This is a genomic window from Nonomuraea harbinensis, from assembly GCF_019396385.1.
Classification (GTDB): Bacteria; Actinomycetota; Actinomycetes; order Streptosporangiales; family Streptosporangiaceae; genus Nonomuraea; species Nonomuraea ferruginea.
The window spans coordinates 228,514-286,184 of the sequence record NZ_JAHKRN010000004.1 but is presented as its reverse complement, the minus strand read 5'-3'; the positions used below and the strand labels follow the sequence as shown (position 1 = coordinate 286,184).

Here is a 57,671-nt window from a genome sequence, read left to right as displayed (position 1 = left end):
CCCGCTGCGGGACCCGCGCTGGGGACGCAACGAGGAGGGTTACTCCGAGGACCCGTGGCTCACCGGGCTCCTGGCCGCGGCGTACGCGTGGGGCCTTCGTGGGAGCGATCTCAACGTGCTGAAGACCGCGCCCACGCTCAAGCACTTCCTCGCCTACAACAACGAGACCGACCGCTGCGTCACCTCCAGCAACGTGCCGCCCCGGGTGCTGCACGAGTACGAACTGCCCGCCTTCAGGCCCGCCATCGAGCAGGGCGCCGCGGTGGCCGTCATGCCCTCCTACAACCTGGTCAACGGCCGGCCCGCGCACCTCAGCCCACTCATCGGCGAGGCGCTGCGCGCCTGGGCTCCGGACGACCTCCTCGTGGTCAGCGACGCCTACGCGCCCGGCAACCTGGTCACGCTGCAGGGCTACCACGACAGCGCCGCCGAGGCGTACGCGCACGCGATCAGAGCGGGGCTGGACAGCTTCACCCAGGACGACGACCGGGCCGAGGCCACGCTCGGGCACGTCAGGGAGGCCCTGGATCGCGGCCTGCTGGCCGAGGACGACATCGACGCCGCCGTGCGTCACCTGCTGTCGATCCGCTTCCGGCTCGGCGAGTTCGACCCCGCGACCCCGTACGACGACGTCACCGAGGAAGTCGTCAACTGCCCGCGCCACCAGGACCTGGCCCGCGAGGCGGCGCGGCGCTCGTTCGTGCTGCTGGAGAACGACGGGCTGCTGCCGCTGCGCGACGTCGCCACCGTCGCGGTCATCGGCCAGCTCGGCGACACGCTCATGGAGGACTGGTACAGCGGGACGCTTCCGTACGCCGTCACCGCACGCGCCGGGCTGGCCGAGCGGTGCGCGACCGTCTTCTGCGAGGGCGTCGACCGGGTGACGATGACCGCCGAGGCGGGCTGCGTGACGGCCGACCCGGCGGGCGGGCCGCTCAGCCTCGGGTCCGAGCCCGGCACGTTCGACGTGTTCGACTGGGGCGGCGGCGCCTACGCGCTGCGCGCGGTGGCCACCGGCCGGTTCGTGTCCGTGGACGACGGCGTGCTGGTCAACGACCAGCCGGGGCCGAACGGCTGGGAGGTGCGCCAGACGTTCCGGATGGAGGAGCGGCCGCGCGGGGCCGTGGCGCTGCGGCACATCTCCACCGGCTGTTACGTCGGCGCCGCGGCCGACGGGACGCTCCGCCTGGTCGACGACGCCGACCAGGCGCTCTGGCTGGTGCCCGAGGTGGTCAGGAGCGGCGCGCGGCAGGCCGCCGAGCTGGCCGCCACCGCCGACGTGGCCGTCGTGGTCGTGGGCGACCACCCGCTGGTGAACGGCCGCGAGACCGAGGACCGCAGCACGCTCGCGCTCGCCCCCGCCCAGGACGCGGTGGTCCAGGCCGTGCTCGCCGCCAACCCGCGCACGGTCATGGTGATCAGCAGCGGCTACCCGCTCACCTGGGGCGCCTCCGGGGTGCCGGCCGTGCTCTGGTCGTCGCACGGCGGGCAGGAGTACGGGCACGCGCTGGCCGAGGTGCTGCTCGGCGACGCGGACCCGGAGGGCCGCCTCACCCAGACCTGGTACCGCTCCGAGCAGGAGCTGCCCGACCTGCTCGACTACGACATCATCACCGCCGACGCCACCTACATGTACTTCCGGGGCATCCCGCGCTACCCGTTCGGGCACGGGCTCGGCTACACCGAGTTCGGCTACTCCGGCCTGACGGTCGAGGTGGACCCCGGGGGCATGGTGCACGCCTCGGTGACCGTGACCAACACCGGGCCGCGCGAGGGCGTCGAGGTCGTCCAGTTCTACACCCACCAGCAGCGCTCCCGCGTCAAGCAGCCGCTGCGCCGGCTGCGCGGCTTCGAGAAGGTGCGGCTCGCGCCGGGCGAGAGCCGCGTCGTCCGCCTCGACCTGCCCGTGCGCGAGCTGGCCTGCTGGGACGTGACCAGCGGCCGGTTCGTCGTGGAGCGCGCGCCGCACCGGCTCATGGCCGGCCGCAGCGCCACTGACCTGCGCGTCACCGCCCGCTTCGAGGTCGACGGCGAGACCATCCCGCCGCGCCGCGGGCTGCTGCGCGCCGTCGACCACGACGAGTACGACGCGGTCACGTTCACCGAGGCGAGCCGCGAGAACGGCGACGCCGTCCGCGCCGACGCCGAGGGCGCCTGGATCCTGTTCCGGCAGGTGGACCTCAACGGCGCCGCCTCCTGCCTGGCCGTGCTCGGCAGCACCGAAGGCGGCATGATCACGCTGCGGATCGGCGACCCCCTCTACGGGCAGCCGATCGCCACCCTGCCCGTGCCCCGCACCGGACGGTACGACCTGCACGCCATCGTCACCTCCCTTGCGGCCACGCGGGGAGTGCACGATCTTTATGTGGTGTTCGAGAACGAGGGCGTCACGCTGAGCCAGATCGACTTCGGAGCGGCGACTTGAGCGGGCGCACGGTCACCATCACGGAGGTCGCCCGGCACGCCGGCGTGGCCGTCAGCACCGTCTCGTACGTGCTCAGCGGCAAGCGCACGATCTCGGCCGGCACGAGGCGCCGGGTGCTCGACAGCATCGACGCGCTCGGCTACCACCCGCACGCCGGCGCCCGTGCGCTGGCCAGCAAGCGGTCCAACGTGATCGCCCTGGTGCTGCCGCTGCGCGCCGGCATGCACGTGCCGGTGCTGATGCGCTTCGCCAGCGCCGTCGTCACCGCCGCCCGCCGCTTCGACCACGACGTGCTGCTGCTGACCGCCGACGAGGGCACCGACGGCATCAGGCGGGTGGCGGCCAGCGCGCTGGTCGACGCGTTCGTGCTGATGGACGTCGAGCTGGACGACAGCCGGGTGCCGCTGCTGCGCGAGCTGGCCGAGCCCAGCGTGCTCATCGGCTTCCCGGCCGAACCCGCCGGCCTGACCTGCGTCGACCTCGACTTCGCCGCCGCCGGCGCGCAGTGCGTCGCCCACCTGGCCGAGCGCGGCCACTCCCGGATCGCCCTGCTCGGCGCGCCCGCCGTCGTCTACGAGCGCGGCACCGGCTTCGCCCGCCGCACCCGCGAGGGCTTCGTCGCCGCCGTCGCCGCGCACCGGGTGACCGGGGTGGCGCTGCCGTGCGAGGAGACGTTCGACGAGGTGTACTCGACGTTGAGCAGGCTGCTCAGGGACCAGCCGGACCTTTCCGGGCTCGTCGTGCACAACGAGGCCGCGGTCGGCCACGTGCTCAGCGCCCTGCGCCAGCTCGGCAGGCGTGTCCCCGAGGACGTCGCGGTGGTCGCCATCTGCCCCGACGACGTGGCGGAACGTGCCAGCCCTCCGCTCACCTCGGTCCTGATCCCGGCCGAGGAGGTGGGCCGGGAGGCGGTCCGGCTGGTGATGGACAAGCTCGACGGCAAGCCCGCCCCCGACGCCACCCTGCTCACCCCCCACCTGGCCCTGCGCGCCAGCACCTGACCTCAGGTCACGAGGACGACCGCGAAACCGATCAGCAGGGCGGCCGGGATCGCGGGGGACAGCCAGGTGTGCCACCTCACCGGCTTCGCGCTGAGCGGCAGACCGGGCCAGCGGGTCAGCGCGGCGGCCGTGGCCGCGCCCAGGACCCCCGCCCCCAGGGCCCACACGAACGGCGGGACGACCCCCCAGGCGCCCGCCGTGTGCCCCAGCCCGAGGAACAGCATCCCGTACAGGACGCGGCTGACCACCGACACCCGGTCCAGCCCCGGCGTGCGGAACGCCGAGTAGAGCAGGCCCAGCCCGGCGAAGGGGAAGGTCAGGGCGAAGACCAGCGGCCGGATCTCCGGGCCGTCGTCGTCCGGCGCCTCGACCCCGAGCAGGCGCAGGCCCACGCCGTCCACCGGCGTGCCGGTGTTGCCCATGACCACCACGCCCCGGCCGGACGCCCGGTCGAAGCCCGCGTAGGTGCGGAACCCGCCGGTCCCGCCGTTGTGCCAGGTGATCTCCCGCTCGCCGTGCCGGGTGGTGAACCAGCCGTAGCCGATCCGCTCGTCCCGGCCGGCGTCGAACCGCGGCGTCGCGGCGTCCGCGCCCGGCGCGGAGCCCGCCATCACGCCCTGGACGAGCCGGGCCACGTCGTGGGAGGTGGACCAGACGGCGCCGCCCGCGCCCGCGTGGCCGTGGTCGCGCCACGGCTCCATGGGCAGCCCGTTCTTCTCCTCGCCGTGCGCGTGACCGGCGGGCAGCGGCTCGTCCGGCCCGAGCACGACGGTCGAGTCCATGCCGAGCGGGGCGAGGATCCGCCCGCGCAGCAGGTCCTCGTAGCCGGTGCCCGCGTGCTCGGCCAGGGCCTGGCCGAGCAGCGCCACGCCGAGGTTGGAGTACGCGACCTCCCCCCGGTCTCCGGCGGAGACGGCCGCGGCGTCGTCCAGCATGCTCCGCGTCCCCGCGGGGCCGTACGGGTCCTGGCCGGCGAAGACGTACAGGTACGAGCGGAGGAACGAGAGCGGCGTCACGCGGACGCTGGGCACCCCCGCGCGGTGCGAGGAGAGCTCGGCGAGGGTGGCCGACCCGACGGCGGGATCGGAGAAGCGGACGCCCGGCAGCTTCTCGCGCACCGGCGTGCCGGGGGAGAGCCCCTCCTCGGCCAGGCTCGCCAGCAGCATCCCGGTCATCGGCTTGGCGATCGACCCCAGCTCGTAGGACGTGTCCTGGTCCACCGGGCGCGGGTCGGGGCCGCCGGTGTCGCCCACCCCGGCGTGGCGGATCCGGCCGTCCTCGACGAGGGCGACCGACAGCCCCCGGTATCCGCCCTCCCCGGCGGCGCTCCGTACCAGCTTCGCCAGGGCGGGGTCGCCGGTCGTCGCCTCGCCCAGCGCGGGCGGCCTCGGGGCCGGGAACAGGGCGAGGGCGGCCACGACGAGGGCGGCCAGGGCTGCTGCTCGCTTCATAACTCCGATATTACGTAATTTCGGAGTATCCCCAAAACGCCGCGACGGACAGCGAAAAGCGCGCCCCCCGAAGGGAGCGCGCTCATGCTGGTGAGTGAGGGTGGGCTACCAGTCGCCGCCACCGAAGTCGCCGCCGCCGAAGTCGCCCCAGCCGCCACCGCCGCCGAAGTCTCCGCCGCCGCCGAAGTCGCCACCGCCGCCGAAGTCACCGCCGGCACCGGCGTCGTAGCCGCCGCCCATCATGCCGCCCATCATCATGCCGCCCATGCCCCAGCCCATCATGGAGCCCATCATGGTGCCGATGAACATGCCGGTCATGATGTCGCCGAAGCCGCCGTAGTAGCCGTAGGCGTACGGCTGGTAGGCCGGGCCCGCGTCGTAGTAGGGACGGCGCTGACCGTCGACCATGACCTCGCGCATCTGCGGGTCGAAGCCGCGCTCCACCGCCTCGGCGTCGGCCTTGCAGGCGGGCACGTCGCGGACCACGCCACCGGGCGGGGCCCAGCGCACGTCGCGCAGGGAGGGGCCGTGCTGCGGGTTGAAGAAGCAGGGGGCGCGCCGCTCGGGCACCGGCTGGTTGTCGACCCTGGCCTTCACCACGGCGAGGGCGTAGCGGCCCTCCTCGAGCGTCCCGGTGACCTCGCGGACCTGGTCGGCCCGCTCGATCGCGGCGAGCTGCGTCTTGGCCTTCTCGTAGGAGTCGAGAGCCTGCGCCCACTCGTCGATGTGCTTGCCGCCCTCGCCGGAGAGCACGACGTCGGTGTCGAGCGCGGTGATCTCCTCACCGAACTTGGTGACGTCCTCCTCGACGGTCTGCTTGACCGCGGCCAGGTCCTTGGCGTCCTGGATGGCCTGCTTCTTCTTCTTGTTGCGCGAGTAGAGGAAGTAGCCGCCACCGCCGGCCACCGCGAGCACGCCCAGCGTGGCCAGCGCGCCGAAGCCGCTGCCGTCGTTGACCGGGCCGGAGTCGAGCGCGGAGCGCGTCTTGCCCTCGGCCATGAGGTTGACCCGGGCGATGAAGTCCTCCATGCCGGAGACGACGTCGTCGTTGTTGCGCACGGCGAGCTTCGACAGCTGGTCGGTCATGCCGGCCTTGCCGAAGTTGGACGCGGCGAACAGCGTCGGGCCGTCGAGCACGGCGACGGTCCACTGGCCGCCCGACGAGGACTTCTTGGCCTCGGACACCGCGTCGCCGAGCTGCTTGATGTAGCCGGCGGGGTCGGTCACCGTGTCGTCGGGCAGCGCGGCCAGATAGATGTCGTTCTTGGAGTCCTTGAGCGCGTCGCGGATCTCGGACTGCTGGTCAGAGCTCAGCGCGGACCCGGACTGCACATAGAGTGGGTCGCCGCCCTTCCAATGGGAGAGCACCGTCTGGGCATCGGGCGGCGCCGCCGCGGCTATGGCCGCAGTTGACAGCGCAAGAGTGACGAATAGACCGGCGACGAGAACCGCGATCGCGGCCCCTGCGCGGCGCAGCGGATGTGTCATTGGCAGCAAGCCTCCTTCGCCCATGAGGACGAACGGGCGGTCGGCAAAGTTCCTCACTGGGCACGTTACCCGCCAGAAGCCCTCCCGGCGCGCGAGCCCCCCGGCGGATCTGGGGAACGCCGGGTGGTCCTCACTTCCGGCATCGCCGATATCGGGCCCGCGTGGGGCCCGATATCGCCGTCACGTGTCCTTGATCTCGCAGATCGTCGCCCCGGACGTGACCGTCTGGCCGACGTCCGCGGAGAGGCCGGTGATGACGCCGGACTTGTGCGCCGTCAGCGGCTGCTCCATCTTCATGGCCTCCAGCACCACCACGGTGTCGCCCTCGGCGACCGTGGCGCCGTCGCCGGCCACGACCTTGACGATCGTGCCCTGCATCGGGGAGACCAGCGCATCGCCGCTCGCGGCCGCCTTCTTCGCGCCGCCCGCCGCGCGCCGGGGCTTCTTCGCGCCCGACGCGGCCGGGGCGGCCGCGCCGAGGCCCGCGGGCAGCACGACCTCCAGCCGCTTGCCGCCGACCTCGACCGTGACCGTCTCGCGCGGCTCGGGCTCGTCGGCGTGGGTCTCTCCCGCGTACGGGGGGATGGTGTTGTCGAACTCGGTCTCGATCCACCGCGTGTGGACGGTGAACGGGTCGGAGGTGAACGCCGGGTCCGACACGATCGCCCGGTGGAACGGCAGCACCGTCGGCATGCCGTCGATCTCGAACTCGGCCAGCGCGCGCCGCGACCGCTCCAGGGCCTCCAGGCGGGTGCGGCCGGTCACGATCAGCTTGGCCACCAGCGAGTCGAACGCGCCCGGCACGGTCATGCCGGTCTCGTAGCCGGCGTCGAGCCGCACGCCGGGACCCGACGGCGCCCGCATGGCGGTGAGGGTGCCCGGCGCGGGCAGGAAGTTGCGGCCCGCGTCCTCGGCGTTGATGCGGAACTCGATCGAGTGGCCGCGCAGCTCGGGGTCGCCGTAGCCGAGCGGCTCGCCGTCGGCGATCCGGAACATCTCGCGTACGAGGTCGACCCCCGCGACCTCCTCGGTCACCGGGTGCTCGACCTGGAGACGGGTGTTGACCTCCAGGAAGGAGATCGTGCCGTCCTGGCCGACGAGGAACTCGCAGGTGCCGGCCCCCACGTAGCCGGCCTCCTTGAGAATGGCCTTGGAGCTGGTGTAGAGGATGTCGAGCTGCTCCTGGCTGAGGAAGGGCGCGGGGGCCTCCTCCACGAGCTTCTGGTGGCGGCGCTGCAGGGAGCAGTCGCGGGTGCTGACCACGACGACGTCGCCGTGGCTGTCGGCCAGGCACTGCGTCTCGACGTGCCGCGGCCGGTCGAGGTAGCGCTCGACGAAGCACTCACCCCGGCCGAAGGCGGCCACCGCCTCGCGCACCGCCGACTCGTACAGCTCGGCGACCTCCTCCAGCCGGCGGGCGACCTTGATGCCGCGCCCGCCGCCGCCGTAAGCGGCCTTGATCGCGATCGGCAGGCCGTGCTCCTCGGCGAACGCGACGACCTCGTCGGCCCCGGACACGGGGTCCTTGGTGCCGGCGACCAGCGGCGCGCCCACCTTCTGGGCGATGTGCCTGGCCTGCACCTTGTCGCCGAGCGCGGCGATGGCGGAGGGCGGCGGGCCGATCCAGATCAGGCCCGCGTCGATGACCGCCTGGGCGAAGCCGGCGTTCTCGGCCAGGAAGCCGTAACCGGGGTGCACCGCGTCGGCTCCCGACCGCGCCGCGACGTCGAGCAGCTTGCCGAAGTCGAGGTAGGTCTCCGCGGGCGACTGACCGCCCAGCGCGTACGCCTCGTCGGCGACTTTCACGTGGAGGGCGTCCCGGTCCTGCTCGGCGTAGACGGCCACGCTCCCGATCCCGGCGTCCTTGCACGCGCGAGCCACCCGTACGGCGATCTCGCCGCGATTGGCGATGAGAACCTTCTGCACCGACATCCATCCTTCCTCGGCGAGCACTGAGGGGAGTGTAAGTGCTGCAAATCGATCATCCGCAGGTGGGTCGGGTCGTAGGGGGCCATAGCCGCTCGGTATGGAGGCCGACGAGGCGGTGGGGGCGCATCTAGGGTGAGGGCGCTTCCCCGTCCGACTCAGCGTCCCCAACCAGGAGGTTTGCGTGAGCCAGAGCATGCTCGGCGGCGACCCTGCAGAGATGCAGGCGATGTCCGCTCAGTTCAAGCAGCAGTCCGAGGCGGTGCGCGCCACGATGGCGGCGCTGGACAAGGAGGCCGCCAAGGTCGGCACGGCCTGGACCGGCCCGGGAGCCCAGAAGTTCCAGGGCGCCTGGCAGAACTACCGGACCGCCTTCCAGCGCATGACCGAGGAGCTCGTCGAGGCGTCCCGGGTCATCGACACCTACCGGGGCAACATCGAGTCCGCGACCCGCTGACGGCGGCGCCGCGGAGGCCCCGGTCCGGGGTCGGGGCCTCCGCGCGCCGGCCCGGGCGCGCTACGCTTTCCCGACATGATCGGTCGCGCCCTCCTGGCGAGCCTGCTCGCCCTGCACCTCGTCGCGGTTCCCGCGGCGGCCGCGCCCGACGACTGCAGACCGGAGAAGGGCACGCTCCAGCTGCCCGCCGGCGAGCCGTGGGCGCAGAAACGTCTCGACGTCAAGAACGCCTGGCGGCTGACCAGGGGCGCCGGGGTGACGGTCGCCGTCATCGACAGCGGCGTCGACTACGGCCACCCGCAGCTGCGCGTCTCCAAGATCGTCGACGAGACGCACACCGGTCACCACGACTGCGTGGGCCACGGCACCGCCGTCTCCGGCATCATCGCCGCCCGCTACGTGGCCGGCGTCCCCTTCCACGGCGTCGCGCCCGACGCCAGGCTCGTCGTGCTCAAGCAGAGCAACAAGAGGGACGGCGACATCCGCAAGCTGGTCGACGCCATCAACCACGCGGTCGACGCCGGGGCCGATGTGATCAACGTCTCCGTGCGCGCCTCCGACCACACGTCCCTGCGGGCCGCGGTGCAGCGGGCGCTGGCCAGCGACATCGTCGTGGTGGCCGCCGCCGGGAACGTCACCGGCCCCGACGACGAGAGCGTGCCCGCCTATCCCGCGGCCTACGACGGCGTGCTGTCCGTGGGCGGGGCCGCGCCCGACGGCCGCCGCGTCGACTCCTCCAACGCCGCCACCCCGGTCGGCGTGGTCGGCCCCGGCACGGACATCACCGCCCCCTGGCCGGGCAAGGCCTACAAGCGCGGCCTGGAGGGCACCAGCTACGCCACCCCGTACGTGGCCGGCACCGCCGCCCTGGTCCGGGCCCGCTTCCCGGGGCTCAACCAGGAGCAGGTGCGCCGGCGCATCATCGCCACCGCCGACGGCACGGCCGGCGCGGGCACCGGCGCGGGCATGGTGAACCCGGTGCTCGCGGTCACGGCCGTGCTGCCGTACGAGGCCGCCAACGCGCCCGTGGTGGCCGATCCGCCGCCGACCGCGCTGCCGGCCGACGCCATCGCCAAGGTCCCGCCCCGCGACGAGACCGCCATCGGCATCGCCACGGCGGTGGGGGGCGGGGCGCTGCTCGCCGCCATGGTGGCGGTGGCGCTGGCGCTGCTCGTGCCGCTGGGCCGGCGCCGGGGCTGGCGGCCCGGCAGGACGTCTTGAGGCTGTCCTGTGGGTGAATTGTCAATTCGTCGGTGAAACTACTGATGCAAAAGTGGTAGATGCGGTTGAATGTCCCTTCGAGATCATGGTTTTACTGAAGGGATGGAGATGCACCCCCTGCTGCCGGGTGATCCCGAAAAGCTGGGCGCGTACGTCATCTCAGGACGGTTGGCTGACGGGCCGCGCGGAGCGGTGTTCCTCGGCAAGGAGTCCGATGACGCGCCGCTGACAGTGATCAAGTTATTGCCTCCAGTGCCGGAGGGCGGCGACGACGGCGTCGCGAGGCTCACCGGGGTGCAGCGCGTGTCCAGCGCGTACGTCGCCAGGACTTTGGAGGCCGGCGAGCACGGCGACCACCTCTACGTGGCCCGTGAGTACGTCGAGGGCCGCACGCTCGCCGAGGTGGTGGCCGAGGACGGCCCGCTCGACGGCGACGGCCTGGAACGGGTGGCCGTGGGGGTGCTCACTGCGCTGACCGCGGTCCACCTGGCCGGCATCACCCACCGGGGTCTCACCCCGCACAACGTCATCCTCGGCGCCGACGGCCCCCGTGTGACCGACCTGGACCAGGGCGAGCCGGTCGGCGAGCTGGGCTTCCGGGCTCCGGAGCAGGTCAGGGGCCTGGCGTACGGGCCCTACGCCGACGTGTTCGCCTGGGCGGCGACCGTGGTGTTCGCCGCGACCGGGCAGCCGCCGTTCGGCCATGACGAGGACGCGCTGCTGAACGCGCAGCCCGAGCTCGGCGACCTGGCCGAGCCGCTGCGCCGGGTGGTGATGTCGGCGCTGTCCAAGGACGTCGCGCAGCGGCCGACCACGTACATGGCGCTGCTGCAGCTCCTCGGCGACAAGCGCGGCGGGGTCGTCGCCCAGAAGGGCGCCCAGGCCGACGGAGAGCCTCTGCAGGGCGTGCCCGTGCAGGGGGTGCCGCTCGACGGCGTGCCGACGCAGATGATGCCGCCTCAGGGCGTGCCTCCGCAGCAGTCCTGGGGGCCGCCGCCCGTGCCCCAGCAGGGCGGGCACCCCGGCGTGCCTCCGCAGGGAGCGCTGCAGGGGAGCGCCGAGCCGATGCAGGGCGTGCCGATGCCGCCGCCGGCCCCGGCCTGGGAGCCGCCGCGCGAGCAGACGCGGCAGGCGCCCGTGGCGGGGCAGACGGTGTCCTCCAGCCCGCGGCGCAAGTTCCCCGCGGGTCTGGTGGCCGCGGTGGGCGCGCTGGCGCTGCTGTCCGGTGTGGGGCTCTGGGGCGCCAACCAGTACGCCTCGACCCAGCGCTTCGAGCCGGTGGCCGCGGCCGGGGACCAGGCCGACGGGCGGGGCTCCGGCAGCGAGAAGGTGGAGAACGGCGTCGCGCAGGCGGAGCAGAACCCGCCGCCGCAGGGTGAGCCTCAGCAGAGCCAGCCCGAGGTGACGGTGCCGTGGGCCAGCCCGACCAACGGCAACCCGAACGACGTCGGCCCCATGGTGCTGCCCAACGACTGGGAGTCGCAGTCGCCCGCGCCGCCGGAGCTGAGCACCGTGCCGACGCCCGTGCAGATCGCCACCCAGTCGGTCACGCAGCCGACCCAGGCGCAGCCGACGGTGACCGTGACGGAGCCCTCCGACGCGACGCAGACGGAGCGGTCGAGGCCGCGCCCGTCGAAGTCGGAGGACATGGTCCATCCGACGCCGACGGTCACCGTCACGCAGACGCCGACCCCGACCCCGACGCCCTCCCCGACGGTCACGGTGACGGTCACGCCGACGCCGACCGTCACGGAGACCGCCGCGCCGGAGCCGCCCCCGGCGGACACGGCGCCGCCCACGGCCAAGCCCACGGCCACGGCGAAGCCCACGGCGACGGTCAAGCCGACCGCGACGCCGACCAAGAAGCCGACCGCGACGCCCTCGGCGAAGAACCCGTACACGGCCGTCCAGGTCTGCGGTTCCGGCTTCGTCGTGCAGCGCCAGGAGGCGTTCAAGGGCGGCGAGACCTACCAGCTCTGGAACAACGCCACCGGTGAGAACTGCGCGGTCACCCTGAAGCGGGTGAACGTCGGCAAGGCCTCCGACGTGAGCGTCACGCTGGAGGTGCAGGGCGGCGAGGCGAAGACCGCTCTGGGCGAGTACCAGTACTACGCCGGACCGGTCAAGCTGCCCGCCAAGGGCAAGTGCGTCCGTTTCTCCGGCAGCGTCGGCGACGAAGGCATGAGGACCGGCTGGGGCAACTGCGGCTGACCCAGGTAGCCCCCCTCCGGGTGATGCCGGAGGGGGACGAGTCCTAAGAAAACCCCCTCCAGGAGGCCCTGGAGGGGGTTTTCTTTCCTGTCAGTGGAGGCCGGGCAGGAGGCGGGATCTGGCGGTCTCGGCTTCCTCCTCCGCACGGGTGATGGCGGCGAGGATCTCGTCGGCGAGCCGGCGGGCGTCCAGCCGGCTCCGGCTCACCGGGTGGATCCGCAGGTCGAGCAGGACGCCGAGGGCGTCCGTCGTGGCGACGACGCGGCCTTCGTCGGCCCGCCCGGTGAACCGGCGCGCGCTCCACTCGGCCGCCGCCTCCTCGGCCCGCCGGGCCGTGGAGACCAGCTCGTCCAGGCGCGCCATCGCCTCTTCCATCTCCCGCACCGCTCAGCCCTCCCGCATGACACGCTCGACGTGGGGCGCCAGCGGATCGGCGGCCGAGGCAGGATCGCCGGTCAGCTCCGCCAGCCGGTCGCCCATCGCGGTCCGCGCCGCCCCGACGGCCTCCTTGACGGCCTCGGCCAGCCGCTCGTGGTCCAGGTCGCGCAGGCCCCTGGCGTCGATGTCGAGCCCGAGCAGCCGCCCCGTGCCGGAGACCCTGGCCCGGACGACGCCGCTCGCGTCGGCGCCCTCCAGCCGCTCCCTCGCCAGCTCCTCCAACATGCCGGTGACCCTGGCGGTCCAGCCGTCCATCTCGCGCAGCAGAGCGGCGAGATCGCCCTCCCGGCCCGCGGCGAACGCGTCGATCTCGCCCATCAGTCCTGCACCGCCGGCACCCACATGTCGTCCACCGTGGCGTCCTCGATCGTGTCCGACAGGTTCAGCTCGCGCGCCCCGAGGTTCGGGTCGCCGGAGTTGTAGAAGGCGCCCCTGAGATCGTTGAGCTTCAGCTCCAGCTTGTTGAGATCGCCCTCGTACGAGTTGTAGATGTCGGCGAACTGCTTGACGAGGTTGCCGAGCGCGGTCGTGAACACGCCGACCTGGGTCGCGAGGGCGACCTTGGCGACGGGGTGCGCGCTCATGGCGGCCAGGGTCCGCAGGATCGGCGCCGAGGCGGCGTACAGCCCCATGACCGACAGGTCGTACTCCAGGACCTCCTTGTACTGGCCGTGCATCGTGCCGCTCATCTCGTCGCTGACCTTGCCGAGCTGGCTGAACAGGCCGTTGACGTTGAACCGGACGTACTGCTGCAGCATGCCCGCGGCCTGGCCGTTCCAGTTCGGAGAGATGTCGTCGAAGTAGCCACGCCACAGGTTGGACCGGTTGCCCTCCAGCGACCCGGACATCTCCTTCCAGGTCTCGCGCCGGTCGTAGAACAGGAACGGGTTGCCCAGGTTGGCCGTGGCCGCGACGTCCATGGCGAGCGCGCCCAGGCCGAGGCCGGAGAGCATCATCGCGCCCCTGGTCGTCTGCCTCAGCGGGTTGAGCTGGGTGACCAGGCGCTTGAAGAAGCCGGGGTCGGTGCGCGTGGCGGCGGGCGGCACCTGGACGGTCCTGGTGACGTTGCCGTGGTTGTTGGCGAGGTGGAGCTGCTGGGTGCCCTGCGGGGGAGTGGTCTGGCCGGGCAGGATCAGCCGGGGGTCAGGCGCCATGGTCTCTCAGTTCTCCCCGCCGGGGTTCTCCGCCTGCCGGTAGTTGGCGGCCGCCCTGCTGACCTTGGCGGCGTCCGTACGGAGCACGTCGCGGAGGATGCCCGCGCTGTCGCGCCAGGTGTCGGAGATGGTGTTGAGGCGGTTGACGAACATCAGGCCGATGACGGGGACGCCGGCCAGGGGGACCAGGTTCCAGCCTTCGAAGCGCGGGGTCCGCTCCCTGACCAGGCCCACGCCGTCGGCGGTGCCGCTCATGGTGCCGGCGAACCCGTCGATGTGGCCGGTCCGGGTCTCGTAGCCTGGCAGGTTCGTGCCGCCCGCGGGGTCGTGACGGACCGGCGTCGCCGTCGCCGCCGTGGGCCGCAGCGACGGCGGCAGGCAGACGGGCGGCGGGCACGCGGGGTTGTGCGGGCACGGGCTCAGCGGGGATGCCTCTTCGGTCGACACGTGATCTTTGTACCACCCGAACAAGCCTGAAAAATCGGCATTCGCCCAGGTGAAGGGCAATAGGCGCTCGCCGTTCACGATCATGTAACCGGGCGTTTCCCGGCCCCCGCCGTCAGGAGGACGTCACCGCTGCTCCTGCTCCAGGTACGCGGTCTGGATCAGGCGCGAGCCGTTCCGCCGGTCGACGTAGAAGCCGCGCCCCACGGGCAGCTGCTGCGGCCGGACGTTGCCGAAGAGCTGGCCCTCCTCCCGGTTGCCCGACATGATCAGCGCCGGGCTGGCCATCTCCTTCAGGCGCTGCACGGCCTGGTCGAACATGGCCCGGCTGGCGCCGCCGCTCTGACGGGCCAGCACCAGGTGCAGGCCGATGTCCCGGGCCTGCGGCAGCAGGTCGGCCAGGTGCGCCAGCGGGTTGGCGTTGGAGGTCGCCACAAGGTCGTAGTCGTCCACCACGATGTACAGGTCCGCGCCCTGCCACCAGCTCCGCGACCGGAGCTGCTCGGGCGTGAGATCGGCTGGCGGCAGGCGCTTGAGCAGGGCCGAGCGGGCGTCCTTGATCAGGTCGTTGGCCGCGGTGCTGGAGGCGGCGTAGCCGATGCGGTGGTCGGTCACCGCCGTGTCCAGCAGCGACCGCCGGTAGTCGATCACGATCATCATGGCCTCGCCCGGCGTCTGCCGCGCGACCACACCCTCCATGATCAGCTTGAGCACGTTGGACTTGCCGCACTCGTTGTCGCCGAACACCACGAAGTGCGGGTCGGTCTCGAAGTCGAGCGCGACGGGCGCCAGCGCGTCCTCGTCGATGCCGATCGCGATCCGGCGCGGGCCCGTCTGCTCCGGCCCCGGCAGGTCGGCCGCGGGCAGCAGCGACGGCAGCAGGCGCACCGGCGGCGCCGACGGCCCCTGCCACGCCTTGCGCACGTTCTCGACCAGCGAACGCATGCCGTCGGAGACGTCCTCCGCCCCGCGCCGCCCGTCGATCCGCGGCAGCGCCGCGAGGAAGTGCATGCCGTCCCTGGTCAGGCCGCGTCCCGGCGACTCTTCGGGCACGGCGAGCGACGCCTTCCTGCTGATCTCCGACTCGTACGCGTCACCCAGCTTGAACTCGATCCTGGTGCCGAACAGGTCCCTGATGGCCGGCCGGAACTCCGACCACTTGTTGGTCGTGGCCACGACGTGGATGCCGTAACCCAGCCCGCGGGCCGCCAGGTCGGTGATCACGGCCTCCAGGCTCTCGAACTCCTGCCTGATCGTCAGCCATCCGTCGATGACCAGGAACACGTCGCCGAAGCCGTCGCTCTGGGCGCTGCCCTCGCCGACCATCTTGCGGTAGGTGGCGATGGACTCGATGCCGCGCTCGGCGAACCCCCGCTCCCGCTGCCGCAGGATCCCCGACACCTCGGCCACGGTCCTGCGCACCCGGTCGGCGTCGAGCCTGGTGGCCACGCCGCCCACGTGCGGCAGCCCCTCCAGCGCGCCCAGGCCGCCGCCGCCGAAGTCCAGGCAGTAGAACTGCACCTCGGCCGGCGTGTGGGTGAGCGCCATGCCGGTGACGAGCGTGCGCAGCACGTTGCTCTTGCCGCTCTGCGGGCCGCCGGCCACGCCGACGTGCCCGGCGGCGCCGGACAGGTCCAGCCAGTACGGGTCGCGCCGCTGCTCGAACGGCTTGTCGATGATGCCGATGACGGCGTGCAGCGTCCCCCTGCCGTTCCAGCCCGGCGTGGACAGCCCGAGTTCTGGGGTCACCGAGAGCGGCGGCAGCAGGTGCGCCAGCGTGGGCGGCTCGCCGAGCGGCGGCAGCCAGATGCGGTGGGCCGCGGGTCCGTGCCCCTGCAGGCGCCGCACCAGGATGTCGAGCAGGCTGGTCTGCGAAGGGGAGCGCTCGTCCACCTCCGCCGCCGGGGCCTCCTTGGGCTTCGGCTTGACGGGCAGCGGCACGTACGCCGGGCCGTACTCGACGACCTGGCGCAGGATCGTGTGGCCGTCGTCGCCGCTCACGCGCCGGCCGTCCGGCTGGTAGGCGCCCGACACGTACGCGGCCTTGAACCTGGTCATGCCGGTGGTGTCGAACTTGAGGTAGCCGTTGCCCGGCGCGGAGGGCAGCTCGTAGGCGTCGGCCACGCCGAGCACGACCCGGCTCTCCATGGCGGAGAACGTCCGCAGGCCGATCCGGTACGACAGGTGGGTGTCGAGGCCCCGCAGCCGCCCTTCCTCCAGGCGCTGCGAGGCCAGCAGCAGGTGCACGCCGAGCGAGCGGCCCAACCGGCCGATCATGACGAACAGCTCGACGAACTCCGGCTTGGCCGACAGCAGCTCGCTGAACTCGTCCAGCACCACGAAGAGCGTCGGCATCGGCGCCAGGTCCGCTCCCTGCTCCCTGGCCCGCTCGTAGTCGCGCAGCGAGGCGTAGTTGCCCGCCGACCGCAGCAGTTCCTGGCGGCGCACCATCTCGCCGTGCAGGGCGTCGTACATGCGGTCGACCAGCGGGAGCTCGTCCTCCAGGTTGGTGATGACCGCCGAGACGTGGGAGAGGGAGTCGAGCCCGAGGAAGGTCGCGCCGCCCTTGAAGTCGACCAGGACGAAGTTGAGGATCTCGGACGAGTGCGTCACCGCCAGGCCCAGCACCAGCGTGCGCAGCAGCTCCGACTTGCCGGAGCCGGTGGCCCCGATGACCAGCCCGTGCGGCCCCATGCCGCCCTGCGCGGACTCCTTGATGTCCAGCTCCACGACCCGGCCGTCGGCGCCGAGCCCGATCGGCACCCGCAGCCTGTTGCGGCCGGCCCGCGGCCGCCAGGCGACCGCCGGGTCCAGCAGGCCGGGATCGCCCACGCCCAGCAGGTCGGTCAGCGTGGTGTTGGCCGCCAGCACGTCCTCGGCGTCGCCGCCGCCGGACGCCGAGGTGCGTAACGGCGCGAGCTGCCTGGCCAGGCCCTCGGCCCGCAGGTAGTCGAGGCCGTCGGGATCGCCGAGCCGGGTCCTGTGCTCCTTGCCCGCGTGGTCGAGCTTCACCATGTGGAACCCGTCAGGCTGGACGTCCAGCCGCAGCGTGCTCTTCTCCTCCACGTCGGCGGACGAGCCCGACAGGTCGATGACCGTCACGCCCTGGATGGCGTCGCTGCCGAGCTGAGAGTCCTGCGGCACGTGCCCGCCGTCCAGGATGAGCACGTGGTACGGGAGCGACTCGGCCGCCGCGCCGGGCCGGAACCGGGCGCGTTCCTTGAGCTCGCCGCCGACCAGCCGGTCCAGCTCGCCCAGGTTGTCGGTCATCAGCCGCACCTGGCCGGCCGCGTCCGTCTCCTCGGGATGCAGGGCGTGCGGCAGCCACTTGACCCATTCCCAGTACGTCATCCACTCGCTCCCGGCGCACACCATGATCCGCATGTCGTCGGGCGAGTGGAACACGGTCAGCTGGGCGATCATGGCGCGCACCAGGTCGCGCACGGTCCCGGGGTCACCGCCGATCCGGATCCTGGCGAACGAGCCGAGCGCCACGGCGACCGGCAGCCCGGCCACGGTGGAGTGCGCCCTGATGAACCTGCGCAGCGCGCCGGCCGCCAGCGCGTCCAGGTCCTCGACGGGCTTGGAGTCCGGCGGGATGAGCTGGATGGCCAGCTTCTGGACGCCGGTGCCCAGCCGCACGGTGGCGAAGTCCTCGTCGCGCGGGCGGCGCTCCCACAGCCGGGGTCCCATGGCGATCCACCACAGGGCGTCGGGCTCGGGCCCGCTCCACTCCAGGGCCTCGCGCTGCTGCCTGGCCGCGCGCCGGGTCTTCTTGCGCACCTGGCCCAGATAGCGGAAGTAGTCGCGGCGGGCGCCGTTGAGCTTGTACTTGCGCTCGCCGAGCTGGCGGGTGAGCTGGCCCGCCGTCATGCCGACCATGGACAGCGCGAACAGGCCGCTGGCCACGTACATGATCGGGTTGGCGTTGCCGAAGGCGGTGAACATGAGCGCCATCGCCGCCGCGCCCGCCAGCATCGGCAGGTAGGTGAGGGCCATCGAGAAGCCCTGCGGCTGGACCTCGGGAATCTCGGGCGGAGATTCGAGCAGGACCTCGCCGCGCGGCGGTTTGGGTCCCGGGCGGCGTTCTGGTCGGCGTACGACGACGATGCTCATCGAGACGTTCTTACCAGAAGAGACCCGATATGTTCTCTGTTGTCCGTGACCATTGGTGGGGACGGAGAGTAGAGATGGGACAGATCGTTCAGGGACCTCTGCCCGGCCCGCCGGCTTCGATCCCAGGGCCACCACCTGGACAGCCGCCGATGCACGGGCCACCACCCGGTGCGCGGGGGCCTGCCGGATACGCCGGGCCGCCGGGGCCGCCGCGCGGGCCGATCCAGCAGGGCGCCCTGTCGCAGGTTCCGGTGCCGCTGCCGGCCCAGTGCCACGTGACGATCGTCGGCCCCCGGCGCAAGGCCGACCTGGCCCTGCCCGCCGACATCCCGCTGCCGAACGTGCTGCCCAGCCTGCTGCGCGCGCTGGGCGAGGTGAACGGCGACTCCGCCGCCGCGCCCGGCTGGACGCTGCAGCGGCTCGGCGGCCAGCCGTTCGACCTGGGGCAGAGCCTCGGCTCGCTGGGCGTGCTCGACGGCGAGATCCTCTATCTCCGGCCGCGTGAGGCGATCCTGCCGCCGGCCCTGTTCGACGACGTGGCGGACGTGGTCGCCACCGGCGTGCGCGAGGGCCGCGGGGCCTGGTCGGCCACGCAGACCAGGGTCATGGGAGCGAGCGGCGCGACGGCCCTGCTCGTGCTGGGCGCGGTGGGCCTGGCGCTGTCCGGCATGCCGGCGCTGACCGTCACCATCGTGGCCGGGCTGCTGGCGCTGCTGCTGATCGTCACCGGCACGCTGCTGTCCAGGGCGGTCGGCGACTCGATGGCCGGGGCGCTGATCGGGCACTCGGCGCTGCCGTACGGGTTCGTCGCCGGCCTGTTCGCGCCGGGGACCTCGGCCGGGTTCGGCGCGCCGCACCTGCTGGCGGCGCTGGCCTGCCTGGCCCTGGTGGCCGCCGTGGGCGGCGCGCTGATCTCCGACGGCGTGCCCGGCTTCCTCGGCACGGCCGGCGTGGCCACGGTGGGCGGGATCTGCTCGGCGGTCGTGATGGTGTGGTCGCCGCCGCCGGCCGGGGTGGCGGCGGTGGCCATCGCGCTGCTGCTGGCGCTCAGCCCGCTGGTGCCCACGCTGTCGTTCCGGCTGGCCAAGGTGCCGCTGCCGGCCATGCCGACCACCGCGGAGGAGCTCCGCAACGACAACCAGCGCCTGGACGCGCCGGCCATCCAGGAGCGCACGCGGATCGCGCAGGGCTACGCCACCGGCATGGTCGCCGCGATCGCGCTCTCGGCGTTGATCGCCCTGGCGTTGCTGGTGCTCGCCGACGGCTGGGTGGCGGACGTCATGACGGTGTCGCTGTCGCTCACGCTCATCATGCGGGCCCGGGTGTTCCGCGGGCTCGGCCAGCGCGTCTGGCTGATCAGCACGGGCCTGGCGGGCCTGGCCATGCTGGCGATGTCGATGGTCGGCCAGGGCGAGATCGTCGGCTCCGTGGCCGTGGCCACCGGGATCCTGTGGCTGGCGCTGATGACGGTGGGCATCGGGTTGTGGCTGGCGACGGGCAGGCCGTCGCCGTTCTGGGGGCGCGCGGCCGACATCCTCGACGTGGCGCTGATCGTCCAGCTCTTCCCGCTCGCGCTGGGGGTCCTGGAGGTCTACACGTGGGTGCGCGGGCTGTCCGGCTGATCTCGTACGGGAGGTTGAAGGCATGCAGGAGTTCGGCGACTTCGCCAACATCGACATCGAGAAGCTGCTCAAGGGCATGGACGACCAGATCGCCCGCCTGGAGAAGTTCCAGCGCGGCGCCGGCGACTGCGTGGGCCGGGCCGAGGACGAGGACGGCCTGGTCACGGTGGAGTACGACCAGACCGGCCTGCGCGAGCTGAACCTGCACCCCAAGGCCATGCGGCTGGCGTCGGGCGAGCTGGCCGACCTGATCAAGGTCGTGCTGGCCGAGGCCGTGGCCGACTTCCAGGTGAAGTTCACCGAGATGGCGGGCGAGGCGTTCGGCGAGCGGGGCAACCCCATGAAGCTCGCCACCGACCCGAGCTCGGCGCTGAACGACATCAAGAATGCGGAGGCGGCCTACGACCGGGCGTTCACGGACGTCATGGGCGAGCTCGACCGCATCCGCCGCCGGCTGGAGATCTGACCCCGATCACCACAGCCGCACGTCCTCCTGGTCAGAAAGCCGCGGTTCCGCCACCAGGGCGTTCACTCGAACGTCGCTACAGCGCGACCAATCCGTAATCTGATATTTCTGGGAATCTTGGGGTTGATGTTGACTAACATGGCATTTGATGTTGTTCATGGGGGTCAGTTGCATGCTGTGCCCACGTGACGGACAACGCCATGTCGACTTGGAGGTCCAGTGGCTCTGTACGGGGCAAGTCCGACTCAGCTGACCAACGCGGCGGGTTACTGCCAGGACACCGCGCAGTACATCGAGGGCATGCGCCAGCGCGTGCAGCAGATCAAGGCCGACCTGACCAGCCAGGGCTGGCAGGGTGGCGCCGCGCAGCGGTTCAGCACGGCGCTGGACCAGTGGGACGGGGAGTTCAAGGGCGTCATCAAGATCCTTGAGGACATCTACGACCGGCTCAACATCGGCGCCGGCGTCTACCGCAACGCGGCCGACCAGAACATGGACATCGCGGGCGGCTTCGTCGGCGACGGCGGCGCCGGTCGCATCGACTCCCTCATCAACGCCAACCGCTGAGCAGGACGGACAACGCCATGACCATGCCTGACGACTACACCTTTGTCCGGTTCGGCTCCATGGAGCAGGCCTACGAGGAGCTCAAGAAGGTCATCACCGAGCTCGACAGGGCCACCGACGACCTCTACGCCGACATCCAGCGGGAGCTCGGGGCGAGCTGGCAGGGTGACGCCGAAACCTACTTCGAGACCAAGCGCCAGCAGTGGAACCAGCACGAGAAGGCCATGGGCGAGCAGCTGTTCAAGGCCGCCGAGGCCGTCAACGTCGCCAAGGGCAACTACCAGTCCGCCGAGCAGCGCAACATCAGCATCTGGATGGACTGACCCGGCTCGTACCCCCTCTCGGTCATCGTCGCGGAGCGGTGGCCGGGAGGACTGCTGCTAGCGGAAAGGAATGACGGGTATGGCCCTGCCGGACGAACGCGGTGCCGAGCTGCCGGTCGACCCCAACCTGTTCGACGCGAGGGAGAACTCGCCGGCCAGCATGCGGGTCATCGCCCAGGAGCTGAGGGCCAGCCTCGAAGCCATGCTGGGCAACGGCGAGCGGCCGAACGGCAACGTCAACCAGATCGCGACCGGCGACCGTCCGGCGGACGAGGAGATCCCGCTGACCACCTCCCAGATCGGTCAGTGGAACGACGCCTCGGCCCTCGCCGCGACCGTGGGCTCGCAGAACGCGGGCCAGAAGTTCGCCGAGGTCTACCAGAAGTTCATCGACGCGTACCGGGACGTGGTCGAAGCGGTGGAGGCCAGCGCCGCGAACCACGACGGCGCGCGCCAGGCCAACGAGGGATGATCGCCTGGTGAGCAAGCAGGAAATCGTCACCATCACGTCCTACGCCAGCGCGCCTTTCGGCGATCGGCCCTGCTCCACCAGCCAGGAGATCAACTCCTGGCTGAACAGCACCGATCCGGCCTACGTCCGGGGCGCCGGTCAGACGTACACCTTCGCGTCGAGCAAGGTCGAGCAGGCGATCAGCTCCCTGGAGGAGCACGCCGGCCGGATCGCCCAGATCTGGAAGGGCCCGGACGCCTCCAAGGCCCGCCAGGCGCTGCAACTCCTGCACGCCTCCGGCCAGGAGCTGTCGACCAAGATGCAGCAGATGGGCACCGCGCTGCAGTCGTACGCGGGCCACCTGGAGACCGCCAGGGAGGAGGCCAAGCGCGCGCCGACGGACGCGGAGATCGACGGCAACCATCTGCAGGGGACCGGCGCCGAGAAGCCCGACATCGAGCAGGCCGCCAAGAACATGATCGCGCAGGACGCGATCCACAAGCTGAACACGGAGATCGTCACGATCTTCGACAGCGAAGTCCCCGACTACATCATGTACGAGCTCCCGACGGTCAGCCTCCCCGGCACGGGCGGCGGGTACGAGAACCCCGGCTACCCGACCGGCTCCGGCACGCGGGGGCCCACCTTCGGCTCGACGGCGTACGACAGCTCCGGTGGCTGGGCCGGAGCCCCGGGCGGGACGAACCCGGGCGGGACGAACCCGGGCGGCACCAACCCGGGCGGCACCAACCCCGGCGGGACGAACCCCGGCGGCTCCGATCCCGGAGGCACCAATCCGGACGGCTCCACCCCCGGCGGGACGGACCCGAACGACCCCGGCAACCCGAACAACCCGGACCCCGGCTCTCCTGACCCCGGCGCCCCGGGGAACCAGGACCCGAGCCGGAACCCCGGCTCCGGCACCGGCGACGGCACCGCGCCGTCGGTCATCGGCAACGAGGACCGTACGACCACCGACGGCGGGACCCGCACGGACCCGCGCCAGACCGACCTCGCGACCGTCACGCCGCAGACCCTGACGTTCACCCCCACCACGCTCGCGCCCGTGACCACCACGGTGGCCCCGCCCTCGGTCCTCACTCCCGTGGGCTCGACCCCGGGCGTCCCCTCGGTGATCGGCTCCCCGGGCATGCTCGGCGGCCAGTCCGCGCTGGGCGCCGCCGGGCGCGGACTCGGCGGGCCGATGGGCGGCATGCCGCTCATGCCGTTCATGGGCGGCGCGGGGGGCGCGGGCGGCGGCGGTGGTGACTACGGCGACGTCGAGCGCACCACATACCTCTCCGAGGATCCCAACTCCTGGACGACCGGCCATGACACGACGGAACCCGTGATCGGATGAGCTGATGGGCAACACCTGGCCTACCTTCCCCACGCCCGGCTCCGACGGCCCGCCGTCGTCCGGGGTCTCCTTCACGAAGGGGGAGCTCGACCGCGCCGGGGGGCAGATCGGCGGCCATGTCACCTATCTCGAGACCCTCGGGGGCAGGACCGGCGACCTGAGCGTGCCCTGGCCCCACTTCGGCGTGCTCGGCATGGGCGTGCACGGCGCGCACGAATCGGCCATCGAGTCCCAGCGCGAGGCGCTGCAGCGGGCCAGGGAGGCGCTGGCGAGCTGGGAGCCCGCGCTCAGGGCGGCCGACGACAACTACAAGGAAGCCGACGACAACAGCGGCGGTCCCGACCTCCCCGGCGGCCCCGGCCCGGTCTCCGCCCCCAAGATGCCCGGACTCGACGGCCCTCAGCCCGAGATCCCGGGCGCCGACGTGCCCGGCCTCGACGTTCCCGGCGCCGACCTCCCCGGCACCGATCTCCCCGGCACGGATCTCCCCGGTACGGACCTGCCGGGGACGGACCTGCCGGGCACCGATCTCCCGGGCACCGATCTCCCGGGGACCGACCTGCCGGGAACCCAGGACCCGTCGGCCGGCCTGCCGGGCACGGATCTGCCGAACACCGGCCTGCCCAACACCGACCAGGTGGACACGCGGGTCCCCGACCTCGACTCGGCCCTGAACAACCCCAACAAGACCGACCTGTCGTCCTACCAGCCCACGACGCCGAACGTGCCGTCGCTCGACCCCAACGCGACCGGCCTGGGCACCCGTACGGGGAACCAGCTCGGCGGCGTGCCCGGCACCGGCACCGGCATGGGCGCGGGCTCCGGCGGGGGCGGGCTCGCCCCGGGCGCCGCGGGCGGGCTGCGCGGCACCGCGGGCGCCTCGGGCATGCCGATGATGCCCATGATGCCGATGGGCGGCGGGGGCGCGGGCAGCGGCGAGGAACGCGACCGCGACAAGACCGTCGGGCTGTCCGAGGACGAGGGCGTCTGGGGCGGCGACGAGGACATCGCGCCTCAGGTGATCGGCCAGGAGGAGCTGTGAACGGCAAGGACGCCTTCAGCGCCGCCGCCATGATGTCCCTGACGGCGGCGGTCATGATCGCCCAACCGTGGGCCTTCTACGTCGCGGCCGCCTTCGGCACGCTGGTCTCCAACCCGGAAGGCATGGACGACTCCGCCACGAACTGGCGCTCCACGGACCAGAACGGGGTGACGACCGAGCTCAACAAGCTGGTGGAAGAGCTGGAGGAGCTGAAGACGCAGCTGAAGGAGGACGGCAAGTGGGAGGGGGGCGCCTTCCAGTCGTTCTCGGGCGTCCACGGCAGCTTCGTCGAGTCGATCGGGCAGCTCAAGAACATCCGCGACGAGACCGGTAACGCCGTCTCCTCGACCGCCGACTTCATGAAGATCGTCTCCTACATCGTGCTCGCCATCGCCGGCGTCATGCTCGCCTGGGGCATCTTCTGCTTCGCGACCCGATGGCATCCGGTCTCCGCCGTGACCGTGTACGGGATGAGCGCCGCTCTGGGGAAGGCCATCCTCGCCGCGACCAAGAAGATCGTGGCGAGCAACTGGAAGAAGACGGCGATCCTGGCCGGGATCATGTTCCTGGCGGTCCAGTACACCCAGATGACCGGCCAGATGTTCCCCACCGTGGACCCCATCCCGTCGGAGATGTCGGTCCTCAACACCGGCGACCCGACGAGCATGCGGCAGCCGTTCACCAACGACGGCCTGGTCTACGACGAGGACACCGGTCAGCTCCGCCCGGACACCAACCTGCAGGTCTAGCCGTCACTGGCTGGCCTGCTGGATGGGCTGCACGTCCTGCACCGGCGTGCGGGCCGCCGCCTCGTCCAGGGCGGGGCCGTCCGGGATCAGCCGCAGCAGGTGGGCGGGCACGGGCGCGACGTCCGCGGCCTCGTACCCGAGCTTGCCCACCGTGTCCGCCGAGGTGAGCTGGAACCGCTTGCCCTGGTCGGTGACGAGCCAGTACTGCTGCACCGACGACAGCTGCCCCTCGCCCGGCAGGGTCCCCGCCAGCACGGCGCTGCCCGGCGGCAGCAGCACCTGGTCGACCTTGTCCGCGCCGGCGCTCGTCCCCGGGGTCGGGAGGCCCATCCGGCTGCCCGTGGTCAGCACCGCCTTGGTCGAGCCCTTCACGGTGTCCTCGTACACCGCGCAGAGCGGGGCCGACATGCCGGGCGAGCGGAAGCTCGGCATGGTGGCCGGGAGCCCGCTGTCCAGCAGGCGGCGCGCGGACGCTCTGGCCGCGTTGGCGGTCGCCGCGTCGATCACCGTCTCGCGGACCGGGAGCCTGCCGTAGGCGGGCTTGCTGGCCGGGTCCAGGAGCAGGAGCATGGCCTGCGTGTGGTCGATCGGCGCGAGACCGTCGGCGAGCAGCACGTACCACCGCTCGGCCGCGCCCGCCACCGACTCCACCTTGTACACCCGTCCCACCCTGGACGCCCTGCCGTCAGGCCCGCGGACCTTGTCGCCGCGCTGGGCGATCTTCGGCGCGGCGAAGTCCACCCCCGCCGGGATGGCGTTGATCCACGAGGCCGGCACGCGGCGCGGCGTCTGGTCGGTGAGCCGGGCCACGTTCGCCACCCGCATGCGGTGGTTGGCCCAGAGCACCCAGTTCTGCTGCCCGTCGCTGACGACCAGCGCCTCGTCGCCCACCGGCGTCCCGCCGAGGTCGGTGCCGGCCACGAGCGTCACGAACGGCTTGCGCGTCCCGGCCGCGTCGGTCCCCTCCGCGACGCACGCCGACCACGGGGCCTTGACCAGCCGCTCCTTGTCCGGCAGCGAGTCCGGCGCCCCCTGGATGCCGACCTTCTGCCCGCGGGCGAAACCGGCCAGGGACTCGGCCGAGACCGTCCTGACCTTGATCTCGTCGTTGCCGAGCAGCAGCCGCGCGGACACGTAGTTGGCCACCGGCTGCAGCTTGCGGCTCTGCTGGTTGTAGACGTAGGAGGCGCCGGTCTCCTCCTCGATCAGCAGCTGCCCGGCGTCGGTCAGCTTGGTGGCGTTCCCCGGGCTGAGCAGCCCCCAGATCCCGAACGCGGCCACGACCAGGATCGCGATCAGGATCCCTCCGAACGTCGCCACGGTCTGCCGGCGCATCGGAGACTCGGGCAGATCGGGCTCCCCCTGCATCAGCGCCAGACCCAGGCGCAGTGTCATGAGGCGATGCGCTTGATAGAGATCCTTCTGGGTCTGCATAGCGCCATATGTTACGCAAGTTGACTCTGTGTCTTCTGTACGGAAAAGGAACTGTTCGAGTAAGGTGCATGATCGAGTGCCCTAAGGGGGGAGGTCTCGTGGGAGAAGCAAAACCGCCCGAGGACTGGCCGGGCCTGGTCGCCGAACGGGACGGCGTCGGGTACGACGCCACGAAGATCACGAACGTCGCCGAGGCGTTGCGAGAGATCATGAAGCCGATCAACGGTGGCGGCTACGGCGAGCACCAGGGCTCGATCCAGGACCTCAGCATCAACGGCTCGCTTTCCGACGTGCGCACCCAGTTGCGCAGCATCGACCGCAACCAGGGCACCGAGTCGTTCGCCACGACGCTGGAGACGGCACACCGGGAGTTCCTCGACGTCTACGAGGACGTCCTGGAGAACTTCTCCACCGCGATCGCGCTGGTGGAAGCCGGAGCCGGCACCTACAGAGTGACGGACATCGTCAACCAGGGGGTGTGAGGGGCATGGGTGGGACCAAGCACGAGATCCACCTGATCAAGCCCTCCTGCGGCAGCTGGGCCGTCGAGACCGGAGGCCGCAGCGTCGAGCAGGTCGTGACCTTCATCAAGGGCTTCAACCTCACGAGCATCACGCAGGCGGCGAGTTCGTACGAGGACGCCAAGACGGCGGTCGAGACGGCCAGGGAAGCCATCAAGACCCAGGCCATCAAGCTCGCCGAGGTGTGGGAGGGCGAGGCCTCGGTCGAGGCGCAGACGGCCCTCGGCATCCTCTACGTGACGATGGGCGAGCTGGCCACCAAGCTCGGCGCGATGCACACGCCCGTCGACAACCTCGCCAGTGTGGTCCGCGAGCACCAGGCGTTCGTCGAGGACTCGTGGAAGGGCATCCTGCCGACCTGGACGAACGGCGGAGGAACCGGAGCCACCTGGGACGACAGCATCCCCGACATCTACAGCGCCTACGCGGGCTACTACGGCGGCGACGGCAAGGTCCTGAACGAGGCCAAGACCGACTTCGGCTCCCCGGACGAACTGGCCGGACTCCACCTGCAGACGTTCACCAACGACCTCGTGGTCGTCCACCAGGCCATCCCGGACACCGTGGACAAGAGCCTGCGCGACATCAAGCCTCCCGGCATGCCGCAGGACGATCCCACGCAGGTCGACTACCCCACGGGCCTGCCCACCGGCAACCCCTCGCCGTACTCCAACACCGGCCTGGGCCTGAACGGCGGCACCGACGGCACGGGCAACCCCGGCGGCCCCTCCTTCGCCGATTACGACCCGAGCACCGGCCTCCCGAACCCGAACGGCATGGACCCGAACGGCACGAACCCCAACGGCTATGACCCGAACGGCAACTATCCCCCCGGAACCAGCGTCCCGGGAGGCACCGTCCCCGTCGGCTCCACCACCGGCCCCGACAACGGCACGCAGCCGTCGGTCGACACGGCCGGCCTGAACCGGAACCCGCCCGGCACCGACGGCACCACCAGCCTGGCGGACTACAACCCGACCACGTCCGGCTACTCCCCGACGGGCGCCACGCCCACGACGGCGACCACCCCCGGATACACCACGCCCACCACGTCGGCCACGCCCGTCAGCTACGGCGGCACCGGCATCGGCACCGGCGGAGCCCTCGGCCCCGGCCAGGGCACCAGCCTCGGCACCCGCTCCGGCACCGGCGCCGGGATGCCCTTCCTCCCGATGGGCGGCATGGGCGGAGGGGGCGGCGGCGGCGACTCCCGGGACCGGGAGTCCACGACGTGGCTGCACGAGGACGACGACGTGTGGGGCGACGACACCGGCTCGGTGAACAGCAGGATCGGCTGACCCCTCAGGCGTCGCCCGGCAGAGCCGCCTGGACAGGCGTGATGGTGCCGGTCGTCACGAGGAACCCCCGACCGGGCGGCCCGCCCACCGTGCCGCGGGGCAGCCGGATGGTGAAGAGGTCGCCGTCGGCCTGGCCCTGCACCGCCAGCAGCAGCCCCGTACGGGACTTCCGGGTCTCGGCCGCGAACCCGCGGTAGGCGACCGCCAGATCCCCGGTCGTGCCGGCGATGAGCAGGCCGTGGTCACCGTCCCTCCCGGACCGGAGCACCTCCTCCAGGGCGGTGCCCAGCGGGGAGTCAGGGTTGACCAGCTCGGCGTCGTCCACCAGCACGACGTAGTGACGCTGGTCGGCGACCACCTCGGCGAGGTTGTCCGCGTTCCCGTCGAGCACCGCCAGCGCCCCCTCCAGCTCCCGCAGCGGGCTGCGCCGAGGGGCGACGGCGACGACAGGGGTGCCGCGCGCGATCAGGGACCGCGCCGCCGTCATGAGCGCCGACGAACGGCCGGAACGGGCCGGGCCCGCGATCACCGCGCCCGGGCCGTGCGCCAGCAGGTCGAGCCCCAGCGGCGCGAGCGCGTCGCCACCCGCCCCGACCAGCGCCCACAGCGGCGACGGCGGGCTGAACGACGGGTCGAGCTCCAGAGCCTCCGCCGCGGTGATGCGCATCGGCAGCGCGTCCACACGCAGCGGCCCCTGCCCTGCGGCACGGGACAGTCCCGCCCCTGGCGGGCCGCCCGCCGGCATCCGGTCACTGACGGTACGGGCGAGCGCCTGCAACGCTGCCACCTGCGCCGGACCGGCCGGATCCGGGGAGAGCAGGGCGATGTGGTGCTCGACGATGCCGTGGTCGCCGAGGGACAACGCCCGGCCCGGCGGTATCGACGCGGGCAGGCCCTTGATCGGGAAACCGGCCAGCCCATAGTCGGAGGGGTCGGACAGGCGCAGGAGCAGCCGGTCGTCGAACACCGTCGACACCTGGCCCAGCAGCCCCGACCGGTCACTGGTGATCACCGCCCGGAACCCCACGGCCGGTCCCTCACGCAGGAGCTGGAGCAGCGCCTCGATCAGGCGGCCGTAGTCGTAGCCCTCGAACGCGGCCACGAAGCCCTCCCAGCGGTCGAGCATGAACACCATCCAGGGGAGCCGGTGGCCCGCCTGCCGGTACTCGGCCAGGGAGGCGTGCCCGGCCTCGGCGAGGAGCTGCTGGCGGCGGCCGATCTCGGCCCTGAGCCTGGCGAGCAGGCGCTCGACCCGGTCGAGCTGGTCACGGGTCACCACCGCCCCGCAGTGCGGCATCGCGACCAGCGGCAGCAGCGCCCCCGACCCGCAGTCGATCGCGTGCACGTGCGCGTCGGCGGAGGACACGTGCGCCGCGATGGACCCGGCGATCGTCCGCAACGCCGTCGACCTGCCGCTCCGCGCGGCACCCGCGATCAGCAGATGCCCGCCGTGCGCCAGGTCCAGCGCCAGCGGCTGCCGATCCTGCGCCCACGGCCGATCGGTGATCCCGAACGCCACCGGCGCCACCTCGGCCACCACCCCGTCCCCCTTCACCCGGCCAGGACTGAACTCCCGGAACGGAACCCCCGAAGCCTGCAACGGAACCCCCCGCCCACCGCCCGAGGAAGCCGCCACCTCCCGGTCACCGGCACCGCGACCCCGAGCGGCGTCCCTGTCGCCCGCACCGGGACCGCGAGCGTCCCCGCTCTCCGCGAGGTGGGAGGCCGCCGTCTGGCGGCCACCCGGACTCTGGGCAGCCCCTCCTTCCGTGAGGGAGACCGGTCCCGCACTTCCGGACGCTCCAGGGCCGCGAGCGGTGTCCGCTCCGCTCCTCGGGCCGAGGGCCGCAGTGCCGTCACCCGTACCGAGGTCACGAGCGCTGTCTGTCGGCAGGGGAAGGACGAACTGGCTGGGGAGAGGTTCGAGCCACGGGCTCGGCTGGGGTGGGACGCCCGCCAGGCGGGCCGCCTCGATCAGGGCGTCGGCCAGCAGCGTGAGGTCGGTGACGGTCGCTTCCTCCTCGGGCTCCGGAGGCCGGGGCAGCGGCCGCCCCACCATGCGCCAGCCGACGTCGATCACCCGGACGGCGGCGGACTGCCTGTCGTGGGGGCCCGTGACCGACGCGGGGGCACGGCCGCCGACCCGAGCCGTCTGCACGGCGCTCGCCGCCCCCATCCCCGAGCGCACGTAGCAGCGGCCCGGCGTGGTCTTCGAGATGTGCGCCGCGTCCGGCAGGTCGATCACGTCGGAGGACTCGGCCGGCTCGGTCACCCGCAGCGCGATCCGGAGCGAGGTGTTGGCCTGGATGTCGGCCGTGACCACACCCGCCGGCCGCTGGGTGGCGAGGATCAGGTGGATGCCCAGCGACCGGCCACGACGGGCGATGTCGACCAGGCCGGTGACGAAGTCCGGCAGCTCGGCCACCAGCGCGGCGAACTCGTCGATGATGAGCACCAGGCGGGGCAGCGGCTCGGAGCCCGCGTAGTCCTCGATGTCCTTGGCGCCGGAGGTGAACAGGAGACGCTCGCGCCGACGGAGCTCGGCGGCGAGCGAGTCGAGGGCGCGCTGCGTCAGATGGCCGTCGAGGTCGCTCACCATGCCGACCGTGTGCGGCAGGCGGGTGCACTCCTTGAAGGCGGCGCCGCCCTTGTAGTCGATCAGCACGAACGTGAGCTGGTCGGGCCGGTTGGCGGCGGCCAGCGCGCAGATGAGCGTCTGCAGCAGCTCCGACTTGCCCGCGCCGGTGGTGCCGGCGATCAGCGCGTGCGGCCCGTCCAGCCGCAGGTCGACCGCGAACGGGCCCTCGGAGTCCATGCCGATCACCACCTCGGTGGAGCCCCGGCCGCGCCATCGGGCGGCCAGCTCCCGGCCCGTGGCGGAGCGCAGGCCCAGCAGGTCGAGCAGGCGCACCGCGTCGGGGAGGTTGCCCTCGGTGTCCTGCCTGCTCACGTCGCGGATCGGGGCGAGCGACCTGGCCAGGCGGTCGCACCAGGACGCCGACACCAGATCGGTCAGCACCGGCCCGATGACGTCGAGGCCGCCGCCGCGCAGCACCACCCGGCCGTCGGAACCGCAGGCCGCGACCGTGGCGCACTCCTCGGGCAGCAGCCGCTGGTCCTCGTCGACGGCCACCGTGTAGACGCCCGCCCGGGGCCCTTGCCGCAGCACCTGGGGCATGCCCGGCAGGCCACGCAGCGCCTGGGCGCCGTCGACCACGACCAGCACGTCGTACGGGCGGGTGTCGAACGCGGCGAACGCCGGAGGCTCCGGCCCGCCCAGGTCGTCCCACCCCGTCGGGACCTTGCCGAGCTCGGGGATCGAGGTGTTCTGGCGTTCGTCGATGAGGGCGGCCAGCTCGCCCACCCGCTTGGCCGCCGACTCCGGATCGGCGCCGATCAGCGCGACGCACTCCTCGCCGCCGCGCGGGGCGCAGTGGGGCAGCCAGCGCGCCCAGCTCCAGCGGCGCTCGCCGTCGGGGTGCGCGGAGAGGATCACGATGGCCAGGTCGCGCGGGCTGTGCAGGGTCGCGGCCTGGCCGACCAGCCATCCGGCCAGGCCGGTGGCGGCGTCGCGCGGGCCGGTGACGCCGGCGACCCCGAGCCTGCGCATCGGCAGGCAGACCGGCACCGCGCGGCAGACCGGCGGGTCGATCGGGCCGCCTTGCTCCTCGCTCAGCTCCAGGTTCGCGGGCAGGTCGGCGAGCCCGATCCGCAGCCTGAGCGCGTCCTCGTCATGGATCCTGCGCTCCCACAGCCGCCTGCGCGGGCCGATGGCGGTCAGCAGCACCTGGGCCGGGTCGGGCGAGTCGGACCGTCGCCGCCGCTCGTCGTCCGCCCTGGCCGCCTCCACCTCCTCGTCGTGGGCGGCCAGCATCGCGCGGTACTCCTTCATGGCCTTCCGGTGCTGCTTCTTGCCGTGGCGGCGGTCGCTCCACCACTGGCCGACCATGATGACCGGCGTCATCAGCGCGAACAGCAGGAAGTACCACTGGTCGAGCACGTACGCGAGCGTGACCCCGATCACGGCGGGCAGGAACGCGGCGAGCAACTGCAGCCGCATGCCCTCCGCGCGGGTGGGCTCCTTGGGCTTCTTGAACGTGCGGCGGCCCTCGGGACGGCGCAGCCTGGGCGGGCGGTTGTAGGCGACGCCGCCCTCCAGCCGGGGCGTCAGGTGGGCGTCGCGCGGCTCGATGGCGGTCAGCGTGAACAGCGACGAGCCGCAGGCCAGCAGCGTGTCCTCCGGCCACTCGACGGCCTCGCCGAGCGGCAGGGAGCCCAGCTCGGGCGCCGGCCGCCTCGCCTCGGCGGCGAACTCGGCGGCCTCGCGCTCCGCCACCCGGGCCGACAGCTCGGCGACCTCGTCGGCCCAGCGGCCCTTGAGCTTGAGCCGCGCCTGTTCGGGAGCCGCGCGCAGGGCCCGCTCCACCGTGATGGCGTCGGGCGTCACCCGGACGGTCACCGCCTCGGGGGCGAGCTCGGGATCGGCCACGGCGATGGCGCACAACGGGTCGGCGCCGATGACATGGGCGCCCAGGCCGAGCCGGTGCACCGCCCCGGCGGCCGGCCCGCCGACCACGCGCACCTCGGCGACCCCCGCGGGCTCCTCGACGATCGTCGTACGGGCCAGCCGCGCATCGAGCGTGACCTTGTCACCGTCCCGCAGCACGGCCCGCGCCGGAGCCCGCGGATCAAGAGGCCGCCCATTGCGCCACAACGCCAAGGGCCCCGACGGGACAGCCCCCGCACCGGAAACATCCGCCGGACGCGACCTCTCGCCCGGTCCGTAGGGAAAGTCCGGCGGAAACGCGGCACCATCCGGCGAACGCGAGCCCGTGTCCGGCCAGTAGGGCAGGCCCGTCGAGGACGCGGCCCCGTCCGGCGCGTGGGGACGCTCCGGCGAACGCGAGGCCCTGTCCGGTCCGTACGGGAAGCCCGGCGGGGGCGTGGCATCGTCCGGCCGTCGGGGGAAGCCCGGCGGGGACGCACTGTCCGGCCGTTGGGGGTTCGGCGGGGGTGCGCCGCCTGAACCGTTGCGGGAGCCGGAGTAGGGAGGGGAGGTGCCGGGGCGGCGGTGCCCGGGAGGACGGCCGGGACTGCCGGAGGCCGCTCCGGGAGCTCTCCCGTACGGGTCCCCAGGAGACCTGCCGGGTGGGTCCGCAGAAGACCTGCCGGGATCGCCCGGGAACGGGGTCCCAGTGCCGGAATCTCCGGGGAAGGGGTTTCCGGGGAAGTGGCCCGGGGCGCCTGGGGGCCAGTCGGGGGTGGGCGGGCGGTGGTGGTCGTCGTGGGCGGGACGTCGCTGCCCGGGGACCTGGCCCAGTGGATCGTCGGCGGGCGACATGCCGTAGGGGGCGCGGGCTCGGGGCAGGCGGACGACGGGGGCGAGCGGCCCCCGGTCGCCGAGGGCTTCGCTCACCGTGGCCACGGTGGCGTCGTCGTCGCCGTCGATCACGACGTCACGGTCGCCCTGCTCGCCGAGCACGGTGAGCATGATCCGCATGGGCCGTCTCCTCGGTCGGATTCGGGCGCCAAGGTAACGCCCGGAGCGAGGCTAGACCCCCGGGTTGACGGCAATGGCATGGATTCCCGCCCCTGTGGACAACCGCCGCCGACGCCAGAGCACGTTGTAGGGATAAAACACAAAAAATCCCGCAATAAAGCACCGATCAATATCTTCGCGTCCCATAGCCAGATCAATCACAGCCGTCAACCCGGTAGAAACAATAGGCATTGATTATGACTGGTTGACACACCTACTCCTGCGAAACCAGCATGGTTCCTCGCATTCACCCCCCGCTTCCCCAACCCAATGCACATAATGGCGGACATTCGACAATTCACCCGTGGGAGCCCGATTGAGGACCAGTGAAAAGCCCGCCGCCACCACGGCCGGTTTGTCAGGCCCGGCCTCGCGCAAGCTTCCCGTGCCGCCGCGCGAGCGCAAGCCCGCCCTGGCCGCCCTCGCCGTGCTCCTCATCCTGGGCGGCGCGCTGGCCACCACTCTCCTCGTGCTGCGCAGCGGCGACCGCGTCTCCGCGATCCGCGTCACCCAGCAGATCGGCGCCGGCCAGCAGTTCACCGCCGACGCGCTGGAAGAGGTCCAGGTCGCCGAGACCGGCGTCGACTTCGTCAGCTGGTCGCAGCGCGAGCAGGTGCTCGACAGCTTCGCGGCCGTCACGATCCTGCCCGGCACGCTCCTGACGAACGCGATGGGCGTCAAGGAGAGCGCCGAGCTCGGCCCCGGCAAGGCCGTGGTGGGCCTGGCGCTCAAGCCCGGCCAGATGCCCACGGGCCTGCGCGAGGGCGACCGCGTCCAGGTGGTGTACGTGCCCGCCCGCGGATCGGCCGACGAGAGCCGCGTCCTCGTACAGAACGCCCTGGTCCACAGCGTCGGCGACCGCGGCCGCACCGGCGCCGGGCAGATCACCGTGATCGTCGACACGCAGGTGTCGCCGGTGGTGCTCCGCTTCGCCTCCAGCGGCGAGGTCGCCGTGGCCGAGCTGCCGGGAGAACGCTGAGGTGGCCCTGATCGTGCTGGCCGCCGACAAGGGCGCGCCCGGCGTGACGACCGCCGCCACGGCGCTGGCCGCGGTGTGGCCGCGCCCGGTGCTGCTGGCCGAGTGCGACCCGGCGGGCGGCGACCTGGCCTACCGGCTGCCGGCCGTCGACGGCGGCGTGCTCAACCCGGGCAAGGGCCTGCTCACGCTGGGCGCGACGGCCCGGCGCGGCCTGGACCCCGCGCAGATCCCCGCACACACGCAGAAGGTGATCGGAGGGCTGGACGTGCTGGTCGGTCTCACCCACGGCGAGCAGGCGGCCGGGCTCACCTGGCTGTGGGGCCCGCTGGGCCGGGCGCTGGCCGGCATCCCCGAGGCCGACGTGATCGCCGACTGCGGCCGGCTGGGCGCCCACCCGCAGCTCGGCGACCTGATGGCCGAGGCCGACCAGGTGCTGCTGCTCGCCCGCGCCACCCTCGACCACGTCGCCCACCTGCGCGAGCGCCTGTCGATCAGCAAGGCCCACGGCGTCGTGGTGATCGCCGACCCGCGCAGCTACCGCGCCTCGATCGAGGAGGTGCGCCGCATCGTCGGCCCGTACGTCGGCTTCGTGCACGGCCTGGCCCACGACCCGAAGGGCGCCGAGCTGCTGCGCGGCCAGTGGGGCGGCAGGCTCGACCGCTCGCTGCTCATCCGCACCGCACGCGACCTCGCCGGACGGCTGGTGACCCGATGATCGACCACGCCCTCGTCAAGCGGTTCCGCCAGGAGGTCGGCGACCGGCTGGCCCACCAGCGCAGGCTCGACCAGGCCAACGGCATGCCCCCGATGACCGGGGAGGACGAGCGCCAGTTCGCCCGCGCGCTGATCTCCCAGGTGCTGGAGGAGCACGCGCGCGGTGAGATCGGTCTCGGCCGCACCCCGCCCACCGTCGAGGAGGAGGAGGCGCTCGCGGCCGGCATCCACGCCGCGCTGTTCGGCGTGGGCCGCCTGCAGCCGCTGCTCGACGACCCCGAGGTGGAGAACATCGACATCAACGGCTGCGACCGCGTGTTCGTCAGCTACGCCGACGGCCAGGAGCTGATGCACGACCCGGTGGCCGAGTCCGACGAGGAGCTGACCGAGCTCATCCAGATCCTCGCGGCCTATTCGGGGCTGTCGAGCCGGCCGTTCGACACCGCCAACCCGCAACTCGACCTGCGCCTGCCCGACGGGTCCCGGTTGAGCGCGGTGATGGACGTGACGGTACGGCCCGCGGTGTCGATCAGGCGTGCCCGGCTCGGCAAAGTCTTTCTTTCCGACTTAGTCGGAAATAACACAATAAGCCCGGAGATCGGGCGTTTCTTGACGGCCGCCGTCGCCGCGAGGAAAAACATCATGATCGCCGGCTCCACCAATGCCGGAAAGACCACCCTGCTGCGCGCGCTGGCCAACGAGATCCCGGCGGGCGAGCGCCTCATCACCGTCGAACGCGCCCTGGAGCTCGGCCTCGACCAGTTCGCCGAGCTCCACCCGAACGTGGTCGCCTTCGAGCAGCGCCTGCCCAACTCCGAGGGCCAGGGCGAGATCACCATGGCCGAGCTCGTCCGCAGGTCCCTGCGGATGAACCCGAGCCGCGTCATCGTCGGCGAGGTCCTCGGCGACGAGATCGTCACCATGCTCAACGCGATGACCCAGGGCAACGACGGCAGCCTGTCGACCATCCACGCGAACTCCAGCATGGAGGTCTTCAACCGCATCGCCACCTACGCCCTCCAGGCGAGCGAGCGGCTGCCGATCGACGCCACCCACATGCTCATCGCCGGCGCGATCGACTTCGTGGTCTTCATCGAGAAGCGCAACGACTACCACCGCGGCGGCACCCTGCGCCGCTACGTGTCCAGCATCCGCGAGGTCAACGGCTGCGACGGCCGCGTGCTGTCCAGCGAGATCTTCGTCCCCGGCCCCGACGGTGCCGGGCTGCCGCACGCGCCGGTCTCCTGCCTGGAGGAGCTCATGGCGCACGGCTACCACCCGGGAGGCTGGTGACCATGCCGGGGCTCGACCCGCTCGCCCTGCTGACCGGCGCCGCCGCCGGGGGCGGCCTGTTCCTGCTCATCGTCTCCCTGTACGGGATGCGTCCCCGGCCCGCGCAGCCCAAGCGCCACCTCGTACAGAAGCTGACCACCCGCACGGCCGTGGCCGCCATCGCCGCCCTCGTGGTCCTGGTGGTCACCGGGTGGCCCGTGGTGGCCGTCGGCACGGTCCTGCTGGTGTTCGCCTGGCGCGGCCTGTCCGGCGGCGCCGCCGAGGAGCGGGCCGCCATGCGCCGCCTGGAGGCGCTGGCCGCCTGGACCGAGTCGCTGCGCGACACCATCGCCGGCGCGGCCGGGCTGGAGCAGGCCATCCCGGCCTCCATCAGGGCCGCCGCGCCCTCGCTCCGCCCTCACCTGCGCGCGCTGATCGACCGCCTGCACACCAGGATGGCGCTGCCCGAAGCGCTCAGCCGGTTCGCCGACGACCTCGACGACCCGTCCGCCGACCTGGTCGTCGCCGCGCTCGTGCTCAACTCCAAGCTGCGCGGCCCCGGCCTGCGCGACGTGCTCGGCGCGCTCGCCGTGTCGGCCCGCGAGGAGCTCGACATGCGCCGCCGGGTCGAGGCCGAGCGCCGCGCCACCCGCCGCAGCGTGCAGATCGTGGTGGGCACCGCGCTCGCCTTCGCGGCCCTGCTCGTCGTCTTCAACCCCTCGTACGTGAACGAGTACGACAACGCCCTCGGCCAGGCCGTGCTCGTGGTGGTCGCCGGCCTGTTCGGCGCCGGGTTCGCCTGGATGCGGCGGCTGGCCAGGTTCGACAAACCCAGCCGGCTGCTGATGGGAGGCGACCATGGTTGAGGGCGTGCTGGCCGGCGGCCTGGCGGGCCTCGGCCTCTTCCTGCTCGTACGGGCGATCTTCCCGGCCCGGCCTGGGCTGGTGGCGCGGCTGCTTGCGCTGGACGCGGTCCGCGAGAGCACCGACGCCCCGCGCATCAGCCTGCTGCTCCCCGAGGAGTCGGTCGGCGCGTTCCGCCGCGGGCTCGGCGCGCGGCTGGCGGCGCTGTACGCGGCGCGCGGCTGGGAGGCCCGGTCTGTCAGGGCGGACCTGGCGCTGGTGGGCCGCTCGTTCGAGGGCTTCCTGGCGACCAAGGCGCTGCTGGCGGCCAGCGGGCTCCTGGCGTTCCCGCTGCTGTTCGGCTGGCTGCTGCTCATGGGGTGGGGCGCGTCGCCCGCCGTCCCGTTCTGGGTGGCGGTGCTGGCGGCGGCCGTCTTCTTCTTCCTGCCCGACCTGCAGGTCCGCAAGGAGGCCGCGGCGCGGCGGCGCGACTTCCGCCACGTCGTCGGCGCGTTCCTCGACCTGGTGTCGATGAACCTCGCCGGCGGCCGCGGCGTGCCCGAGGCGCTCATGATGGCGGTCTCCGTGAGCGGCGACCAGCCCAACTGGGCCATGGCCCGCATCCGCGACGCGCTCAGCGGCGCCAGGATCGTCGGCATCACCCCCTGGCAGGCGCTCGGCCAGCTCGGCGAGGAGATCAACATCGACGAGCTGCGCGACCTGTCGGCGGCGCTCGGCCTGGTCGCCGACGACGGCGCCAAGGTGCGCTCCTCCCTGACGGCGCGGGCGGCCACGTTGCGCCGCCGCGAGCTGGCGGAGATCGAGGGCCGGGCCGGCGAGCGCTCCCAGTCGATGCTGGTCGCCCAGCTCCTGCTCTGCGCCGGCTTCGTGATCTTTCTCAGTTTCCCGGCCGCTATGAAGATGTTGGGGTCATAAATGAACCATCCGTGGATCGTCTACACCGTCGCGCTGCTGCACGTGCGGATCCACCGCGCCCGCACCGCCCCGAGCCGCGGCGCCTCCGCCGTGGAGTGGGTCATCATCACGGCCATCGTCGCCGGGGTCGCGCTCGGCCTCGCCACGCTGATCAGGTCACTCGTCGAGAGCAAGCAGGCCGAGATCGAGGGCTCCTTCGGCGGGGGCGGCGGTGGCGGTGGCGGTGGCGACGAGTGAGCCGGCGGCGCGACGGCGGGGCGAGCGTGATCGAGCTCGCCCTGCTGATGCCCGTCGTGCTCGCCGTGGTGCTGCTGATCGTGCAGGTGGCGCTCTGGTTCCACGGCCGCCAGGTCGCCGAGGCGGCCGCGCGGGAGGGCGCCCGTGTGGCACGCGCCGCCCCCGCCGACTCGGACGGCTGGGAGGAGCAGGCCAGGGCCCAGGCCAGGGACGTGGTCGCGGCCATCGGCCCGCGGTTGCTGTCCGGCGCCGAGATCACCACCGCCGAACGCGAGCCCGACGAGCGCCACGTCACCGTGACCGGCAGCGCCGTCCAGGTCATCCCGCTGCTGCCGGAGCTGGCCTTCACGATCACCGCCACCGCCGGCGGGCCTGTCGAGTGCTTCCGGCCCGACGACGGTGGAGAGGACTGCGGTTGAGCGGCGGGGACCACGGCTCGATGGCGGTCGAGACCGTGTTGCTGGCCCCGATCTTCGTGCTGTTCCTGCTGTTCCTGGCCGGGGCCGGGCGGCTGGTCGAGGCCCAGGGCGAGGTGAACGGCGCGGCCAGGGACGCCGCCAGGGCCGCCTCCGTCCAGCGGACGCTCGACGAGGCCCGCTCGGCGGCCGAGGAGATCGCCACCGCCGCGCTCGAAGGGCAGTGCGCGGGCCCCGCCGTCTCGCTCGACGGCTCCCGCTGGGAGGAGGGCGGCGAGGTGCGCGCCGAGGTCACCTGCGAGCTGGACCTGGGCTTCCTCGGGTTCGGCGCGGCCAAGACCATGACCGGCACCGCGGTGGTGCCGCTGGAGCAGTTCAGGAGGGTCGATTGAGGCGGCGCGAGCGCGGGTCGATGTCGGTGTTCACCGTGCTCTTCTCCGTGGTGGTGTTCCTGCTGGCCGGGCTGCTCGTGGACGGTGGGGCGGCGATCAACGCCCGGCTGCGCGCCGCCGACATCGCCGAGCAGGCGGCCAGGGCCGCCGCCGACCAGGTCGACGTCGACCAGTTGCGGGAGGGCGGCCAGGTCCGATTGCTCGGCGAGGCCGAGGTGTGCGCCAGGGCCGGCGAGGTGCTCGACGCGCACGGCGACGACAGCATCGCGCTGGCGAGCTGCACCGTCGACGGCGACCAGGCCGTGGTCGCCGTCCGGGTGCCCTGGACGGCTTTCTTCCTGGGCGCCGTCGGCTTTCCTGGCTCCGAGATGGAGGCCGAGGCCGCCGCGGCTCCTGAGGCGCGGTGAACCAGACCGATTCGGGCCGGTCGGTGGAGAAGAAACCGGCGAGTCGGGACGCTGGACGTGAAAGGGGAGTGGCGATGTCAGGTCCGGCCCAGCATGCGCGCAGGCGGACGCCCGCGCGCATACCCCGCAGGCGCCGCCTGGGCGACGTGCTGGCCGGGCTCGGTGCGCTCGCGTCACTGCTGGCGCTCGTCGGCGGCGTCCCGTACGCGCTGCTGCTCTTCGTCGGCCCGCCGATCGGCCCCGAGCTGCTCGACCTGGACCTGCTCACCACCCGCATCGGGCCCAGCACGATCACGGCGGTGCTGATCCTGCTCGTCTGGCTGGCCTGGCTGCAGCTGTTCGCGTGCGTGGTGGTCGAGGTGTACGCGGGCGTGCGCCGGGTCGGGATGCCGGCCAGGGTGCCGCTGTCGGGCGGCACGCAGGCGCTGGTGAACAAGCTGGTCACGGCCGCGCTCGTGCTGTTCACCACGGGCGCCGCGATGGCGCCGATCGCCAGGCTGGCCACCCCGCCGCCCACCATGCCGCCGGTGACGGCGGTCGCGTTCACGGCCCCGGTCGTCGAGCAGCAGGTGGTCGACAACCAGCGGACGAAGAAGGTGTACGTGGTGCAGCCCCCGCACGGCCGTCACCACGAGAGCCTGTGGGAGATCGCCGAGAAGTGCCTCGGCGACGGCCGGCGCTATCCCGAGATCTTCCGGCTCAACCAGCACAAGGAGCAGCCCGACGGGGCGCGCCTGCGGATGGCCGACCTGATCAGGCCCGGATGGGTGCTCGACATGCCCGACGACGCGCGCAACACGCACATCGTCCCCGCCGGCCAGGCCAGGGCGCAGACCCTCAAGGAGCACCCCGGCCCGCCCAAGAAGTCCGCCACCGAGGGCGACCAGCGCGGCTCCGGCGACGAGCGTCCGGGCAAGGGAGGGGTCACGGACGAGCGGAAGGGCGAACGCGGCTCAGCCGGCGAACGAGGCTCGAACGACCAGCGCTCGGGTGAGCGGGGCTCGGGCGAGCGGGGCTCGGGCGACCAGGGCGCGGGTAATGAGCGTTCGGGCGACCAGCGCTCCGGCGAGCAGGGCGCGGCCGACGCGCAGGCGGGCGGATCGGCGCTGCTCGACGTGCTGTCCGGGGCGTCGCTGGCCGCCGCCGGCCTGCTGGCCCTGCTCGCCGTGCGGCGGCGCGAGCAACTGTGGCGCCGCCTGACCGGCCGCCGGGTGGCCCGCCCGCAGGGCGACGCCGCCGACGCCGAGGTGGCGCTCAGGATGGGCGCGGACATGCCCGGCGCCCGCATCCTCGACCTCGGGCTCCGGCTGCTCGGCGCCGAGCTGGGCGCCCAGGGCCGCACCCCGCCCACCGTCTACGCCGCCCACCTGTCGGCCCGTTCACTCGACCTGTGGATCCACCCCAAGGACGACCACCCGCCCGCCCCGTGGACGGCCGACGACGGCGGCCAGGTCTGGCGGCTGCCCGCACGGGAGGGCCGCCTGCTGCCCGACCACGGGAGCCCGGCCGGAGACGATCCCGCGAACAGGCACACACACCTGGGCGGCGCACCGTACCCCGGACTGGTGTCGATCGGCACCGACCGGAGCGGCCGGGTGCTGGTCGACCTGGAGGCGGCGCAGGGCCTGATCAACATCCGCGGCCCGCAGACCACGGCCGCGCTCGCCGCGCTCGCCGTGGAGCTGGCCACCAACAGGTGGTCCGACCGCATGCGGGTCACGCTCGTCGGGTTCGGCGAGGAGCTGACCGCGATCGCCCCCGACCGGATCAGAGCCGTCGGCGGCCTGGCCGAGGTGCTGCCGGAGCTGGAGGCGACCGCCGCCCCCCGCGAGGCGGTGCTCACCGGCCGCGTCACGGGACGCCCCGGCGTCGCCCACTACCTGCTGTCTGCGGTGGCGCCCACCCACGACGAGGCCCGCCGCCTGGCCCTGCTCGCCAGGAACGACCTGGCCGGATACGTGGTCGCGGGCGACGTGCCGCACGCCACCTGGACCTGGGAGATCACCGAGGACGGCACGGCCAGGCTGCCGGAGCTGGGCTTCGAGGTGAAGGCCCAGCTGCTGCCGCGCCGCCACTACCGGGCGCTGGTCGACCTGTTCCGCACCGCCGACCGGGTCGACGGCGAGCCCATCCCCGGCCCCGAGCCGCTGGCCGACCTCCGCCCGCCCGCGGTCGAGATCAGGATCCTCGGCCCCGTCCAGGTCATCGGCCCGCAGCCGCTAGAAGAAGGACGGATGGCGCTCGCCGCCGAGCTGCTCGTCTACCTGGCCACCCACCCGGGCGGCGTGCACCCCGTCGTGCTCGGCGGCGTGCTGTGGCCGCGCGGCGTGCAGCCCTCGGTCAGGGACGCCACGATCGCCCGCGTCGCGTCCTGGCTCGGCCCCGAGCACCTGCGCGCCGACGAGTCCGGCCGGCTCTCGCTCGGGCCCGGCGTGCGCACCGACTGGGCGCTCTTCCGCGAGCTGGTACGCCGCTCGCACGGCGACCGGATGGCCAGGACCGTCCTGCTGGAGAAGGCGCTCGGCCTGGTCAGGGGTCCGCTGCTGAGGGACCGCCCGCGGGGCCGGTACGCGTGGCTGGCGGCGGACGAGCTGGAGTACGACGTGTCCGCGGAAGTCGCCGACGCGGCCCGCCGGCTGTGTGAGCTCCGGCTCGCCGAAGGGGAGCCGGAGGCCGCGATCGCCGCCGTGCGGGCCGCGCTGCTGCTCGCCCCCGACGACCAGAGTCTCTGGCGCGACCTGCTGCGCGCCGCCCACGCCACCGGCGACCTGGTCCGGCTGCGGGCCGTCATCGAAGGGCTGACCAGGCGCGCCGCCGGCAGCTTCGCCCCGGAAACCGAGGCGCTCATCGACGAGCTGCTGCCGTCGTGGCGCGTCCACCTCGTCAGGGAGTCCACGGCATGAAAAGGATCACGGCCGCGCTCGTACTCCTGCTGCTGGCAGGTTGCGGGCAGCCCGCCGAGCGGCCCTACCAGCCGCGCGAAGAACCCGCCACCGGTGCGGCGCGGGCGGAGCCCGGCGCGACGCGGCCGGAACCCACCCCGTCGCAGGCGGCGCCCACCGGGGCGCGGCCGGCGACCGCCGAGGTCGGCGACCTGCGGGTGCGGTTCGACTGGCCCGCCAAGGACACCGCGCTGCTGCGGCTGTTCCCCGCGTTCTACCTCGCCAAGTACGAGGCGGTGATCTCCGGTGACGACGGCTTCCTCGACCACGTCGAGCTCGAGTACCGGGTCAACGCGATCAGGTGGGCGCGCGCCTTCACCGACAAGAAGCTCGAAGTGGCGGGCCGGTCGCGGCTCTACCGCATGAAGGTGAACGCGGTCGTCGGCCGGGGCGCCGAGGTCGACGTCTGCGTGGACGAGACGGACATGAAGGTCGTCTCCGCGGAGACGGGCGAGCCGGTCAAGCCGCAGCCCACCTCCATCCGCACGCCGTACCTGCAGAGGGTGCTCGCCCGCAAGGGCGACGACGGCGTGTGGCGCGTCAAGCAGATCGGTTACGGCAAAGAAGGGTGCGGGAGATGAAACCGCTGATCGCCGTGGTCGTCGCCGGGTCGCTGCTGTTCGGCGCTCTCGACCCGCCGAGCGAGGACGTCAGGGTCGGAGGCTCGCAGAAGGACCGCACGTCCACGGTCGTCCTCGAACATTCCAAGATCACTATCTCCGGTGACGTGCGAAACGGTCGCAGCGACGGCTACCAGATGAGAAGCCCTTGCTGGTACGAGCCGGGTCTGGACGCGGAGAAGATGTTCGAGCAGATGTCCGACCCGGTGGCCAACCGCGGCAGGGCGCAGACCGACGAGGAGGGTTTCCGCGCCTTCATCCAGCAGTTCAAGGACAAGCTGGGGCAGCCCGGGCTGTGGTGGTCTCCCGCGTACAACAGCGGCGACCGGAGGGGCGCCGCCTGCTGGGCGGGGCTGGAGCAGTTCGTGTTCGTGCCGCCGGGGGAGACGCCGCCGAGCGGCATCACGTTCCAGGAGCTGGCCGAGATCGCCAGGGCCGCGCTGACGGTGCCGGAGGGCAAGGTCGAGCTGAACCCGGACGCCAAGAGCTACGTCAACCTGCCGACGTTCGTCTGGCTGGAGGGCGTGGGCGACACCACCCGGTCGGTGACCGCGACCCTGCCCGGCGTCATGAGCGCCACGGTGACCGCGACCCTGAGCGACATCAGGATCGACGCCGGCACCGGCTCCGACCGGGCCGAGGTGCGCGAGGACGGTTGCGGCGCGGCCGGTCGGCCGTACGCGCGGGGAGCGGAGTTCACCTGCGGCGTGCGCTACCTGCGGGCCTCGATCGACCGGCCGCGCGAGGTGTACGAGCTGACGGTGACCAGCGTGTGGCCGGTGACGGTGACGGGCGGGGCCGACATCCAGTTCGACCCGGTCCAGGTGGAGGCGACCAGGGACGTTCCGGTCGGCGAGGTGCAGAGCAACGTCCGGCCCTAGGACGCGGTCCGGCGGCGCCGCCGGGAATCGGCGCCGCCGGGCCGGCTGCCCGGTAATCAGTCACGCGGTCAGTCACGCGGTCGGTGACGTCCGGACTCGTGGGCGAGCAGCCACTCCTTGACGGCGACGCCGTAGTAGTAGCCGCCGAAGCCGCCCGTGCTGGGCAGGACGCGGTGGCAGGGCACGAACGGGGCGATCAGGTTCTGGGCGCAGGCTCCGCCCGCCGCCCTGGCCGCCGACCTGGGCATCCCCGCCCGTTCGGCCAGCTCCGCGTAGGTGACCGTGGTGCCCGCCTTGACCTCGCGCAGGGCCTGGTGGAGCGCCTTGCGCCGGAGCGAGCCCGGCTGCTCGACAGGGACCGCGTCCAGGGCGTCGAGGTCGCCGGCGAAGTAGTCGCGCACCGCCCGCGACACCGGACCGAGGTCGTCGACCACGGTCATGCCCTCGGCCTGGAGGGCGGGGGCGAGCCTGACGAACATCTCCTTGGGCTCGCCGGTGAAGCCGCCCGCGACGAGCACGCCGTCGCGAACCAGCACGGACAGTTCGCCCGCCGGGGTGGGCAGGACCTGAGCGTCGATCATCGATGACTCCAGAGGTGCAGGGCGGCGTAGGCCCGCCAGGGCCGCCACCGCTCAAGGTGATCCTTCGGGATGCCCAGCTCGGCCATGCGCCGGTCCAGCACCAGGTCTCCGGTGGGCCAGGCGTCGGGGTCGCGCAGCGCGCGCAGGGCGATGTAGCCGGCGGTCCACGGGCCGATGCCGGGGACCGCGAGCAGTTCCTTGACCGCCTCGGCGGGCTCCTGCGCGCCGTCGAGGTCGATCAGTCCGCCGGCCACGCGGGCGGCCAGCTCTTTCAGGGTGGTGACGCGCCTGCCGGTCAGCCCGAGGCCGGTCAGGTCAGCGTCGAGCAGCTCGGCCGCGGTGGGGAACAGCCGCCCGTCCGAGCCCGCCCGCGCCACGACGCGGCCCAGCAGGGTACGGGCGCCCGCCACGGAGATCTGCTGGCCGACGACGGCGCGCACGGCCAGCTCGAACCCGTCGAACGTGCCCGGCACCCGGAGCCCCGGCCTGGCCTCGACGAGCGGGGCCAGCGAGGTCCGGCCGAGCGCGTCGCGGATGGCCTCCGGGTCGGCGTCCAGGTCCAGCAGCCGCCGGCAGCGTGCCACGATGCGGGCGAGCTGCCGGGTGTCGTCCACCGTCACGTCCAGCGCCAGATGGCCGGGGTGCGCGGTGAGCGTGATCGTCCCGCCGGGCATGTTGCGGCTGTAGGCGGTGGCGTCCGCCGCCTCCAGCCCAGGCACGGCACGCGCGGCGAGGAAGCCGAAGACCCCTGCCACCTCGTACGGCTCCCGCCGGTGCAGCCGCAACCGCAACGACGCGGCCCCGGGGACGGGATCGGCGGTGGGTACGGGCGCGGACACCCTGGCCCAGCCGCCGGCCGTCGCGCGCAGCTCGCTCGGCGTGAACCCGTACGTCTCCCGCATCGTCGCGTTGAACTGCCGGACGCTGCCGAACCCGGCGGCGAACGCCACGTCGGTGACCGGCAGCGCCGTCTCCGTCAGCAGCTGCTTGGCCAGCAGCAGCCGCCGGGTCCTGGCCACCGCGAGCGGCCCGGCGCCGAGCTCGGCGACGAACAGCCGGTGCAGGTGGCGCTCGGTGATGTGCAGCCGCCTGGCCAGGCCGGCGACGCCGTCCTCGTCCGCGGCCCCGTCGTCGATCAGTCGCAGCGCCCTGCCGATGAGGTCGCCGCGGGTGTCCCAGCCGGGGTCGCCGGGCGAGAGCTCGGGCCGGCAGCGCTTGCACGGCCGGTACCCGGCGGCCTCCGCCGAGGCGGCATGCCGGTAGAAGCGCACGTTGCGGGCGGCCGGCGTGCGCGCCGGGCAGATCGGACGGCAGTAGATCCGCGTCGTCTTCACCGCCGTGTAGAACCGCCCGTCGAACCGGGCGTCCCGCGCCGAGACGGCTCGGTAGCAGGCGTCGAAGTCGAGCTCCAAAGGCGACATGCTTCGAGATTATGCCTGCTCACCGGCGCCGACTGGCGGGAATCGGACCTGACCGCGAAGGCCCAGGTCAGCTACTTGGACGAGACGCCCACCCCGAGATCGAACTCGCGGTAGACGCGCGCCCAGAACCCGTCGCGCAGCCAGACGCGGGCCTCAGGGTAGGGCCGCAGCGAGTGGCCCAGCTCCTTCTCCGCCTCGATCAGCAGCTCGGTGTCGATCACGGTGGGCAGGATGGGGCCGGGCAGCAGGTCGCGGATGTTGTCGCGGCCCCGCGTCAGGATCCACTTCTGCGCGACGTGCTCGCCGACGTCCTCGACCCGGGGCCGGCTCGGCCCGAGCTTGGCCACCTGGCCGGGCTTGACGTGCGGCTTGACCGGCGAGCGGCCCGCGAACACCTGGGCGGGCGACGGCGCCGCCGCCGGCGGGGCGACCGCCACGGGCTGCGGAGCACGGCTGAAAAAGGGCCTCAGGAAATCAGCGCTGATCACTTCCACGGTGTCGGACTCCCACACCAGGCGCTCGGCCTGGTTGGTGCCGTAGGGCGGCTCCACCCCCCAGAGGTGGATGCGCACCCCGTACGCCTGCGCGGCCTCCACGGCGGGGACCATGTCCTCGTCGCCGGCCAGCAGGATGGTGTCGGTCACCGCGTGGTGCCTGGCCAGCGCCTCCAGGTCGCTCCTGATCTGCGCGTCGACGCCTTTCTGCTGGCCGCGCGCGTTCAGGTTGCCCAGCCGCACCTTCACCCAGGGCAACTGGGCGATGACCCGCTGGTCGACGGTGGGCACGCGGTCACGGGCGGCGTCATACCAATAGATCCGCAACAGCTCACCAGAAATACGTTCCTCTGCATGTTTCTGAAGGCTCTGGATGAGCTCATCGGCGGCCACACGATATTCCTTGCGTTCCTTGGCGCCAAGGAGCACTTCACCTGCGGCAGCGTAGAGATAACCGACGTCCACCAGGACGGCGTACTTCGCTGCCACAGGGTGCGGCACCAGGTCTGGGATGGCCATGATGTCCTCCAGGCCGGAGCATTAGTTGATCGGCCGACTATATACGCCTACTTTCTCTAGATAGTCCCAACTACCGGAGAACTTGACACCCGATTCTCGGGATCGATCTAGGGCAGGGCACTCATCCGCCAAGCCGTCTTCCCCGGTGTGAGTGGGTTACGCATGCTTCGCGCAGGGTTTCGCCAAGATTGCGTCCGGGGCCGCGCCGGAGGTTCCGGCGCGGCGGGGCGGGCGGCGAGCACGGCGACCAGTGCCGCGAGTTCCTCCGGCGTGGCGTCGCCGCGCACGATGCGCAGGTGAGGACGTGACTGCTCGGTCATAGCGGGATGTTCCCATGCTTCTTGGGCGGGAGGGAGGCGCGCTTGTTGCGCAGCGCGCGCAGCGCCTTGACGACCTGGGCGCGGGTCTCGGAGGGGCGGATCACCGCGTCCACGTAGCCGCGTTCGGCGGCGATGTAGGGGTTGGCCAGCGTGTCCTCGTACTCGGTGACGCGCCTGGCGCGCTCGCTGTCGGGCTCGTCGGCGGCGGCCAGCTCGCGGCGGTAGAGGATGTTGACCGCGCCCTGCGCGCCCATGACCGCGATCTGCGCGGTGGGCCAGGCGAGGTTCACGTCGGCGCCGAGGTGCTTGGAGCCCATGACGTCGTAGGCGCCGCCGTACGCCTTGCGGGTGATGACGGTGACCAGCGGGACGGTCGCCTCGGCGTAGGCGTACAGCAGCTTGGCGCCGCGGCGGATGATTCCGTTCCATTCCTGATCAGTGCCGGGGAGGAAACCCGGGACATCAACAAAAGTCAGGATCGGAATATTGAAGGCATCACATGTTCGAATAAAGCGGGCGGCCTTCTCGGATGCGTTGATATCCAGACATCCGGCGAAATGCATGGGCTGGTTGGCGACGACGCCGACCGGCCGCCCGTCCACCCGGCCGAACCCGACGACGATGTTCTGCGCGAAGAGCTCCTGCACCTCCAGGAACTCCCCGTCGTCGAGCACGTGCTCGATCGCCCGGCGCATGTCGTACGGCTGGTTGGCCGAGTCCGGGATCAGCTCGTCCAGCTCCTGGTCGGGCTCCAGGTCCTCGGCGGCCTCGTACGCGGGAGCCTCGTCCAGGTTGTTGGTCGGCAGGTAGGACAGCAGCGCCTTGACGTACTCCAGCGCGTCGGTCTCGTCGGACGCCTGGTAGTGGGCCACGCCCGACCTGGAGTTATGCGCGTGCGCCCCGCCCAGCTCCTCGAACGTGACCTCCTCGCCGGTGACCGTCTTGATGACGTCGGGGCCGGTGATGAACATGTGGGAGGTCTGGTCGACCATGACCACGAAGTCGGTCAGCGCGGGGGAGTAGACGTGGCCGCCGGCGGCGGCGCCCATGATGAGGGAGATCTGCGGGATCACGCCCGAGGCGTGCACGTTGCGCTTGAAGATCTCGGCGTACAGGCCGAGCGCGACCACGCCCTCCTGGATACGGGCGCCGCCGCCCTCGTTGATGCCGATGATCGGGCAGCCGGTCTTCAGCGCCATGTCGAGCACCTTGACGATCTTCTCGCCGTAGACCTCGCCGAGCGAGCCGCCGAACACGGCGACGTCCTGTGAGAAGACGCACACCTGCCGGCCGTCGACGGTGCCGTAACCGGTGATCACCCCGTCGCCGTAGGGACGCTTCTTCTCCAGGCCGAACATGCTCGACCGGTGCCTGGCGAACTCGTCGAACTCCACGAACGAGCCCTCGTCCAGCAGCGCGAGCACCCGCTCGCGCGCGGTCATCTTGCCCTTGGCATGCTGTTTCTCGACAGCGGCGGCGGACCCGGCGTGCAGCGCCTCGTCCCGCCGCCGTTCCAGGTCAGCGATCTTCCCAGCCGTGGTGTGGATGTCCGGCATGGCCGGCACAGGTTCAGCAGCGCTCATGCGCGCAAGAGTAAACCCTGCTCATAGAGTGGCTTCATGAAGGATGCCGTTCGGACCAGCGGCCTGTTCAAAAGATACGGGCCGCAGATCGCAGTCGCGGGCGTCGACCTGGTCGTGCCGGCGGGCAGCTTCGCCGGTCTGGTCGGGCCCAACGGTGCCGGCAAGACCACCACCCTCAGTATGATCACCGGCCTGCTCCGGCCCGACGGCGGCCACGCCGAGATCGACGGCTTCCACGTCTGGCGCGACCCCGTCGCGGTCAAGGCACGCATCGGCGTGCTGCCCGAGGGGCTGCGCCTGTTCGAGCGGCTGTCCGGCCGCGAGCTGCTCCTCTACAACGGCAGGCTGCGCGGCATCCCCAAGGCGGAGGTCGAGCGGCGCGCCACCGACCTGCTGCAGCTGATGGACCTGGCCGGCGCGGCCGACAAGCTCGTCGTCGACTACTCCACCGGCATGCGCAAGAAGATCGGCCTGGCGGCGGCGCTGCTCCACAACCCGTCCGTGCTCTTCCTCGACGAGCCGTTCGAGGGCGTCGACCCGGTCAGCGCCAACACCCTCACCGAGGTGCTGCGCGCCTTCACCGCCTCCGGCTCCACCGTGATCTTCTCCAGCCACGTCATGGACCTGGTCGAGCGGCTGTGCGACTGGGTGTCGGTGATGAACGGCGGCCACATCGTCGCCCAGGGCCCGCTGGAGCGGGTGCGCGACGGACGCAGCCTCAACCAGGCGTTCCTGGAGCTCGTCGGCGGCCCGCAGACCGGCGGCGGCACCGGGCTGACCTGGCTCGGGCAGCGGGACACGCCGTGACCACCGTCCGCCTCTTCGCCGAGCTCAAGCTCCGCCTGCTGGCCGGCAACCTGCGCGGAGACCTCGCGCGCAAGCTCGGCTTCGTCTTCACCCTCGTCATGGCCGCGTTCCTGGCCGCGCTCGGCTTCTTCCTGATGAGCCTGGTCCGGCTGGCGCAGCCGGAGATCGCCGCCGACATCGTCATCGTGGTGTTCACCCTGTTCCTGGTGAGCTGGATGATCGTGCCACTGCTGGCGTTCGGCCTGGACGACACGCTCGACCCGGCGCGGCTGGCGCTGTTCCCGCTGCCGACCGCGCGGCTGGCCGTGGGCATGTTCACCGCCTCGGCCACCGGCGTGTGGCCGGCGGCGACGCTGATCGTCACCGCCGGCGCGCTGGCCGGGCTGGCCTCCGGCGCCGGCGGGATCCTGATCGGCGTGCCGGCCGTGCTGCTGCAGTTCGCTCTCTGCCTGGTCGCCTCCCGGCTGGTGACCACCTCGCTCTCCAGCGCGCTGCGCACCCGGCGCGGGCGCGACGTGCTCGCGGTGGCCGCGATCGGCGCGGTGCTGCTCTTCCAGCTCCCCAACCTGCTGATCAACAGCGACCTGGGCGACCCGCTGTCGCTGCTGCACGGCACCGCCGCCGTGCTGCGCTGGACGCCCTCCGGCATGGCCGCGCACGCGATCGCCGACGGCGGCCTGGTGGGCGTGGCCGAGCTGGCCGTCGTGGCGCTCGTGGTGGTCGCCGCCGCCTGGCTGTGGATCAAGGCGCTGAGCCGCGCCCTGGTCACGCCCGACGTGTCGAACGAGGCCGCCACCGTACGCCGCGACAGCGGTCTCGTCGACCGGATCGTGCCCGACGGGCCGCTGGCGGCCGTGGTGACCAAGGAGCTCAAGTACATCCGGCGCGAGCCCCGCTACCGCGTCGTCTGGTTCACCGCAGTGGTGGTGACCGCCGTGCTGGCGATCTCGTTCGGCCGGGGTGACGGCCCCAGCGGGCCCGGTGTGCCGATCATGCTCACCGCCGTCGGCGGGCTGATGGTGTCGCTGCAGATGTGCAACGCGTTCGGCATCGACGGCCGCTCCCTGTGGATGAACGCCGTGGCCATCGGCTCCGAGCGCGGTCTCAGCGTCGACCTGGCGGGCCGCCACCTGGCCAACGCGCTGGTCGCGGCGCCGATGCTGGTGGCGATCGCGGTCGTCACCGGGGTGCTGACCGGCAGTCCGGGCGCGATCGTCTGGGCGGTCTTCGCGGGCCTGGGCGCGCTCGGCATCGGGTTCGGCGTCGGCGCCGTGACCAGCGTCGTCATCCCGTACACGATCCCCGAGCGGCTCAACGCCTTCACCGGCGCCGCGCCCGGCCAGGGCGGGCAGGCGTTCGCCTCGTCCATGGGCGCGATGGTCGGCATCTCCCTGCTGACGCTGCCGTTCATCGTGCCGATGCTCTTCGGCCTGCTCTGGGTGTGCGCGCTCGCGCCCTTCTACGGCCTGGCCGCGGAGGTGCTCGGCCGCAGGCTCGGCGCGCGGATCGGCTTCGCCAGGATGCCCGAGCTGCTGGCCGCCGTCTCGAAGCCCGCCTGACCAGTGGTCTAGTCCAATAAGTGAGACCCCTCTGCGGCGTCCAGGAAGCGGTGTATACGCTTCGAAGCATGATTGACCAGGGGCTGGAGCATCGCAGTGCCGCAGTGACCGAGATGCCCGACGAGCTGCGCAGAGACGTGCGGTTGCTCGGCAGCCTGCTCGGGGAGGTGATCGCCGAGCAGGGCGGCGAAGATCTGCTGGCCGACGTCGAACGCCTGCGCAAGGCCGTCATCGCCGCCCGCAGAGGCGAGGTGTCCGGCGACGAGATCGTCGAGATGGTGTCCGGGTGGGAGATCGACCGGGCGGTGGAGATCGCCCGCGCGTTCACGTGTTACTTCCACCTGGCCAACCTGGCCGAGGAGCACTACCGCATCCGCTCCCTGCGCCGCCGCGACACCGAGGACGGGGTGCAGCGCGAGTCGCTGGCGCACGCCGTGCAGGAGCTGGGCGCCGAGCGCGTCGCCGAGCTCGTCCGCGACCTGGAGCTGCACCCCGTGCTGACCGCCCACCCGACCGAGGCGCGCAGGCGCGCCGTCGCCACCGCCATCCAGCGCGTCAGCCACCAGCTCACCGAGTACGACGCGCCCGAGCGGGGCGCCTCCGAGCGGGCCGAGTCCAGGCGCCGCCTGCTGGAGGAGATCGACCTGCTCTGGCGTACGGCGCAGCTCCGCAACACCCGGCTGGACCCGCTCGACGAGGTCCGCACCGCCATGGCGGCCTTCGACGAGACCCTGTTCAGGGTGGTGCCGCAGGTCTACCGGTCGCTGGACGCGGCGCTGCACGACAGCGTCGGCGAGCCGCTCGCCCGGCCGTTCATCCGCTTCGGCAGCTGGATCGGCGGCGACCGCGACGGCAACCCCAACGTCACCGCCAAGGTCACCCGCGAGGCCATCCAGATCCAGGCCGAGCACGTGCTCACGGCCCTGGAGAACGCCTGCCTGCGGATCGGCCGCACGCTCACCGCCTCGGCCCAGTTCGCCCCCGCCTCGCCCGAGCTGCGCGCCGCGCTGGCCGCCGCCGTCGACCACCACCCCGACCTGGTCTCCGAGCTGGCCACCCGGTCGCCCCGGGAGCCGCACCGGCAGTGGCTGCTGTTCGTCGCCGCCCGCGTCGCCGCCACCCGCAGCCGCGACCTCGACCTCGCCTACCGCGGCCCCGCCGAGCTGCTCGCCGACCTGCGCCTCGCGCAGGACTCCCTCGCCAAGACCGCGGTACGCCAGGCGTACGGGGAGCTGCAGCACCTGATCTGGCAGGTGGAGACGTTCGGCTTCCACCTGGCCGAGCTGGAGGTCCGCCAGCACTCCCAGGTGCACGCGGCGGCCCTGGAGGAGATCCGCGCGGGCGGCGAGCTGTCGGAGCGCACCGAGGAGGTGCTGGCCACGATCCGGGTCATCGCCTGGATCCAGGACCGGTTCGGCGTCGAGGCCTGCTCCCGCTACGTGGTCTCGTTCACCCGCTCCGCCGACGACGTCGCCGCCGTGCACGAGCTGGTCGCGCACGCCCTCGGCGCGCGCCCGCTGGCGCTGGACGTGGTGCCGCTGTTCGAGTCGGGCGAGGACCTGGTCAACTCGCCCCGCGTGCTCACGGGCATGCTCGACATCCCGCAGGTCCAGCAGCGGCTGGCCGACACCGGGCGGCGCATGGAGATCATGCTGGGTTACTCCGACTCGGCCAAGGAGCTCGGCCCGGCCGCCGCGACCCTCCGCCTGTACGAGGCGCAGGAGCAGCTCACGGCGTGGGCCGCCGCGCACGACGTCAAGCTGCGGATGTTCCACGGCCGCGGCGGCGCGCTCGGCCGGGGAGGCGGCCCGGCCAACCGCGCCGTGCTCGCCCAGGCGCCCGGCTCGGTCGCCGGCCGTTTCAAGGTCACCGAGCAGGGCGAGGTCATCTTCGCCCGCTACGCCCACATGGCGATCGCCCGCCGCCACCTGGAGCAGGTCGCCAACGCCGTCCTGCTGGCCTCCTCCCCGGCGGTCGGCGCCCGCACCGCCGCCGCCGCCGAGCGCTTCCGCCCGCTCGCCGAGCGGGTCGCCCGCGCGTCCGAGGAGGCGTACCGCGCGCTCACCGAGGCCCCCGGCTTCCCTGAATGGTTCGCCCTGGTCAGCCCGCTGGAGGAGATCGGCTCCCTGCGCCTCGGCTCCCGCCCGGCCCGCCGGGGCCTGGGCGCCCCGCGCTCGCTCGACGACCTGCGGGCCATCCCGTGGGTGTTCGCGTGGGCCCAGACCCGCGTCAACCTGCCGGGCTGGTACGGCATCGGCACCGGCCTGGCCGCCGCCGACTCCCTGGAGGAGCTGCAGGCCGCCTACGCCGAGTGGCCGCTGTTCAACTCGCTGCTCGACAACGCCGAGATGTCGCTGGCCAAGACCGACCGCTCCATCGCGGCCCGCTACCTGGCGCTCGGCGGCAGGGACGACTTCGCCGAGCAGGTCCTGGAGGAGTACGACCGCACCCGCAGGCTGGTGCTGAAGGTCACCGGCCACAAGCGCCTCCTGGAGAACCGCAAGGTCCTCTCGCGCGCCGTCCAGCTCCGCGACCCGTACGTCGACGCCCTGTCACACCTGCAACTGCGTGCCCTGACGGTGCTGCGCACCGGCGACCCGTCCGACCACGAACGCGACCGCCTGTCCACGCTCCTCCTGCTGTCCGTCAACGGGGTGGCGGCAGGTCTGCAGAACACGGGCTGATCCCGGGGGTCAGGTCAGGCTGAGGAAGAAGTCGCGGACGTCCGAGGTGAGGGCGTCCGTGGCGGTGTGGGCCGTGTAGTGGCCGCGGGCCGGGGCCGGCAGCGTCTTCCAGGAGACGATCCGGGTGTGGTCGCGGTCCGCGAACGGCCGGATCGACTTGAAGTCGCCCTCGCCCATCGCCAGCGCGATCGGCACCGTCGTGGGCTCCTTGGGCTGCTCGGCGCGGGCGTTCTCCCAGTAGAGCCGGAGCGCCGACGCGGCGGTGCCGGTGAACCAGTGGATGGCGGCGTGGGTCAGCACGAAGTCGTCGTCCAGGTCCTCGTCGAAGAGCTGGGCCAGCCAGCCGACCAGGCCCGAGGGGGAGTCCATGAGGGCGTGGGCCAGGGTCTGCGGCTGCTGCGAGTGCAGGACGTTGAAGGCGCCCTTCTCCTTCCAGAACCAGTCGAGGACGGCCAGGCCCTGCTGGTCCTCCTCCGAGAGGCCGGCGAACTCGGCCGGGTCGCCCGACGGGAAGGAGAAGAGCTGGGTCACGTGGACGCCGACGCAGTGGCCGGGGTCCACCCGGCCGATCTCGGGGGAGATCATCGAGCCGGCGTCGTTGCCCACCGCGCCGTAGCGGGTGTAGCCGAGGCGGGACATCAGCTCGGCCCAGGCGCGGGCGATGCGCAGGTTGTCCCAGCCCAGCTCCCTGGTCGGGCCGGAGAAGCCGTAGCCGGGCAGCGACGGGACGACCAGGTGGAAGTGGCGCGACAGGGGCTCGACGGCGTCGAGATACTCGGCGAAGCTGCCGGGCCAGCCGTGGGTGAGGATCAGCGGCAGCGCGTCCGGGTTGTCGGAGCGGACGTGGACGAAGTGGATGTCCTGCCCGTCGATCTCGGTGACGAACTGCGGGTGGGCGTTGAGGCGGGCCTCGACGGCCCGCCAGTCGAAGCCGTCGCGCCAGTACGAGACCAGCTGCTGGACCCGCGAGACCGGGACGCCCTGGTCGGCGCCGGGGATCTCGTCGGCGAAGCGGGTCAGGGACAGGCGGGCCCGCAGGTCGTCGAGGTCGGCCTGGGGGATCTCGATGCGGAAGGGACGGATCACGGGAGGCTCCTCGGAAGAGAACGGAACGGCTTGTTCTGTTCCCCAACTATAGCAGAACGGAATGCTTCATTCCATAAGAATCCGCTCATGGCCGGCATAGACGTTGCACCGCTCCCCCCGCAGGAAGCCCACCAGCGTCAGCCCGAACTCCGCGGCCAGGTCGACCGCCAGCGACGAGGGCGCCGACACCGCGCACACCACCGGCACCCCGGCCGCCAGCGCCTTCTGCATGATCTCGTAGCCGGCCCGGCCGCTCACCATGAGCACGTGCCCGGCCAGCGGCAGCCGGTCGTTCATGGCCGACCAGCCGACGAGCTTGTCGACGGCGTTGTGCCGGCCGACGTCCTCCCGTACCGCCAGAAGGGTGCCGTCGGCGGTGAACAGGCCGGCCGCGTGCAGCCCGCCGGTCTTGCCGAACACGCCCTGGCCCGCGCGCAACGCGTCCGGCAGCCCGTACAGGACCTCGGGGTCGATGGGCGGCCCGCCCGGCGGGAGCGGGGCGCACCGCTCGTGCAGCCGGTCCAGGCTCGCCGAGCCGCACACGCCGCACGCGCTGGAGGTCACGAAGTGACGCTCCAGCGCGGGCAGGTCGGGGATCGGCCCGCGCAGCCGCACGGTGACGGTGTTGTAGCGCTCCTCCGGCGGCAGGTCCTCGTCGGTGCAGTACGCGATGGACGCGATCTCCCCGGGCCCGGCCAGGCCCTCGCCGTGCAGGAACCCGGCGGCCAGCTCGAAGTCGTGCCCCGGCGTGCGCATGGTGATCGCCACCGTCTTGCGCGCCCCGCCGAGCCCGACGAGCCGGATCTCCAGCGGCTCCTCGGTGGCCAGGTTGTCGCGGCGCTCGCGGGCCGTGCGCCCGTTCAGCTCGCGGATCCGGGCGCGGCTGGTGGGGCCGGGCCTGCTCAAAGCGCCCGCACGGTGACGACGGCGTTGTAGTCGGGGATCCGCGCCTGCGGTGACCGGCGCGTCTCGTCCAGCAGCACGTTGCCCTCCGGCCAGTGGACCTGCAGGTTGCCGGGCACGAGCGGGGCGCGCAGCACCTTGCCCCGGTACGAGCGCTCGCCCGCGCGCAGCTCGACCGGGGCGCCGTCGGGCAGGCCGAGCCGGTCGGCGTCGTAGGGGCTCATCAGCACGGCCTCGCGCATCGCGCCGTTGAAGCCGTCCATGCGCTCGTGGACCATGCTGTTGAACTGCTTGCCGCGCCGGGTGGCGACCGAGAACGCGCCGTCGGGCCGCTCCAGCGCCGGTGGATCGACCGCCGAGAACCCGCCCCGCCCGTCGGGGGTGGGGAAGCGGCCGCCGGGGCAGAGGTGGCGGCCGCCGTACTGGACGCTGTCGCCGAACCGCCGCAGCCCGGCGATGCCTTCGTAGAAGGGCACCGCGCGCTCGATCTCCTCGCGGATCGCGGGCGTGCCGGTGAACCGCACGAGTCTCGAAATTTCGGGACGTGTGGCGGCGGCCAGCTCGGTGAAGATCTTCCACTCCGGCCACGCCTCGCCGATCCGCGGCCCCTCCACCTCCGGCGAGAAGATCACCCGCCGCTCGGTCGACGTCTCGGTCACCCCGCCCGCCATCTCGTAGCGCGTCTGCGCGGGCAGCAGCAGCACGTCGCCCTCGGCAGGCACGAGCATCTGCGACGACAGCACGATGTCGATGTGCACCCGCAGCTTGAGCCGGGACAGCGCCTCCCGGCAGTAGCCGGGGTCGGGCAGCACCTCCAGGAAGTTGCCGCCGGAGGAGACCAGCGCGTCCAGCTCCCGCGCGTGCGCCGCGTCGATCATGTCGGTCGCCGTCAGCCCCGGCGAAGAAGGCACCTCGAACCCCCACATCCCGGAGAACTTCGCCGCGTTCTCCGGCGTGACGGGCAGCCCGCCCGGCAGCCCGGTCGCGTACGCCCCCATCTCGGCACCGCCCTGCACGCCGCTGTGGCCGCGGATCGGCATCAGCCCGCACCCGTCGCGCCCCACGAAGCCTCTGGCCAGCGCCAGGTTGACGATCGCGCGTACGTTGTCCTCGCCGTGGGTGTGCTGGGTGATGCCCATCGACCACACCAGCACGGCCGAGCGGGCCTCGCCCAGCATCCTGGCCAGGCGCAGCATCTCGTCCCTGGTCGACCCCGACAGCGCCTCCAGCACCTCCCACGACTGCTCCGACACGGCCCGGCGGGCCTCCTCGAAGCCGGTGGTGTGCCCGGCGACGAACTTCTCGTCGATCCAGTCGTTCTCGATCAGGTGCTTGAGCACCCCGTTGAGGAAGCCGATGTCGCCGCCCTGG

Annotated in this window: 48 protein-coding genes (2 of these 48 only partly in view); 30 read left to right on the top strand and 18 right to left on the bottom strand. The window is 72.4% G+C overall.

Annotated elements, in window-relative coordinates; genetic code table 11:
- Together KME79_RS06330 and KME79_RS06325 are read left to right on the top strand one after the other, a co-directional pair.
- Positions 1-2,425: the 3' portion of a glycoside hydrolase family 3 protein gene (locus KME79_RS06330; protein ID WP_219543647.1), read on the top strand. The gene continues 338 nt to the left of window position 1, outside the view; 2,425 of the gene's 2,763 nt are visible here — the last part of the coding sequence; its start codon lies beyond the left edge, outside the window; it ends in the stop codon at positions 2,423-2,425.
- Positions 2,422-3,426, top strand: a complete 1,005-nt coding sequence (locus tag KME79_RS06325) for a LacI family DNA-binding transcriptional regulator (RefSeq protein ID WP_219543646.1) — start codon at positions 2,422-2,424, stop codon at positions 3,424-3,426. Before KME79_RS06330 ends, KME79_RS06325 begins: the two co-directional genes overlap by 4 nt.
- A gap of 2 nt (positions 3,427-3,428) precedes the next feature.
- Here KME79_RS06325 and KME79_RS06320 read toward each other — a convergent pair whose 3' ends face one another.
- From KME79_RS06320 to KME79_RS06310, 3 genes are all read right to left on the bottom strand, one after another.
- A complete protein-coding gene (locus KME79_RS06320) occupies positions 3,429-4,877 on the bottom strand; it encodes a serine hydrolase domain-containing protein (protein ID WP_219543645.1) in 1,449 nt (482 codons plus the stop codon).
- Positions 4,878-4,982: 105 nt separating this feature from the next.
- Positions 4,983-6,209 carry a hypothetical protein gene (locus tag KME79_RS06315; RefSeq protein ID WP_308248811.1) on the bottom strand — a complete coding sequence of 409 codons (1,227 nt, stop codon included), beginning with the start codon at positions 6,207-6,209 and terminating at the stop codon, positions 4,983-4,985.
- A gap of 336 nt (positions 6,210-6,545) precedes the next feature.
- Entirely contained in the window at positions 6,546-8,291 is a 1,746-nt protein-coding gene (locus KME79_RS06310; RefSeq protein ID WP_219543644.1) for an acetyl/propionyl/methylcrotonyl-CoA carboxylase subunit alpha, read from the bottom strand.
- 184 nt (positions 8,292-8,475) lie between these two features.
- Between KME79_RS06310 and KME79_RS06305 the strand changes: the two genes are divergently transcribed.
- The 3 genes from KME79_RS06305 (at position 8,476) to KME79_RS06295 (ending at position 12,180) form a co-directional block, all read left to right on the top strand.
- Positions 8,476-8,748, top strand: a complete 273-nt coding sequence (locus tag KME79_RS06305; protein ID WP_261809082.1) for a WXG100 family type VII secretion target — start codon at positions 8,476-8,478, stop codon at positions 8,746-8,748.
- 75 nt (positions 8,749-8,823) lie between these two features.
- The gene (locus KME79_RS06300) at positions 8,824-9,969 is read left to right on the top strand and encodes a S8 family serine peptidase (RefSeq protein ID WP_148036980.1); all 1,146 of its coding nucleotides are present in this window, start codon (positions 8,824-8,826) and stop codon (positions 9,967-9,969) included.
- Positions 9,970-10,071: 102 nt separating this feature from the next.
- Entirely contained in the window at positions 10,072-12,180 is a 2,109-nt protein-coding gene (locus KME79_RS06295; protein ID WP_219543643.1) for a serine/threonine protein kinase, read from the top strand.
- Between the two features lie 90 nt (positions 12,181-12,270).
- On the opposite strand, the gene KME79_RS06290 is transcribed toward KME79_RS06295, so the two are convergent.
- From KME79_RS06290 to eccCa, 5 genes are all read right to left on the bottom strand, one after another.
- Positions 12,271-12,555, bottom strand: a complete 285-nt coding sequence (locus KME79_RS06290; RefSeq protein ID WP_246639401.1) for a YbaB/EbfC family nucleoid-associated protein — start codon at positions 12,553-12,555, stop codon at positions 12,271-12,273.
- A 12-nt stretch (positions 12,556-12,567) separates the two neighbouring features.
- Positions 12,568-12,936 carry a YbaB/EbfC family nucleoid-associated protein gene (locus KME79_RS06285; protein ID WP_219543641.1) on the bottom strand — a complete coding sequence of 123 codons (369 nt, stop codon included), beginning with the start codon at positions 12,934-12,936 and terminating at the stop codon, positions 12,568-12,570.
- Positions 12,936-13,772, bottom strand: a complete 837-nt coding sequence (locus tag KME79_RS06280) for a hypothetical protein (RefSeq protein WP_148036984.1) — start codon at positions 13,770-13,772, stop codon at positions 12,936-12,938. The genes KME79_RS06285 and KME79_RS06280 overlap by 1 nt, the downstream gene beginning before the upstream one ends.
- Positions 13,773-13,778: 6 nt before the next feature.
- Complete coding sequence (locus tag KME79_RS06275; protein WP_148036985.1) at positions 13,779-14,219, bottom strand: hypothetical protein; 441 nt, start codon at positions 14,217-14,219, stop codon at positions 13,779-13,781.
- 123 nt (positions 14,220-14,342) lie between these two features.
- Positions 14,343-18,332 (bottom strand): type VII secretion protein EccCa, encoded by a 3,990-nt coding sequence (gene eccCa / locus KME79_RS06270; RefSeq protein ID WP_219543640.1) that lies wholly within the window; start codon positions 18,330-18,332, stop codon positions 14,343-14,345.
- A 149-nt stretch (positions 18,333-18,481) separates the two neighbouring features.
- Here eccCa and eccD point away from each other — a divergent pair, with 149 nt between their 5' ends.
- The 8 genes from eccD (at position 18,482) to KME79_RS06230 (ending at position 24,912) form a co-directional block, all read left to right on the top strand.
- Positions 18,482-19,954, top strand: a complete 1,473-nt coding sequence (gene eccD, locus KME79_RS06265) for a type VII secretion integral membrane protein EccD (protein ID WP_148036987.1) — start codon at positions 18,482-18,484, stop codon at positions 19,952-19,954.
- A gap of 22 nt (positions 19,955-19,976) precedes the next feature.
- On the top strand, positions 19,977-20,420 hold the full coding sequence (locus KME79_RS06260; RefSeq protein WP_148036988.1) for a YbaB/EbfC family nucleoid-associated protein: 444 nt from the start codon (positions 19,977-19,979) through the stop codon (positions 20,418-20,420).
- Between the two features lie 219 nt (positions 20,421-20,639).
- The gene (locus KME79_RS06255) at positions 20,640-20,987 is read left to right on the top strand and encodes a WXG100 family type VII secretion target (RefSeq protein WP_219543639.1); all 348 of its coding nucleotides are present in this window, start codon (positions 20,640-20,642) and stop codon (positions 20,985-20,987) included.
- A gap of 17 nt (positions 20,988-21,004) precedes the next feature.
- Positions 21,005-21,310, top strand: a complete 306-nt coding sequence (locus KME79_RS06250) for a WXG100 family type VII secretion target (RefSeq protein WP_148036990.1) — start codon at positions 21,005-21,007, stop codon at positions 21,308-21,310.
- A gap of 79 nt (positions 21,311-21,389) precedes the next feature.
- Positions 21,390-21,782 (top strand): hypothetical protein, encoded by a 393-nt coding sequence (locus tag KME79_RS06245; protein ID WP_148036991.1) that lies wholly within the window; start codon positions 21,390-21,392, stop codon positions 21,780-21,782.
- A 7-nt stretch (positions 21,783-21,789) separates the two neighbouring features.
- Positions 21,790-23,121, top strand: coding sequence for a WXG100 family type VII secretion target (locus KME79_RS06240; protein WP_219543638.1), 1,332 nt, complete (start codon positions 21,790-21,792; stop codon positions 23,119-23,121).
- Positions 23,122-23,125: 4 nt separating this feature from the next.
- On the top strand, positions 23,126-24,163 hold the full coding sequence (locus KME79_RS06235) for a pentapeptide repeat-containing protein (protein ID WP_219543637.1): 1,038 nt from the start codon (positions 23,126-23,128) through the stop codon (positions 24,161-24,163).
- Positions 24,160-24,912, top strand: a complete 753-nt coding sequence (locus KME79_RS06230) for a WXG100 family type VII secretion target (protein WP_219543636.1) — start codon at positions 24,160-24,162, stop codon at positions 24,910-24,912. The genes KME79_RS06235 and KME79_RS06230 overlap by 4 nt, the downstream gene beginning before the upstream one ends.
- A 3-nt stretch (positions 24,913-24,915) precedes the next feature.
- Here KME79_RS06230 and eccB read toward each other — a convergent pair whose 3' ends face one another.
- Entirely contained in the window at positions 24,916-26,346 is a 1,431-nt protein-coding gene (gene eccB / locus KME79_RS06225; protein WP_219543635.1) for a type VII secretion protein EccB, read from the bottom strand.
- A 98-nt stretch (positions 26,347-26,444) separates the two neighbouring features.
- Between eccB and KME79_RS06220 the strand changes: the two genes are divergently transcribed.
- A complete protein-coding gene (locus KME79_RS06220) occupies positions 26,445-26,828 on the top strand; it encodes a hypothetical protein (protein ID WP_219543634.1) in 384 nt (127 codons plus the stop codon).
- A gap of 5 nt (positions 26,829-26,833) precedes the next feature.
- The gene (locus KME79_RS06215) at positions 26,834-28,165 is read left to right on the top strand and encodes a WXG100 family type VII secretion target (RefSeq protein WP_219543633.1); all 1,332 of its coding nucleotides are present in this window, start codon (positions 26,834-26,836) and stop codon (positions 28,163-28,165) included.
- A 4-nt stretch (positions 28,166-28,169) separates the two neighbouring features.
- On the opposite strand, the gene KME79_RS06210 is transcribed toward KME79_RS06215, so the two are convergent.
- Positions 28,170-32,831: an FtsK/SpoIIIE domain-containing protein gene (locus KME79_RS06210; RefSeq protein WP_308248810.1), complete on the bottom strand. Its 4,662-nt coding sequence runs from the start codon at positions 32,829-32,831 to the stop codon at positions 28,170-28,172.
- Between the two features lie 1,189 nt (positions 32,832-34,020).
- Here KME79_RS06210 and KME79_RS06205 point away from each other — a divergent pair.
- The 12 genes from KME79_RS06205 (at position 34,021) to KME79_RS06150 (ending at position 44,343) form a co-directional block, all read left to right on the top strand.
- Positions 34,021-34,683: a CpaB family protein gene (locus KME79_RS06205; protein WP_219543632.1), complete on the top strand. Its 663-nt coding sequence runs from the start codon at positions 34,021-34,023 to the stop codon at positions 34,681-34,683.
- Between the two features lies 1 nt (position 34,684).
- Positions 34,685-35,398, top strand: a complete 714-nt coding sequence (locus KME79_RS06200) for a CpaE/TadZ family protein (protein WP_219543631.1) — start codon at positions 34,685-34,687, stop codon at positions 35,396-35,398.
- Positions 35,395-36,690 (top strand): TadA family conjugal transfer-associated ATPase, encoded by a 1,296-nt coding sequence (locus tag KME79_RS06195; protein ID WP_148036999.1) that lies wholly within the window; start codon positions 35,395-35,397, stop codon positions 36,688-36,690. Before KME79_RS06200 ends, KME79_RS06195 begins: the two co-directional genes overlap by 4 nt.
- A gap of 2 nt (positions 36,691-36,692) precedes the next feature.
- The gene (locus tag KME79_RS06190) at positions 36,693-37,535 is read left to right on the top strand and encodes a type II secretion system F family protein (protein WP_148037000.1); all 843 of its coding nucleotides are present in this window, start codon (positions 36,693-36,695) and stop codon (positions 37,533-37,535) included.
- Positions 37,528-38,448 (top strand): type II secretion system F family protein, encoded by a 921-nt coding sequence (locus KME79_RS06185; protein WP_148037001.1) that lies wholly within the window; start codon positions 37,528-37,530, stop codon positions 38,446-38,448. The genes KME79_RS06190 and KME79_RS06185 overlap by 8 nt, the downstream gene beginning before the upstream one ends.
- Entirely contained in the window at positions 38,449-38,685 is a 237-nt protein-coding gene (locus KME79_RS06180; RefSeq protein ID WP_148037002.1) for a hypothetical protein, read from the top strand.
- Positions 38,682-39,104 (top strand): TadE/TadG family type IV pilus assembly protein, encoded by a 423-nt coding sequence (locus tag KME79_RS06175; protein WP_219543630.1) that lies wholly within the window; start codon positions 38,682-38,684, stop codon positions 39,102-39,104. Before KME79_RS06180 ends, KME79_RS06175 begins: the two co-directional genes overlap by 4 nt.
- On the top strand, positions 39,101-39,493 hold the full coding sequence (locus KME79_RS06170) for a TadE family protein (protein ID WP_246639349.1): 393 nt from the start codon (positions 39,101-39,103) through the stop codon (positions 39,491-39,493). The genes KME79_RS06175 and KME79_RS06170 overlap by 4 nt, the downstream gene beginning before the upstream one ends.
- On the top strand, positions 39,490-39,900 hold the full coding sequence (locus KME79_RS06165) for a pilus assembly protein TadG-related protein (RefSeq protein WP_246639348.1): 411 nt from the start codon (positions 39,490-39,492) through the stop codon (positions 39,898-39,900). The genes KME79_RS06170 and KME79_RS06165 overlap by 4 nt, the downstream gene beginning before the upstream one ends.
- 74 nt (positions 39,901-39,974) lie before the next feature.
- A complete protein-coding gene (locus KME79_RS06160) occupies positions 39,975-42,803 on the top strand; it encodes a BTAD domain-containing putative transcriptional regulator (protein WP_246639347.1) in 2,829 nt (942 codons plus the stop codon).
- On the top strand, positions 42,800-43,423 hold the full coding sequence (locus KME79_RS06155) for a hypothetical protein (protein WP_219543629.1): 624 nt from the start codon (positions 42,800-42,802) through the stop codon (positions 43,421-43,423). The genes KME79_RS06160 and KME79_RS06155 overlap by 4 nt, the downstream gene beginning before the upstream one ends.
- The gene (locus tag KME79_RS06150; protein ID WP_219543628.1) at positions 43,420-44,343 is read left to right on the top strand and encodes a hypothetical protein; all 924 of its coding nucleotides are present in this window, start codon (positions 43,420-43,422) and stop codon (positions 44,341-44,343) included. Before KME79_RS06155 ends, KME79_RS06150 begins: the two co-directional genes overlap by 4 nt.
- Before the next feature lie 68 nt (positions 44,344-44,411).
- Here KME79_RS06150 and KME79_RS06145 read toward each other — a convergent pair whose 3' ends face one another.
- The 5 genes from KME79_RS06145 to KME79_RS06125 form a co-directional block, all read right to left on the bottom strand.
- Positions 44,412-44,924 carry a methylated-DNA--[protein]-cysteine S-methyltransferase gene (locus KME79_RS06145; protein WP_219543627.1) on the bottom strand — a complete coding sequence of 171 codons (513 nt, stop codon included), beginning with the start codon at positions 44,922-44,924 and terminating at the stop codon, positions 44,412-44,414.
- Positions 44,921-46,345 carry an AlkA N-terminal domain-containing protein gene (locus tag KME79_RS06140; protein ID WP_271280475.1) on the bottom strand — a complete coding sequence of 475 codons (1,425 nt, stop codon included), beginning with the start codon at positions 46,343-46,345 and terminating at the stop codon, positions 44,921-44,923. The genes KME79_RS06145 and KME79_RS06140 overlap by 4 nt, the downstream gene beginning before the upstream one ends.
- Before the next feature lie 71 nt (positions 46,346-46,416).
- A complete protein-coding gene (locus KME79_RS06135) occupies positions 46,417-47,358 on the bottom strand; it encodes an NYN domain-containing protein (RefSeq protein WP_148037008.1) in 942 nt (313 codons plus the stop codon).
- Positions 47,359-47,465: 107 nt separating this feature from the next.
- Positions 47,466-47,678, bottom strand: a complete 213-nt coding sequence (locus KME79_RS06130; protein WP_148037009.1) for an acyl-CoA carboxylase subunit epsilon — start codon at positions 47,676-47,678, stop codon at positions 47,466-47,468.
- A complete protein-coding gene (locus tag KME79_RS06125; RefSeq protein WP_148037010.1) occupies positions 47,675-49,261 on the bottom strand; it encodes an acyl-CoA carboxylase subunit beta in 1,587 nt (528 codons plus the stop codon). Before KME79_RS06125 ends, KME79_RS06130 begins: the two co-directional genes overlap by 4 nt.
- 36 nt (positions 49,262-49,297) lie before the next feature.
- Here KME79_RS06125 and KME79_RS06120 point away from each other — a divergent pair, with 36 nt between their 5' ends.
- The 3 genes from KME79_RS06120 to KME79_RS06110 all read left to right on the top strand — a co-directional run bounded on the left by KME79_RS06120 (position 49,298) and on the right by KME79_RS06110 (position 54,311).
- The gene (locus tag KME79_RS06120; RefSeq protein WP_148037011.1) at positions 49,298-50,068 is read left to right on the top strand and encodes an ABC transporter ATP-binding protein; all 771 of its coding nucleotides are present in this window, start codon (positions 49,298-49,300) and stop codon (positions 50,066-50,068) included.
- Positions 50,065-51,627, top strand: a complete 1,563-nt coding sequence (locus tag KME79_RS06115; RefSeq protein WP_219543626.1) for a hypothetical protein — start codon at positions 50,065-50,067, stop codon at positions 51,625-51,627. Before KME79_RS06120 ends, KME79_RS06115 begins: the two co-directional genes overlap by 4 nt.
- 68 nt (positions 51,628-51,695) lie before the next feature.
- Positions 51,696-54,311, top strand: coding sequence for a phosphoenolpyruvate carboxylase (locus KME79_RS06110; protein WP_246639346.1), 2,616 nt, complete (start codon positions 51,696-51,698; stop codon positions 54,309-54,311).
- Positions 54,312-54,320: 9 nt separating this feature from the next.
- On the opposite strand, the gene KME79_RS06105 is transcribed toward KME79_RS06110, so the two are convergent.
- The 3 genes from KME79_RS06105 to KME79_RS06095 form a co-directional block, all read right to left on the bottom strand.
- Positions 54,321-55,397: an epoxide hydrolase family protein gene (locus KME79_RS06105; RefSeq protein WP_219543625.1), complete on the bottom strand. Its 1,077-nt coding sequence runs from the start codon at positions 55,395-55,397 to the stop codon at positions 54,321-54,323.
- Between the two features lie 66 nt (positions 55,398-55,463).
- A complete protein-coding gene (fdhD, locus tag KME79_RS06100; protein ID WP_219543624.1) occupies positions 55,464-56,303 on the bottom strand; it encodes a formate dehydrogenase accessory sulfurtransferase FdhD in 840 nt (279 codons plus the stop codon).
- Positions 56,300-57,671, bottom strand: partial view of an FdhF/YdeP family oxidoreductase gene (locus tag KME79_RS06095; RefSeq protein ID WP_219543623.1) — the 3' portion only. 833 nt of this gene lie beyond the right edge of the window; the window shows 1,372 of its 2,205 coding nt (coding positions 834-2,205); its start codon lies beyond the right edge, outside the window; it ends in the stop codon at positions 56,300-56,302. Before KME79_RS06095 ends, fdhD begins: the two co-directional genes overlap by 4 nt.

What these genes read in the sequence shown, in the direction of transcription:
- KME79_RS06320 (WP_219543645.1), bottom strand. Translation starts at nt 4,877, where the DNA reads ATGAAGCGAGCAGCAGCCCTGGCCGCCCTCGTCGTGGCCGCCCTCGCC.
- eccCa (WP_219543640.1), bottom strand. Translation starts at nt 18,332, where the DNA reads ATGAGCATCGTCGTCGTACGCCGACCAGAACGCCGCCCGGGACCCAAA.
- KME79_RS06190 (WP_148037000.1), top strand. Translation starts at nt 36,693, where the DNA reads ATGCCGGGGCTCGACCCGCTCGCCCTGCTGACCGGCGCCGCCGCCGGG.
- KME79_RS06120 (WP_148037011.1), top strand. Translation starts at nt 49,298, where the DNA reads ATGAAGGATGCCGTTCGGACCAGCGGCCTGTTCAAAAGATACGGGCCG.
- KME79_RS06125 (WP_148037010.1), bottom strand. Translation starts at nt 49,261, where the DNA reads ATGAGCGCTGCTGAACCTGTGCCGGCCATGCCGGACATCCACACCACG.
- KME79_RS06140 (WP_271280475.1), bottom strand. Translation starts at nt 46,345, where the DNA reads ATGTCGCCTTTGGAGCTCGACTTCGACGCCTGCTACCGAGCCGTCTCG.
- KME79_RS06300 (WP_148036980.1), top strand. Translation starts at nt 8,824, where the DNA reads ATGATCGGTCGCGCCCTCCTGGCGAGCCTGCTCGCCCTGCACCTCGTC.
- KME79_RS06135 (WP_148037008.1), bottom strand. Translation starts at nt 47,358, where the DNA reads ATGGCCATCCCAGACCTGGTGCCGCACCCTGTGGCAGCGAAGTACGCC.
- eccB (WP_219543635.1), bottom strand. Translation starts at nt 26,346, where the DNA reads ATGCAGACCCAGAAGGATCTCTATCAAGCGCATCGCCTCATGACACTG.
- KME79_RS06145 (WP_219543627.1), bottom strand. Translation starts at nt 44,924, where the DNA reads ATGATCGACGCTCAGGTCCTGCCCACCCCGGCGGGCGAACTGTCCGTG.
- KME79_RS06235 (WP_219543637.1), top strand. Translation starts at nt 23,126, where the DNA reads ATGGGCAACACCTGGCCTACCTTCCCCACGCCCGGCTCCGACGGCCCG.
- KME79_RS06245 (WP_148036991.1), top strand. Translation starts at nt 21,390, where the DNA reads ATGGCCCTGCCGGACGAACGCGGTGCCGAGCTGCCGGTCGACCCCAAC.
- KME79_RS06130 (WP_148037009.1), bottom strand. Translation starts at nt 47,678, where the DNA reads ATGACCGAGCAGTCACGTCCTCACCTGCGCATCGTGCGCGGCGACGCC.
- KME79_RS06160 (WP_246639347.1), top strand. Translation starts at nt 39,975, where the DNA reads ATGTCAGGTCCGGCCCAGCATGCGCGCAGGCGGACGCCCGCGCGCATA.
- KME79_RS06180 (WP_148037002.1), top strand. Translation starts at nt 38,449, where the DNA reads ATGAACCATCCGTGGATCGTCTACACCGTCGCGCTGCTGCACGTGCGG.
- eccD (WP_148036987.1), top strand. Translation starts at nt 18,482, where the DNA reads ATGCACGGGCCACCACCCGGTGCGCGGGGGCCTGCCGGATACGCCGGG.
- KME79_RS06185 (WP_148037001.1), top strand. Translation starts at nt 37,528, where the DNA reads ATGGTTGAGGGCGTGCTGGCCGGCGGCCTGGCGGGCCTCGGCCTCTTC.
- KME79_RS06215 (WP_219543633.1), top strand. Translation starts at nt 26,834, where the DNA reads ATGGGTGGGACCAAGCACGAGATCCACCTGATCAAGCCCTCCTGCGGC.
- KME79_RS06260 (WP_148036988.1), top strand. Translation starts at nt 19,977, where the DNA reads ATGCAGGAGTTCGGCGACTTCGCCAACATCGACATCGAGAAGCTGCTC.
- KME79_RS06195 (WP_148036999.1), top strand. Translation starts at nt 35,395, where the DNA reads ATGATCGACCACGCCCTCGTCAAGCGGTTCCGCCAGGAGGTCGGCGAC.
- KME79_RS06250 (WP_148036990.1), top strand. Translation starts at nt 21,005, where the DNA reads ATGACCATGCCTGACGACTACACCTTTGTCCGGTTCGGCTCCATGGAG.
- KME79_RS06155 (WP_219543629.1), top strand. Translation starts at nt 42,800, where the DNA reads ATGAAAAGGATCACGGCCGCGCTCGTACTCCTGCTGCTGGCAGGTTGC.
- KME79_RS06110 (WP_246639346.1), top strand. Translation starts at nt 51,696, where the DNA reads ATGATTGACCAGGGGCTGGAGCATCGCAGTGCCGCAGTGACCGAGATG.
- KME79_RS06290 (WP_246639401.1), bottom strand. Translation starts at nt 12,555, where the DNA reads ATGGAAGAGGCGATGGCGCGCCTGGACGAGCTGGTCTCCACGGCCCGG.
- KME79_RS06285 (WP_219543641.1), bottom strand. Translation starts at nt 12,936, where the DNA reads ATGGGCGAGATCGACGCGTTCGCCGCGGGCCGGGAGGGCGATCTCGCC.
- KME79_RS06295 (WP_219543643.1), top strand. Translation starts at nt 10,072, where the DNA reads ATGGAGATGCACCCCCTGCTGCCGGGTGATCCCGAAAAGCTGGGCGCG.
- KME79_RS06280 (WP_148036984.1), bottom strand. Translation starts at nt 13,772, where the DNA reads ATGGCGCCTGACCCCCGGCTGATCCTGCCCGGCCAGACCACTCCCCCG.
- KME79_RS06150 (WP_219543628.1), top strand. Translation starts at nt 43,420, where the DNA reads ATGAAACCGCTGATCGCCGTGGTCGTCGCCGGGTCGCTGCTGTTCGGC.